The sequence below is a fragment of the Bacillus sp. RC251 genome (assembly GCF_044908765.1).
Lineage (GTDB): Bacteria > Bacillota > Bacilli > Bacillales > Bacillaceae_G > Bacillus_A > Bacillus_A wiedmannii.
Map to the genome: position 1 here is coordinate 1 of NZ_JBIYDP010000019.1, position 52,559 is coordinate 52,559.

At 37.0% G+C, this 52,559-nt stretch carries 80 protein-coding genes and 1 pseudogene; 67 read left to right on the top strand and 14 right to left on the bottom strand.

Translation table 11 applies throughout. From position 1 onward, the window contains the following. Positions 1-242 precede the first annotated feature (242 nt). The 14 genes from ABH961_RS28245 (at position 243) to ABH961_RS28310 (ending at position 5,745) form a co-directional block, all read left to right on the top strand. Positions 243-422 carry a hypothetical protein gene (locus tag ABH961_RS28245; RefSeq protein WP_404520458.1) on the top strand — a complete coding sequence of 60 codons (180 nt, stop codon included), beginning with the start codon at positions 243-245 and terminating at the stop codon, positions 420-422. Positions 423-510: 88 nt separating this feature from the next. Then, positions 511-735 carry a hypothetical protein gene (locus ABH961_RS28250; RefSeq protein ID WP_404520459.1) on the top strand — a complete coding sequence of 75 codons (225 nt, stop codon included), beginning with the start codon at positions 511-513 and terminating at the stop codon, positions 733-735. Positions 736-787: 52 nt separating this feature from the next. Then, positions 788-1,123 (top strand): hypothetical protein, encoded by a 336-nt coding sequence (locus ABH961_RS28255; RefSeq protein WP_404520460.1) that lies wholly within the window; start codon positions 788-790, stop codon positions 1,121-1,123. A gap of 10 nt (positions 1,124-1,133) precedes the next feature. Further along, a complete protein-coding gene (locus tag ABH961_RS28260) occupies positions 1,134-1,424 on the top strand; it encodes a flagellar assembly protein FliH (RefSeq protein ID WP_404520462.1) in 291 nt (96 codons plus the stop codon). Beyond that, a complete protein-coding gene (locus ABH961_RS28265; protein ID WP_404520463.1) occupies positions 1,421-1,714 on the top strand; it encodes a hypothetical protein in 294 nt (97 codons plus the stop codon). The genes ABH961_RS28260 and ABH961_RS28265 overlap by 4 nt, the downstream gene beginning before the upstream one ends. A 4-nt stretch (positions 1,715-1,718) precedes the next feature. Beyond that, positions 1,719-1,940, top strand: coding sequence for a hypothetical protein (locus tag ABH961_RS28270; RefSeq protein ID WP_404520464.1), 222 nt, complete (start codon positions 1,719-1,721; stop codon positions 1,938-1,940). Positions 1,941-1,971: 31 nt separating this feature from the next. Continuing rightward, positions 1,972-2,223, top strand: a complete 252-nt coding sequence (locus ABH961_RS28275; protein ID WP_404520466.1) for a hypothetical protein — start codon at positions 1,972-1,974, stop codon at positions 2,221-2,223. Between the two features lie 56 nt (positions 2,224-2,279). Beyond that, a complete protein-coding gene (locus ABH961_RS28280; protein ID WP_404520467.1) occupies positions 2,280-2,588 on the top strand; it encodes a transglycosylase in 309 nt (102 codons plus the stop codon). 3 nt (positions 2,589-2,591) lie between these two features. Beyond that, on the top strand, positions 2,592-3,431 hold the full coding sequence (locus ABH961_RS28285) for a hypothetical protein (protein WP_404520468.1): 840 nt from the start codon (positions 2,592-2,594) through the stop codon (positions 3,429-3,431). Positions 3,432-3,474: 43 nt separating this feature from the next. Next, positions 3,475-3,870, top strand: coding sequence for a hypothetical protein (locus ABH961_RS28290; protein WP_404520469.1), 396 nt, complete (start codon positions 3,475-3,477; stop codon positions 3,868-3,870). An 83-nt stretch (positions 3,871-3,953) separates the two neighbouring features. Continuing rightward, positions 3,954-4,247: a hypothetical protein gene (locus ABH961_RS28295; protein ID WP_404520470.1), complete on the top strand. Its 294-nt coding sequence runs from the start codon at positions 3,954-3,956 to the stop codon at positions 4,245-4,247. Between the two features lie 9 nt (positions 4,248-4,256). Next, positions 4,257-4,946 (top strand): hypothetical protein, encoded by a 690-nt coding sequence (locus ABH961_RS28300; RefSeq protein ID WP_404520471.1) that lies wholly within the window; start codon positions 4,257-4,259, stop codon positions 4,944-4,946. A gap of 157 nt (positions 4,947-5,103) precedes the next feature. After that, positions 5,104-5,322, top strand: a complete 219-nt coding sequence (locus ABH961_RS28305; protein WP_404520472.1) for a hypothetical protein — start codon at positions 5,104-5,106, stop codon at positions 5,320-5,322. 18 nt (positions 5,323-5,340) lie between these two features. Continuing rightward, entirely contained in the window at positions 5,341-5,745 is a 405-nt protein-coding gene (locus ABH961_RS28310; RefSeq protein ID WP_001185546.1) for a phBC6A51 family helix-turn-helix protein, read from the top strand. A gap of 457 nt (positions 5,746-6,202) precedes the next feature. Here the strand turns inward: ABH961_RS28310 and ABH961_RS28315 are convergent, their stop codons facing one another. After that, positions 6,203-6,751 carry a site-specific integrase gene (locus ABH961_RS28315; RefSeq protein ID WP_404520474.1) on the bottom strand — a complete coding sequence of 183 codons (549 nt, stop codon included), beginning with the start codon at positions 6,749-6,751 and terminating at the stop codon, positions 6,203-6,205. Between the two features lie 460 nt (positions 6,752-7,211). Between ABH961_RS28315 and terL the strand changes: the two genes are divergently transcribed. The 23 genes from terL (at position 7,212) to ABH961_RS28430 (ending at position 26,201) form a co-directional block, all read left to right on the top strand. Continuing rightward, positions 7,212-8,654 carry a phage terminase large subunit gene (gene terL / locus ABH961_RS28320; protein WP_404520570.1) on the top strand — a complete coding sequence of 481 codons (1,443 nt, stop codon included), beginning with the start codon at positions 7,212-7,214 and terminating at the stop codon, positions 8,652-8,654. Positions 8,655-8,668: 14 nt separating this feature from the next. Then, positions 8,669-10,213 carry a phage portal protein gene (locus ABH961_RS28325; RefSeq protein WP_404520475.1) on the top strand — a complete coding sequence of 515 codons (1,545 nt, stop codon included), beginning with the start codon at positions 8,669-8,671 and terminating at the stop codon, positions 10,211-10,213. Further along, positions 10,214-10,810, top strand: a complete 597-nt coding sequence (locus ABH961_RS28330) for a hypothetical protein (RefSeq protein ID WP_404520477.1) — start codon at positions 10,214-10,216, stop codon at positions 10,808-10,810. Positions 10,811-10,824: 14 nt separating this feature from the next. After that, positions 10,825-11,208, top strand: a complete 384-nt coding sequence (locus ABH961_RS28335; protein ID WP_098588373.1) for a hypothetical protein — start codon at positions 10,825-10,827, stop codon at positions 11,206-11,208. A 64-nt stretch (positions 11,209-11,272) separates the two neighbouring features. Then, a complete protein-coding gene (locus ABH961_RS28340) occupies positions 11,273-12,301 on the top strand; it encodes a major capsid protein (protein WP_404520479.1) in 1,029 nt (342 codons plus the stop codon). Then, the gene (locus ABH961_RS28345; RefSeq protein WP_404520480.1) at positions 12,301-12,510 is read left to right on the top strand and encodes a hypothetical protein; all 210 of its coding nucleotides are present in this window, start codon (positions 12,301-12,303) and stop codon (positions 12,508-12,510) included. Before ABH961_RS28340 ends, ABH961_RS28345 begins: the two co-directional genes overlap by 1 nt. Before the next feature lie 5 nt (positions 12,511-12,515). Continuing rightward, complete coding sequence (locus tag ABH961_RS28350) at positions 12,516-12,872, top strand: hypothetical protein (protein ID WP_404520482.1); 357 nt, start codon at positions 12,516-12,518, stop codon at positions 12,870-12,872. Beyond that, positions 12,869-13,675: a hypothetical protein gene (locus tag ABH961_RS28355; RefSeq protein WP_404520483.1), complete on the top strand. Its 807-nt coding sequence runs from the start codon at positions 12,869-12,871 to the stop codon at positions 13,673-13,675. Before ABH961_RS28350 ends, ABH961_RS28355 begins: the two co-directional genes overlap by 4 nt. Positions 13,676-13,678: 3 nt before the next feature. Beyond that, positions 13,679-14,053, top strand: coding sequence for a hypothetical protein (locus ABH961_RS28360; RefSeq protein ID WP_404520485.1), 375 nt, complete (start codon positions 13,679-13,681; stop codon positions 14,051-14,053). Further along, positions 14,053-14,412 (top strand): hypothetical protein, encoded by a 360-nt coding sequence (locus ABH961_RS28365; protein WP_404520486.1) that lies wholly within the window; start codon positions 14,053-14,055, stop codon positions 14,410-14,412. The genes ABH961_RS28360 and ABH961_RS28365 overlap by 1 nt, the downstream gene beginning before the upstream one ends. A 2-nt stretch (positions 14,413-14,414) precedes the next feature. After that, the gene (locus tag ABH961_RS28370; RefSeq protein WP_404520488.1) at positions 14,415-14,831 is read left to right on the top strand and encodes a hypothetical protein; all 417 of its coding nucleotides are present in this window, start codon (positions 14,415-14,417) and stop codon (positions 14,829-14,831) included. A 17-nt stretch (positions 14,832-14,848) separates the two neighbouring features. Then, entirely contained in the window at positions 14,849-15,352 is a 504-nt protein-coding gene (locus ABH961_RS28375) for a phage major tail protein, TP901-1 family (RefSeq protein ID WP_404520489.1), read from the top strand. A gap of 80 nt (positions 15,353-15,432) precedes the next feature. Next, entirely contained in the window at positions 15,433-15,807 is a 375-nt protein-coding gene (locus tag ABH961_RS28380) for a tail assembly chaperone (RefSeq protein WP_404520491.1), read from the top strand. Between the two features lie 41 nt (positions 15,808-15,848). Further along, positions 15,849-16,139 (top strand): hypothetical protein, encoded by a 291-nt coding sequence (locus ABH961_RS28385; protein WP_404520493.1) that lies wholly within the window; start codon positions 15,849-15,851, stop codon positions 16,137-16,139. A gap of 74 nt (positions 16,140-16,213) precedes the next feature. Next, positions 16,214-19,954: a phage tail tape measure protein gene (locus ABH961_RS28390; protein ID WP_404520495.1), complete on the top strand. Its 3,741-nt coding sequence runs from the start codon at positions 16,214-16,216 to the stop codon at positions 19,952-19,954. A 5-nt stretch (positions 19,955-19,959) separates the two neighbouring features. Continuing rightward, positions 19,960-20,781: a phage tail family protein gene (locus ABH961_RS28395; RefSeq protein WP_404520497.1), complete on the top strand. Its 822-nt coding sequence runs from the start codon at positions 19,960-19,962 to the stop codon at positions 20,779-20,781. A gap of 15 nt (positions 20,782-20,796) precedes the next feature. Then, a complete protein-coding gene (locus ABH961_RS28400) occupies positions 20,797-22,869 on the top strand; it encodes a phage tail protein (protein ID WP_404520499.1) in 2,073 nt (690 codons plus the stop codon). 15 nt (positions 22,870-22,884) lie between these two features. Continuing rightward, a complete protein-coding gene (locus ABH961_RS28405) occupies positions 22,885-23,079 on the top strand; it encodes a hypothetical protein (RefSeq protein WP_404520501.1) in 195 nt (64 codons plus the stop codon). Next, positions 23,048-24,319, top strand: a complete 1,272-nt coding sequence (locus ABH961_RS28410) for a BppU family phage baseplate upper protein (protein WP_404520502.1) — start codon at positions 23,048-23,050, stop codon at positions 24,317-24,319. The genes ABH961_RS28405 and ABH961_RS28410 overlap by 32 nt, the downstream gene beginning before the upstream one ends. A gap of 17 nt (positions 24,320-24,336) precedes the next feature. Continuing rightward, the gene (locus ABH961_RS28415) at positions 24,337-24,774 is read left to right on the top strand and encodes a hypothetical protein (RefSeq protein WP_098078904.1); all 438 of its coding nucleotides are present in this window, start codon (positions 24,337-24,339) and stop codon (positions 24,772-24,774) included. Between the two features lies 1 nt (position 24,775). After that, a complete protein-coding gene (locus ABH961_RS28420; RefSeq protein ID WP_081257737.1) occupies positions 24,776-24,940 on the top strand; it encodes an XkdX family protein in 165 nt (54 codons plus the stop codon). 35 nt (positions 24,941-24,975) lie between these two features. Further along, positions 24,976-25,401, top strand: coding sequence for a phage holin family protein (locus tag ABH961_RS28425; RefSeq protein ID WP_151035550.1), 426 nt, complete (start codon positions 24,976-24,978; stop codon positions 25,399-25,401). Further along, entirely contained in the window at positions 25,401-26,201 is an 801-nt protein-coding gene (locus tag ABH961_RS28430; protein WP_404520505.1) for an N-acetylmuramoyl-L-alanine amidase, read from the top strand. Before ABH961_RS28425 ends, ABH961_RS28430 begins: the two co-directional genes overlap by 1 nt. A 73-nt stretch (positions 26,202-26,274) precedes the next feature. Here ABH961_RS28430 and ABH961_RS28435 read toward each other — a convergent pair whose 3' ends face one another. The 4 genes from ABH961_RS28435 to ABH961_RS28450 form a co-directional block, all read right to left on the bottom strand. Next, the gene (locus ABH961_RS28435) at positions 26,275-26,616 is read right to left on the bottom strand and encodes a YolD-like family protein (RefSeq protein WP_088110523.1); all 342 of its coding nucleotides are present in this window, start codon (positions 26,614-26,616) and stop codon (positions 26,275-26,277) included. Beyond that, a complete protein-coding gene (locus ABH961_RS28440) occupies positions 26,613-27,878 on the bottom strand; it encodes a Y-family DNA polymerase (protein WP_404520507.1) in 1,266 nt (421 codons plus the stop codon). Before ABH961_RS28440 ends, ABH961_RS28435 begins: the two co-directional genes overlap by 4 nt. A gap of 127 nt (positions 27,879-28,005) precedes the next feature. Further along, entirely contained in the window at positions 28,006-28,185 is a 180-nt protein-coding gene (locus ABH961_RS28445; protein ID WP_088110521.1) for a hypothetical protein, read from the bottom strand. Positions 28,186-28,392: 207 nt separating this feature from the next. After that, on the bottom strand, positions 28,393-28,620 hold the full coding sequence (locus ABH961_RS28450) for a helix-turn-helix transcriptional regulator (RefSeq protein WP_088110520.1): 228 nt from the start codon (positions 28,618-28,620) through the stop codon (positions 28,393-28,395). 147 nt (positions 28,621-28,767) lie between these two features. On the opposite strand from ABH961_RS28450, the gene ABH961_RS28455 reads away from it, so the two are divergent. The 5 genes from ABH961_RS28455 to ABH961_RS28475 all read left to right on the top strand — a co-directional run bounded on the left by ABH961_RS28455 (position 28,768) and on the right by ABH961_RS28475 (position 33,237). Then, the gene (locus ABH961_RS28455; RefSeq protein WP_088110519.1) at positions 28,768-29,115 is read left to right on the top strand and encodes a hypothetical protein; all 348 of its coding nucleotides are present in this window, start codon (positions 28,768-28,770) and stop codon (positions 29,113-29,115) included. Positions 29,116-29,239: 124 nt separating this feature from the next. Continuing rightward, positions 29,240-29,593, top strand: coding sequence for a glycosyltransferase (locus tag ABH961_RS28460; protein WP_404520510.1), 354 nt, complete (start codon positions 29,240-29,242; stop codon positions 29,591-29,593). A 12-nt stretch (positions 29,594-29,605) separates the two neighbouring features. Continuing rightward, on the top strand, positions 29,606-29,959 hold the full coding sequence (locus ABH961_RS28465; protein ID WP_404520511.1) for a hypothetical protein: 354 nt from the start codon (positions 29,606-29,608) through the stop codon (positions 29,957-29,959). 1 nt (position 29,960) lies between these two features. Next, on the top strand, positions 29,961-32,513 hold the full coding sequence (locus tag ABH961_RS28470; protein WP_404520512.1) for an ATP-binding protein: 2,553 nt from the start codon (positions 29,961-29,963) through the stop codon (positions 32,511-32,513). Positions 32,514-32,631: 118 nt separating this feature from the next. After that, positions 32,632-33,237, top strand: coding sequence for a hypothetical protein (locus tag ABH961_RS28475; protein ID WP_404520514.1), 606 nt, complete (start codon positions 32,632-32,634; stop codon positions 33,235-33,237). 37 nt (positions 33,238-33,274) lie between these two features. Here the strand turns inward: ABH961_RS28475 and ABH961_RS28480 are convergent, their stop codons facing one another. The 4 genes from ABH961_RS28480 to ABH961_RS28495 form a co-directional block, all read right to left on the bottom strand. Next, positions 33,275-33,895, bottom strand: a complete 621-nt coding sequence (locus tag ABH961_RS28480) for a DUF3967 domain-containing protein (protein ID WP_404520516.1) — start codon at positions 33,893-33,895, stop codon at positions 33,275-33,277. A 119-nt stretch (positions 33,896-34,014) separates the two neighbouring features. After that, positions 34,015-34,365 (bottom strand): hypothetical protein, encoded by a 351-nt coding sequence (locus ABH961_RS28485; RefSeq protein ID WP_088110513.1) that lies wholly within the window; start codon positions 34,363-34,365, stop codon positions 34,015-34,017. Between the two features lie 107 nt (positions 34,366-34,472). Beyond that, positions 34,473-34,832, bottom strand: coding sequence for a hypothetical protein (locus ABH961_RS28490; RefSeq protein WP_016128330.1), 360 nt, complete (start codon positions 34,830-34,832; stop codon positions 34,473-34,475). Beyond that, a complete protein-coding gene (locus tag ABH961_RS28495; protein ID WP_086397646.1) occupies positions 34,825-35,652 on the bottom strand; it encodes a ParA family protein in 828 nt (275 codons plus the stop codon). The genes ABH961_RS28490 and ABH961_RS28495 overlap by 8 nt, the downstream gene beginning before the upstream one ends. A 1,601-nt stretch (positions 35,653-37,253) precedes the next feature. Here ABH961_RS28495 and ABH961_RS28500 point away from each other — a divergent pair. Continuing rightward, positions 37,254-37,583, top strand: coding sequence for a hypothetical protein (locus ABH961_RS28500; protein WP_404520518.1), 330 nt, complete (start codon positions 37,254-37,256; stop codon positions 37,581-37,583). A 167-nt stretch (positions 37,584-37,750) separates the two neighbouring features. Here ABH961_RS28500 and ABH961_RS28505 read toward each other — a convergent pair whose 3' ends face one another. From ABH961_RS28505 to ABH961_RS28520, 4 genes are all read right to left on the bottom strand, one after another. Further along, the gene (locus tag ABH961_RS28505) at positions 37,751-38,896 is read right to left on the bottom strand and encodes an FRG domain-containing protein (protein WP_404520519.1); all 1,146 of its coding nucleotides are present in this window, start codon (positions 38,894-38,896) and stop codon (positions 37,751-37,753) included. Positions 38,897-38,943: 47 nt separating this feature from the next. Beyond that, positions 38,944-39,651, bottom strand: a complete 708-nt coding sequence (locus tag ABH961_RS28510) for a hypothetical protein (protein WP_404520520.1) — start codon at positions 39,649-39,651, stop codon at positions 38,944-38,946. 18 nt (positions 39,652-39,669) lie between these two features. Next, positions 39,670-40,218, bottom strand: coding sequence for a DUF4236 domain-containing protein (locus ABH961_RS28515; protein WP_404520522.1), 549 nt, complete (start codon positions 40,216-40,218; stop codon positions 39,670-39,672). A gap of 192 nt (positions 40,219-40,410) precedes the next feature. Next, the gene (locus tag ABH961_RS28520) at positions 40,411-40,755 is read right to left on the bottom strand and encodes a helix-turn-helix domain-containing protein (protein WP_098642051.1); all 345 of its coding nucleotides are present in this window, start codon (positions 40,753-40,755) and stop codon (positions 40,411-40,413) included. Positions 40,756-41,259: 504 nt separating this feature from the next. Between ABH961_RS28520 and ABH961_RS28525 the strand changes: the two genes are divergently transcribed. The 3 genes from ABH961_RS28525 (at position 41,260) to ABH961_RS28535 (ending at position 42,942) form a co-directional block, all read left to right on the top strand. After that, on the top strand, positions 41,260-42,459 hold the full coding sequence (locus ABH961_RS28525; RefSeq protein ID WP_097994662.1) for an AimR family lysis-lysogeny pheromone receptor: 1,200 nt from the start codon (positions 41,260-41,262) through the stop codon (positions 42,457-42,459). A 37-nt stretch (positions 42,460-42,496) separates the two neighbouring features. After that, a complete protein-coding gene (locus tag ABH961_RS28530) occupies positions 42,497-42,643 on the top strand; it encodes a hypothetical protein (RefSeq protein ID WP_170955612.1) in 147 nt (48 codons plus the stop codon). A gap of 149 nt (positions 42,644-42,792) precedes the next feature. Then, complete coding sequence (locus ABH961_RS28535) at positions 42,793-42,942, top strand: hypothetical protein (protein WP_170955611.1); 150 nt, start codon at positions 42,793-42,795, stop codon at positions 42,940-42,942. 5 nt (positions 42,943-42,947) lie between these two features. On the opposite strand, the gene ABH961_RS28540 is transcribed toward ABH961_RS28535, so the two are convergent. After that, positions 42,948-43,298 carry a helix-turn-helix domain-containing protein gene (locus ABH961_RS28540; protein ID WP_064056977.1) on the bottom strand — a complete coding sequence of 117 codons (351 nt, stop codon included), beginning with the start codon at positions 43,296-43,298 and terminating at the stop codon, positions 42,948-42,950. A 209-nt stretch (positions 43,299-43,507) separates the two neighbouring features. Between ABH961_RS28540 and ABH961_RS28545 the strand changes: the two genes are divergently transcribed. From ABH961_RS28545 to ABH961_RS28645, 21 genes and pseudogenes are all read left to right on the top strand, one after another. Then, a complete protein-coding gene (locus tag ABH961_RS28545; protein WP_064056976.1) occupies positions 43,508-43,708 on the top strand; it encodes a helix-turn-helix domain-containing protein in 201 nt (66 codons plus the stop codon). A 65-nt stretch (positions 43,709-43,773) separates the two neighbouring features. Next, complete coding sequence (locus ABH961_RS28550) at positions 43,774-44,550, top strand: phage antirepressor (RefSeq protein ID WP_098642049.1); 777 nt, start codon at positions 43,774-43,776, stop codon at positions 44,548-44,550. Between the two features lie 115 nt (positions 44,551-44,665). Next, positions 44,666-44,803 (top strand): hypothetical protein, encoded by a 138-nt coding sequence (locus ABH961_RS28555; protein ID WP_404520525.1) that lies wholly within the window; start codon positions 44,666-44,668, stop codon positions 44,801-44,803. A 104-nt stretch (positions 44,804-44,907) separates the two neighbouring features. Continuing rightward, the gene (locus ABH961_RS28560; RefSeq protein WP_404520526.1) at positions 44,908-45,096 is read left to right on the top strand and encodes a hypothetical protein; all 189 of its coding nucleotides are present in this window, start codon (positions 44,908-44,910) and stop codon (positions 45,094-45,096) included. Between the two features lie 101 nt (positions 45,097-45,197). Continuing rightward, complete coding sequence (locus ABH961_RS28565; RefSeq protein WP_098378231.1) at positions 45,198-45,398, top strand: hypothetical protein; 201 nt, start codon at positions 45,198-45,200, stop codon at positions 45,396-45,398. Between the two features lies 1 nt (position 45,399). Further along, positions 45,400-46,350: a YqaJ viral recombinase family nuclease gene (locus ABH961_RS28570; RefSeq protein WP_404520572.1), complete on the top strand. Its 951-nt coding sequence runs from the start codon at positions 45,400-45,402 to the stop codon at positions 46,348-46,350. Continuing rightward, a complete protein-coding gene (locus ABH961_RS28575; RefSeq protein ID WP_404520528.1) occupies positions 46,350-47,225 on the top strand; it encodes a recombinase RecT in 876 nt (291 codons plus the stop codon). Before ABH961_RS28570 ends, ABH961_RS28575 begins: the two co-directional genes overlap by 1 nt. A 168-nt stretch (positions 47,226-47,393) precedes the next feature. Continuing rightward, on the top strand, positions 47,394-47,615 hold the full coding sequence (locus tag ABH961_RS28580) for a hypothetical protein (protein WP_098642044.1): 222 nt from the start codon (positions 47,394-47,396) through the stop codon (positions 47,613-47,615). Next, positions 47,616-48,398, top strand: a complete 783-nt coding sequence (locus ABH961_RS28585; RefSeq protein WP_404520530.1) for a conserved phage C-terminal domain-containing protein — start codon at positions 47,616-47,618, stop codon at positions 48,396-48,398. Further along, complete coding sequence (locus tag ABH961_RS28590; RefSeq protein ID WP_404520574.1) at positions 48,349-49,230, top strand: NB-ARC domain-containing protein; 882 nt, start codon at positions 48,349-48,351, stop codon at positions 49,228-49,230. Before ABH961_RS28585 ends, ABH961_RS28590 begins: the two co-directional genes overlap by 50 nt. 12 nt (positions 49,231-49,242) lie before the next feature. Beyond that, positions 49,243-49,452, top strand: a complete 210-nt coding sequence (locus ABH961_RS28595) for a hypothetical protein (RefSeq protein WP_404520532.1) — start codon at positions 49,243-49,245, stop codon at positions 49,450-49,452. Then, positions 49,421-49,708, top strand: a complete 288-nt coding sequence (locus ABH961_RS28600) for a helix-turn-helix domain-containing protein (RefSeq protein ID WP_404520533.1) — start codon at positions 49,421-49,423, stop codon at positions 49,706-49,708. The genes ABH961_RS28595 and ABH961_RS28600 overlap by 32 nt, the downstream gene beginning before the upstream one ends. Next, the gene (locus ABH961_RS28605; protein ID WP_404520535.1) at positions 49,705-49,968 is read left to right on the top strand and encodes a hypothetical protein; all 264 of its coding nucleotides are present in this window, start codon (positions 49,705-49,707) and stop codon (positions 49,966-49,968) included. Before ABH961_RS28600 ends, ABH961_RS28605 begins: the two co-directional genes overlap by 4 nt. A 10-nt stretch (positions 49,969-49,978) precedes the next feature. Continuing rightward, entirely contained in the window at positions 49,979-50,308 is a 330-nt protein-coding gene (locus ABH961_RS28610) for a hypothetical protein (RefSeq protein ID WP_404520536.1), read from the top strand. Continuing rightward, positions 50,298-50,714 carry a hypothetical protein gene (locus ABH961_RS28615; RefSeq protein ID WP_404520538.1) on the top strand — a complete coding sequence of 139 codons (417 nt, stop codon included), beginning with the start codon at positions 50,298-50,300 and terminating at the stop codon, positions 50,712-50,714. Before ABH961_RS28610 ends, ABH961_RS28615 begins: the two co-directional genes overlap by 11 nt. A 9-nt stretch (positions 50,715-50,723) precedes the next feature. After that, complete coding sequence (locus tag ABH961_RS28620; protein ID WP_404520540.1) at positions 50,724-50,864, top strand: Fur-regulated basic protein FbpA; 141 nt, start codon at positions 50,724-50,726, stop codon at positions 50,862-50,864. Then, positions 50,848-51,036, top strand: a pseudogene (locus tag ABH961_RS28625) (hypothetical protein); the annotation flags it as partial. The gene ABH961_RS28620 and the pseudogene ABH961_RS28625, both read left to right, overlap by 17 nt. A 131-nt stretch (positions 51,037-51,167) precedes the next feature. Then, a complete protein-coding gene (locus ABH961_RS28630) occupies positions 51,168-51,290 on the top strand; it encodes a hypothetical protein (protein WP_404520541.1) in 123 nt (40 codons plus the stop codon). Then, positions 51,256-51,423 carry a hypothetical protein gene (locus ABH961_RS28635; protein ID WP_179864961.1) on the top strand — a complete coding sequence of 56 codons (168 nt, stop codon included), beginning with the start codon at positions 51,256-51,258 and terminating at the stop codon, positions 51,421-51,423. Before ABH961_RS28630 ends, ABH961_RS28635 begins: the two co-directional genes overlap by 35 nt. A gap of 13 nt (positions 51,424-51,436) precedes the next feature. Then, positions 51,437-51,946, top strand: a complete 510-nt coding sequence (locus tag ABH961_RS28640; protein ID WP_404520543.1) for a dUTP diphosphatase — start codon at positions 51,437-51,439, stop codon at positions 51,944-51,946. A gap of 38 nt (positions 51,947-51,984) precedes the next feature. Next, positions 51,985-52,269: a hypothetical protein gene (locus ABH961_RS28645; RefSeq protein ID WP_404520544.1), complete on the top strand. Its 285-nt coding sequence runs from the start codon at positions 51,985-51,987 to the stop codon at positions 52,267-52,269. The last annotated feature ends 290 nt before the right edge of the window (positions 52,270-52,559 follow it).

Below are 52,559 nucleotides of genomic sequence, written 5' to 3' on the forward strand. Positions count from 1 at the left end.
TCCCCTTTCGTGAATGTTTCTCCCATCCCCTTGAAAGAAAGCTGTCACTTCGGTGATGGCTTTTTATTTTGTATAATGAAATGGGGAGGGATTTGATATGGCAGAAACAAGACCAGGTGGTTGAATAAGAATATTTAAGATTAGGCATCCATAACGGGTGCTTTTTTTCTTTGTTATATAGAAATTACACATTAAACGTGAATATAGACAAAATGGACATTTGGTTAGGAGGATGATAATTGATGAGTGATTTCTTGTATGGTACAGCTAAAGGGATGGCTTTAGTGGAAGACGAAGTAAAAGCAATTTATAGACAACAAGCGAAATATTTTCAAATGCTATTTGAGGAGCTCACTTTAGCAGGGTTCAACGAAGAGCAAGCAATGCAAATTGTAGTGGCTACTGCTGGTAAAAGTGAATAATGATTAAACCAATAGCAATTATTGTAGGCGTTGCCGTGATCTGGGTGGCGTCTTGTTTGTTGTTAAGAAAAGATAAGGGGTGAGGGGTATGAGTGGACTTGAAGGAAAGTTGTCATTTCAAAGTGATAAAGTTTTAAAGGGACGCAAATTAAGTGAAGAAAGTTCGATTACATTCAGTGCAGTAAGGGAACCAATCTTGGAACTTAGACCTAACGGAGACATTTTAGTTAAAGGTAAGCTTATCGAGAATGATGTGGAAGTTGTAGATGGGATGAGGGAGTTATTAGGGTTAGGTAAAAAGGACGAGAGGTGAGGTAATGGGTATTATCTCTGGAATAATTAAGTTTGATAAGAATGGAATATCAGTGTGTAAGGACGGTAAAGACTCGGTTATTATTAGTCAGAATAAGGACGGTACGACGACTTGTCACGGTACATTAGCCGAAGCGATAACTAAATATCTAACTGAAAAAACAATCGAGTGTAAGAAATGTGGTCACTTTAGTACTGAGAATGATGTTGAACAAACTGCTTCTACTTCGTGTGGTGCGAGTTGCGGATGTATTGGATATGAATATGAACTCATCTGCGGTAAATGTGGTGATGAGATTTACAGTGGTAGTGAGTGGGGAGAATTTGATAGGACAGAAGTATTTGATGAGATCATAGATAAACTTGGTGAAGATAAGGCTACTTGTTAGGGGTGAGGGGATGAAAGCGCTAGGGCTTAACTTATTAACTGACAAACAACTGAATAAGTTGATAACAGAAGCATGGGACAAAGGTTACGATCAAGGCCATAAGGTAGGGCACGCTCGTGGGTATAAGGATGGACATCATAAAGGAATGACATCAGATAAACAAGGAGTAATGATGACTTGTTCTGGGGTGTATGTTTTTGATGATAATAAATGTGTTGGGGCTTTGGATATTGATAAGTCGGTTAGGAATGAAATGGAACAGTTGAAAGCGTTAAGTGATGATAAGGAGGAGAAGAGATGAAGAAGAAACAAGCTAATTTAGCAGAAGAGTTAGATAAGATGGGAAAAGCACTTATTGAGGGATTTACAAAAGGGATTGAAGAGGCGAGAAGTGAACAAAGTCCTTTCGATAATATGTTTTCTGAAATTAAGAATGACCAATTGAAACAGGTATATGAAGGATATAAAACAGTCGGAGAAATGCTTTTCCATATGAAATCAGGACTAGTTGCTGGTGGATTTTCAGAAGAACAAGCGATGGAACTTGTTATCCAGGAGTATTTAGAACAACGAGCAGAGTCTAAGGGGTGAGTGGATGGAAAAGTTAAAGCAAGCATTAGCTGAAGCTATTAAAACAAGTGAAACCCATAAATTAGTGATGACAAAAGAAGAAATTAATTCTGTTATAAGTATGATGAAAAACCTAACTGAAGCACAAAAGGTTAATTTTGCTCGTGAAATTGTAGGTGTGCATCATCATGCTGAACTACTATATTTAATTGATGAATACGAGAAAGAGAAATTAGCGCTAAAATAGGTGCTTTTTTATTTTATAAAGGAGTGATGAAATGCTTTATTTCTTATTGTATATAGCAATTGGTATGGTGTTTGTATCAACCGCAGCATATGGACCATTACGAAAGCTAGTTAAAGAAAGTGATGGGAAAACAGAAGAAGAAAGAGCGACAGTTGCAATACAATTTCTTTTGACGTTGTTATTTGTAGCTATCATCTGCCCGTTCTGGCCAGTATTACTGACATTTAAAGTAATGAAGTTCTTTAATAAGGATAAGAAAGAAGAGAAGGCTGACGCAAAATAAAAGTGTTTGCCTTCTTAATTTATAAAGGGATTACCGTAAAGAGGTGTGGCGATGAAATGAAGAAACAATTTAAAGCTCAATGTGAAAAGTGCAATCATGTATTCACTGTTCGTTTCCATAAGATGCGTTTACCTAATCGAATAGATAAGCACTATTTCATCTGTCCAGGGTGCAAAACAGAGTATGTGAGTTATTATTCGAACAGGAAAATGCACCAGTTACAAGGTGAAATAACAGAGATATACGGGAAGTTTCGATTGTGCAAGACTAAAGAGGAAGCTGAAGTACTAGATATAAAGCTACAGAAGAAACAAGCTGAATATGAACGTATTCGAGAAGAATTAAGAAAGAAAGTAGAGTGCTAGGTAATGACCAATGAACACCGCTATTTTGGCAGTGTTTTTTCTTATGTAGATGAATCTGGAGAAAAGCGTATTTCAGCACCAAGTTCATCTCATAAAGTGATAAGTATTACGCAATCTGATGCTTATAAAGAGAAGATGGAGTTAGAAAACTTCCGTATAGGTAGGCAAGCTGACTTCACAGCTTCTAATATGGATACACTCCATGAAGTATATAGCGTATTAACTACTGCGCAATGCGGCTATTTAATGTTGCTGCAATGCTACGTTAGTTACGATGGTGGCACGTTGGTGAATGCGAATAAAACAGCAATGACCACTAACGACATGATGAATGTATTGCAATTAAAACATAAGAGAAGTTCCTTTTATGATTTTATAAAGGCATGCATGAAATATAGGATTATCACTGAAGAAGACGGAGTATATGCGGTAAATCCTCGTTATCATTTTCGTGGAGTATTTAGTAATCGATACGTTGTGAAATCCTACACAGCAAAGATTAGACGTGTATATCGGGAAGTAAAAGCGACTGATATCGGACTGATTTATCGCATGTTACCATTCATTCACTATGACACGAATGCATTATGTGAGAATCCTTCCGAAATAGATCCGAAGAAAATTCGTTGGTTCAATCGTAAGGAATTATCAGAAGCGATTGGTATTAACTCAGATACGTTAGGGCGAAGGTTACCTAAGATGACGATAGATGGAAGCTATGTAGTGGCGAGAATAAAGGTCGGCAATGAACCGGAGAGATATACATTTAATCCAAATGTGTTTTATCGAAAGGGTTGTGAACCAGATAAGACGTTACAGGCTATGTTTAATGTGAAGAAATGATAAGGGATTTTATGATATTCTTAAAGAAAAAGGGGATGAGAATATGATTACTAAAGATATAACAAAAAACATCAAAGGATTGAAAATTAACGGTGAGGATATCAGTTTCTCGGAAGCTTCGGTAAGGTTAATCGAGAATACAAGGAAAGAACGGATAAGTGCTACAGAATCTATGGATGTTATTGAGTGGGACTGGAAGGTATCAGCAACTTCGTATAAAGAAAATGGATTTGAAATGGGTGTTCCAGTTGATGTTATTGCAGTAACTCAAAAGGATAATGAAGTGTTTAAAGGGAAAATCATTCTTGAAAACATGGAAACTGAAGCGTGTAGCGATTTATATAAAGAAGCATTACACTTTATTGGTGTAAGTAAATTAGATGGATATAATAATGGAATAAAACCATCTAATAACAATGGGATGCCATGGTGGAGATAACAAAAACGAAAGTAGCCTAACAGCTGCTTTTTTATTTTATATAGGAATTACGGTGTCATAGTGAAGAAACGAGGTGGTCATTAATGGATTATGAAAAGTTAAGGAAATTCGTTAGTGAGAGAAAGATACTATCAGAATGGGTAACAGAAACTTTAACGAAATCTTATGAAGTTGATAATCGCTTAGATGAACTAAATGAACATATTCGTCAGCCTATTGATAAGGACTCGGTAATTAAAAAGCTTAATGCTTACTTAGATAACGGAAGAGTAATTACAAGAACCACAATTATTAATCATGGTAACGATGAATACGGGCCTGATTACAGCTTTATTATCAGGCTTACTGATATAGAAAAAGACATTGAGAAGAAATGAGGTGATGAAATGGCACGAAAACGTAGGGAAATAGAGATTAAAGTAATTAACGACGAAGAAGTTCCAGGTATAGATTGCGGTAAATGTAAGCAATGGAAACCGTTAACTAATTTCGGTAAAAACAAGCGAACACCTAGCGGATTTAAAAACTGTTGTAAAAAGTGCGATGCTGAAGACTCTAAAAAATACCGTAATCGTAACGTAGAGCATGTCAAAGATTATAACCGAAGATACTACGCTGCAAATAAAGAAAAGTTTATGGAATTGCAACGTAAAAGTAGACGGGAAAATAAAGCGAAACATAACTCATATAAGCAAATTAGACGGGCAAGAAAAAACGCTTTGCCAGATACATTAACGCCTGAACAAATCGAGAAAATAACTACTTACTTTAATGGTGCATGTGCATTAACAGGTAGCACTGACTATGAACTTGATCATTTCATCGCAATTACAACTGGACATGGTGGAACCACATTTAAAAATATGATTCCGTTGTCAAGGACGTTAAACGCAAGTAAAAACAACAAAAATCCATTCGAATGGTTTGAGGATAATAAATGCAGATTTAAGCTAGACGATAATAAGTTCTTTAGCTTAATCGACTATTTAGCAAATATTAACGGAATGTCGATGAAAGAGTTTCGTGATTATGTATATAAATGCTACAGCGATTCTCAATTACAAAAGGTTAATTGATAACTGAGACGACATCACTCGGACAAATCAGCCGAAAAGACGACATAGCTCGGACAACTAAAAACAAGGTTCGCGCTTAGAACCGCAAGGGATACAGCCATTTCACCAATGAAATTATATCTTAATCTTGTCCCTTAAATAGAGGAGGCTCCACAATATGGCGATGGTAGAGGACGTTAGAGATTGGAAAAGCGTATTCCAAAACTATAATTGTATATATGATAGATTACCAGAAGTGAACGAATTGGTTTATATAGCTCATATTGGAATATTCACAGTAGATCACATGTTTAGCAATGGAGATATAAACATTGAATATAAAGGAAAGGCGCAAAGATTCCCTACCTTTTATTATCGATTATTAGAAAGTAAATAAGAAAGGAGGTGTACAATTATGGCGCTTAAACGATTAAATACAGAACACCTAACTGCAATTAATTACTTCGCACTTCCTAATAAGGGCGGTAAAACAAATGATGAGATTGCTAAGATATGTGGAGTATCTAGACAATCCATACAGAACTGGCGTAATGACCCACTATTTGAACGAGAACTAAAGAAACAAATGGTACGTAATAGCCAGGATAGATTACCAGAGTTAATCGAATCATTATCAGAGATTGCTATTCGAGATGGGAATGCCGCGATGGCTAAACTGGCACTACAGATCAATGGCATGTTAGTTGATAAGGTAGAGGTAGAAACAAAGGATGCTACTAATAAGATTGACTATGAGGGAATAGATAAAGACATTGCATCGTTTGAAGAACGGATTGAAGAAGAAGAGGATGTAAAGTGATAGGTTGTTTGGCGGCTATATAATAGAAGAAACTCGGTTAAGAGTTAGGTTAGGGAGTGTACAAGTCTTTACCTGATGTCAGTCGCTCGCTCTAGACAGACACACCCTCATAATTTTTCGGTAGTTTATGCATGATTCTATACAGTAATTGCACTCATGACACAGGCCACAAACGTTGATATAGCGCATGCATAAAAGTAGTAAATGAAAAATAAATAAAATAAACCTCATAAACGTTGGTTTAATAAGGTTTGTGAGTGTAATTGAATGTTACAGAATATCCTTCTGTTACATTATATATACGGAAATACGTATTAAATATACAAATTAATAAAACCCCCGGGGCCTTATTAATTGAAAGGCGCTCGCCAGGCACACTAAAAATCCGCGTATCAAAATTAACTTTTGACTTTACGCAAGTGTAAAACAAAAAAGACCACATCGTCAAGATGCAGTCTTACAGATTCACTTCAACATATACATCGTCAATATTCTCTTGCACGATACCAATGTAGCGTAATGTTTCTCGTTGGCTAGAATGATTTAATATGGATTGCAACAATGTTAAATCAACACCTTTTTTATAAGCGTGATAAGCAAATGTTTTACGAAGAGTATGTGTACCCATTTCTACTTTAATTCCAGCTCTTTCAGCAGCGTTGTTTAAAATGCGATAAGCTTGAACACGAGAAATTGCTTTATCTCCTTTTCGAGAAGGAAATAGCCAATCACTATCCTTAGCTGTTTCAGGAATCAGATCCTGAGCGGCTTTTTTAATGGATTCATTTAAACGGAATCTTTTCGCCTTACTCGTTTTACTCTCGTGCATAGTAACGAACTCACTGTTACGAATATCTTTTACCTTTAATCTAAGGATATCCGAAATACGTAATGCTGAATTGATACCGATAATAAACAACAATAGATCGCGTGGCTTCCCGGCTAACGCTTTTTTCATTTTGTCGATATCACGTTTGGTACGAAGTGGTTGGACAACACCAGCCATATGTATCACTCCTTAATTTTAAATGTAATTCACTATCGTTCTGTTACATTCAGTATAACTATTACTTTACACGTAGTCAAACGAATTTATGAATCAAATGAATTTATGAAAGGAGGCGGTCTATATCGCTTGGATAAATGAAGAATGGTTTGGCAGAAAAGAGCGTATGGAGAAGATTACTCAGTTAAAAAGATACATTGTTCCTAGAGTTCGTAATAGAAACAAACTGACTGATGATGAAAAGCTAGAACTTAAAGCATATATCGATGAATATAACCGTCTCCAGGACATTAATCGTGGCGAGACTGATCTATTGTTCTTTGCTTATAACTACTTTGGCGAAAATCGAAATAAAGACAATACAGGTAACTGGATTCCTGAATTTAAGGTCCCTGACGACTTTAATTTGGACAACATTACAGAATATGCACCGCATTTCCATGAAGATATATGCGACATCATGAACGTGGTGTCCAATGAAGAGATAAATAAGCGTGTAGTTGTTGCTGCGCCTCGTTCTCATGCGAAATCTTCCTACTTATCAAAGGCTTTCCCGATACATGAGATATGTTACCGAAAAAGGTTCTATATCATCTTAATCTCGGAAACTCCTAGTGTATCTAGTGCCAATTTAGAGTGGATTAAACTTCAATTACAAAGCAATGAGAAGCTACGACGTGATTTCGGACCGTTATTACACAATAAACAGCAGATGAACCCTAAAGATAACACTTCTGAATTCATTGCTTGGGAACCTAAAGGAAAAGACGAAAAGAAATTGCTAACGTTAGTACAAGCGGTTTCTACTGGACAAGCATTACGTGGCCGAAACTGGAATGGTAAACGCCCAGATTTGATTGTATGTGATGACTTGGAAGATAAAAGCAATACAAATACGGCTCAATTACGCCAGGACCTAAAGGATTGGTTCGCTCAGGTAGTAATTCCACTAGGCGATCCGGAAGGAAAACGGACGGCAATCGTATTCATGGGTACGACAGTCCATCCGCAATCACTTTTAATCGATGTCATGGAGCGACGGTCTGATTTTGAATCTCGTAAATACAGGGCGTTAATTACACCACCTACAAGGCAAGATTTGTGGGCTGAATGTGAGTCGATTTATAAGGATAGAGAGAATAAAACGAGAGCAAGAGATGCTGAATTATTCTTTACGGCTCACTATGACGAAATGCTCGAAGGTTCAGAGGTTCTATGGGAAGAAGCGCAGCCATTATTTAAATTAATGAAGTTCAAGTGGGATGACGGTAGCAAGGCATTTAATACTGAGTATCAAAACAACCCAATTGATGAAGAAAGTATGATATTTAATCCTGACAATTTCAATTATTGGAGCGATAGAGAGTTAAATCGCAACTTCCTGAATGGAGAATACTTCATTTCTATGGGTGTTGACTTAGCGATGGGTAAACAACGTGGTGATTATTCCGCAATTTCAGTTGTAGCAAAACATAAAGAGAACGATACCATTTATGTTATTGGCTCTTATGGTGAAAAAGTGAAGCCAGATGAGTTTATGAAGGTAATCACTAAGGATGTATTACATTTTAGACCTGATGTAATTGCTGTTGAAGCTCAAGCGGCTCAAGAATTCTTTGCTGATATGTTGCAAAAGAAATTAGTATCAGTTGGGTATCCAGCCGATACACGTTTGCACAAAGTGAAGCAACGATTTAATAAGGAATTACGCATAGAAGCGTTGATACCTCGTATTGAAAATGGAGAAATTCAGTTTGATAAAAGACATTCTCTATTATTAGAGCAATTTCAGTACTATGGTACGAATATGCATGATGATTTACCGGATAGTTTAGAAATGGCTGTTTCGGCAGCAGGAAATAGTTCAACAATAGTAAGAACTATCGCTAAAAGAATGCGATAGAAAGGAGGTGAACAATGAATCAACCGATTGCAGACTACAATATATTAAATCCTCAAGATATGGATGATCTTCTATTTTCACCGTGGCAGCAAGCTATTGGGAAAGAAACTTGGAATCGTATTAATAGGCAAATTCGATATTACGAGTACTACGATGGAAAACAACACGTAGATCCAAATACAGGACAACTTGTTAAAGCTAGAGATTTACCTCGACCGGATGGATTGGATTACGATCCTACTCGTTATGCTACGAACTATTTCAAAGTCATGATTAATGAGAAAGCACGTTGGCAAATGGCTGGTAAACATGGTATTTCCGTTTCTCCAAAGCAAATTGATTCGATTGAAGAGATGCTACAAATGGAGTATGAGCCATCTAAAGAGCAAATGATTGAGAATCAACGCGCAGACAACTATGAAAAATTGTTATATAAACTTTGGAAAGACAACAAAATGCGAGAAAAGCTTATACAAGCGGCAAGAGATCGCCTGATTGTTGGCAGGGTTGCTTGTAAAATCGTCTTTAATCCGAAAAACGGTAAAATCAAATGGGTTTTCCGTCCTGATATAGAAGTAATTCCGATTTATTCAGATGATGATTATGACGAATTAGAAGCTGTTCATTTTGTTAATTTCAGGCGTCTTGATAATGAAGAAGTTATATCTAAACAAACGTTTGTTTTAGAAAATGGTAAGTGCTTCATTGAAGAGGCTATTTATGATAAAGCGCTAAATGTTATCAAACAAATTATGCCTAAAACAGCAATGGGGATAGATTTCATTCCGGTTGTGTTATTCCCAGTGAATGATTTGAGTGCCTCGGCCGCCGATAATACAGAAGTTGATGATATGAAAGAGCAAACTGACATTTTAAACAGCATGAATGAAGATGCTTTGGATTCACTCAAGTTCGAAATGTTCTCTATGACAGCCTTATTTAACGTACCTGATGGGACCGCGAATAAAATGCGGATAGCTCCAGGTGCTGTACTTGAGGCGAAAGGCGGCATGGATGGAAAGAATCCAGATATCAAAAAGGTTGAAGGTGGTTTCCGTTGGAAAGATGCATTTAAAGACCAATATGCGAGGGTGAAAGGTGCATTGCATGAAATAACCTCGTTACCTCAAATTGTGCCCTCTGAAATGAATTTCGGTGGATTGAATAGTGAGACATTACACGTACTGTTTCACGACATTATCCAAGAAACTGAAGAACATTGGCTGTCATGGGGGCCGAGATTGGAAGAATTGCATGAAAAAACCATTCGCTACTTACAAGCAAGGGTTAATAAGCCGATATTCGGTTACGACAAAGAAATTGTTAAATCTATTGGCGACGATTATGACAATGAAATACGATTTGTACTTCCGTTACCGGATAATCGCAAAGAATTAGTTCAATTGTTAACGGAAGAGACTTCAGCAGGACTTGAATCGATTGCTGGTGCGATGAATCGTCTAGGCGTAGAGAATATAACAGCGAAGAAACAAGAAATTTCAAATGAACAACAAAGAGCAAGACAAAATACAGATCCATATAGAGGAGGTACCGGATAGATGACTCTATCAAAGAAGACACAAAAGTCTATTAAATTATTTACACCGAAAGTAAATTCGAAATACGGATTCTTACAATTCTTTTCCGACCCGAATCCTGAACCGCCAGTGCCAAATGATCCACCGGCACCTAATGACCCACCAAAACCGACACATACGGATGAAGACGTTCAGCGGATGATTGCGGAAGCTTTGGCAAATGCGAAAGCAGAAACGGATGCTAAGGCAGAAAAAGAACGTCAGGAAGCAGAACGTAAAAATTTAGAGGAACAAGAAAAGTATAAAGAGCTATATCAAAACTTGGAAAAGCAAGTAGCTGATGAAAAGGTGAAAACTTTAGATGCTAAGAAGGAAACACTCTTAGTTGGTGCTGGATATGCTCCTGAGCAAGTTGTTTTAGTAAAAGACTTGTTAAAAGGTGATTCAGAGGATGAATTAAAAGTGTTCCTTGAATCTGTAAAACAAGTAATTTTACCTTTAGGAACTGGAGCTGATCCTTCACCTGGTAATTCTAGAAGAGGTAATCCAGAACCGAAGGATCCAACAGATGTTGGTCGTAATTTATATGCGGAATTAAAAGCAAAAGGAAAATTATAAGAGGAGGAAATTAAATGCCTTATACACCTAAATTTACTGAAAAACCATTTAAAAGTGGTAAAAATATTTTAGCGAGCGAGCATTTACAATACATCGAAGGCGGGGCTACATTAGATGCCGCTAAATTTGGCGCAAAGTACATTGATTGTGGTACAGCGATTGCACGTAACACTACTACAGGTAAGTTTGAACCTTATAAAGAGAAAACACCAGGTACACTTGAGCCGGGATTCGATGAGTTCGCTATTCTAGACGTCGATTGGGATTGCGATGGTAAAAATGATGGAGTTGTTGGCCAAGTAGTTGTTAAAGGTTCAGTTTATGAAGCGAAGCTTGTAGGTTTAACGGATTCATTCAAGAAAGCAACACCATTAATTCGATATGTTAAACACATCTAATCAAGTCGCCAAACAAAGCGACTTTTTATTATGCCATTTAACGTAAATATAAGGAGGAAATTAAATGTCGGGTATTACTCAATTAAAAGAATTTCAAAAGCCAGCACTACGTGGGTTAGTTGATGCATTAGAAAAGGAAAAACAGGACGCTCCAACATTAGCGGACCGTTTCTTACCAAATGATCAAGTATTCTCAACGACTTTCGCATATGACGTAATTAAAAAGACGAACCATATTGCCGCAATGATTGGATATGGTGCAGAACCACCAGTAATTGACCGTGATGCAGTTGCTTCTAAAATGGGTGAACTTGCTAAAATGGGTCTTAAATATATTGCGACAGAAGAAGAGTTACTTGCATTAAATCAATCGCGTTCTGATGCTGAACATAGAGCAATGATTGAAAAGTTAATTGTTAAAGGTGCGGACTTAGTAAAAGCATTACAACGCCGCGTAGATATTGCTAAATTAGAAGCTGTTACAAAAGGGAAATTCGATTACAACAAAAACGGTGTAAAAATCGTAGTTGATTATGGCATTCCAACTGATCATAAAGTCGCTTTAACTGGATCAAATGCGTGGACTGACGCGAATGCTGATGCTATTGGTAATTTAATCACATGGAGTGATAAATACACTGATACAAACGGCAAAAAAGCTGATGTTATTCTGATGACTCGTGAAACACAAGCGTTATTACAAAAGAACAAAGGGATTATCGCTGAAGCTCGCGGCGTAGCGAAAGACGGCGCTACACGCGTATCAATTGCAGAAGTTAACGATGTTTTAGGTGGTTATGGATTACCACTAATTCAAATCGTGGAACAACGTAAAATCACTGTACGTAATGTCTACACAGGACAAGATGAAGTGATTGAATTTATGCCTAAGTATCGTGTTGTATTCGTTTCAGATGGTCTTGGTAATTTCGTTTATGGCCCAACAGTAGAAAACGACTATAAACCAGGTATTGATTTACGTGCTTACGATAAATTCGAACCAATCGAATCAGTAATCCGTGTAGCAGCAGCAGGTTTCCCAATTGTAGAAAAACCATCGTTATTATTCCATGCTGACGTTGCGGCTGAATAATGACTAAAGTCAAAGTGGTGGGCGGTATCGTGGATGGACACGGTATCGGCTCACAAATTGAAATCAACGAAAAATCAGCGGTGTATTTAGCATCGATTGGTTACGTCGAAATTATCGAAGCGCAAGCAAATGCGGGTGAAAAAGGTGAGTCAGCACCGAAAAAGCCCACTACACGCAAGCGTACCCCTAAAGTAACTACAGAGGAGTGACGGCTATGGCGACGGAAGGTTTTATTAGCGTAGAGGAATTGAAACAACGGTTGCAAGCCGACGAAGTGCTTTTTGATGAGACTTTATTAGCAAATAGCTTTTCGTCGCTAACCGTTCTTAACGATAAACAAGCGCAGTTAGTTACGTTTTATTATCGCTATGTAGATTTAATGGCGAAAGCAACGACTGAAGCGTCATCGTTCAAATATACGGATGGTGAAGAAAGCGTTGATAAATCCAACGTATCGAAGAATTACCGTGACTTAGCGCAACATTATTACGACTTATGGAGCAGCAAAAGAGCAGAATATGACGGTACAGGCTCTAACTTTCGAATTGCTAGAAGAGTTGATCGTCCGTGAGTGATTTACAGCGAGAATTTGATGAAACGCTTGATAAAATATCAAAGCAATACGAAAAAGAGAATGAAAAACAAGTAGAAGAGACAGTAGCTACAATTATGCTGATCCGTCTCTTTTTATTGGACTTAATTAATGACTACCAAAAAGATGGTGTTATTAAACGAGGTAGATTGAATGCTTTATTACGAGATTTAGACTTTTATGAAAAGGAATTTCGTAAGCAAGCAGGAGTGTCGTTTGAAAAGATGATCAGTGATACATCGAAATGGACGAGTTCTAAACTTGCTGAGACTCCATTGGAAGTAAAGGATGTAGATTCCTTAAATCAGCAAATCGTGAGGAATATGCTAAAACGGAGAGGCGAGGATGGTTTAATCCTGTCTGATCGCGTTTGGAACTTAGCTGGTGATATGCGAGCGGAGTTAACAAAAGTAATACGACCAGCTGTGCTAAAAGGTGAAAGTATTAGTTCGATTTCTCAAAAAATACGAGAAGTACATGATAATGAGAAATGGAAAGTCGAACGTGTAGCAATTACGGAAAGTAATAATACACACCGGGCAGCTACTATTTATAACGGTAACGAGAGTGATATTGTTACAGGTTACAAGATTATTGATAACGGACATCGACACCGTTATCACTCAAAGCATATGTGTTACAAATTAGCTAGGCGTGATGCTTATGGATTAGGGGCAGGAAGATATCCAAAACAAATTCCTGAAAGTTTGCTAGCTCAACTAATCAATCCGCATCCGCAATGTTCATCTCGTTTAAATTATATTATCGGAGAGGAGGAATAACGAGTGTTAACTGAAAAGGACATCGAACAAATCCGAGCTAATCGTGAATTAATTGAACAGAATCGTCGTGAATCTATTCTTCTGTGGTGCAAAGGTACCACGGAAGAAGATCCAATTACAGGAGAAAAAATTCCGGGAGCAGATATTCAAGAAACGGTGCAAGTCGTTTGGAAAAAGTTCACATTAGAAGATAAAGCAAAGTTTTTAGGAACTGACGTAAAAGAAGGGGAAGCACTTGTTACTTTCCATCTCGATATCAATTTAAATGACGTCAATTACCTCGAAAAAAACGGTATTAAATACGTAATCATGTTGATTGATGAACGAGGATTAGGCGGAGCCAACCGCCGGGAAGTAGTCGTAAAGAGGGTGATTTAATGAAGGTAAGCGCTAGAATTAAAGGTCTCGAAGATATTTATCGTATGAATAATCCTGATCGTTATAAAACACCAGTTGCGAATACCGTAGAAAAGCATGCGAGATTACAAGCGAATACAGCTTCTAACAGAGCACCTGTTGAGTCAGGTAATTTAGCAGGAAGTATTCCACCAAGTGTAAAACCGTTAAACGGAGATAAAACAGGATGGTTATATGGTTCAGACGTTGAATACGCAGCCGTACAAGAATACACGCACAGAACGAAAAAAGGTTTTATGCGTAAAACTATGTTCGAAGGTGAGCAACCATTAGTTACTGACTTAGAAAAAGCGATTCAACGAACAGCGAGAGGTCTATAACGATGGCGACGCTAAAAACAGTAAATAACGTAATGTACTCACTGAGAAAAGCGTTAGAAGAATTCGCACCTACTACCTGGATATATGACGGTGTTTCTATATCGGGAAAACAAAAGCCGTTTCTGACGATTGAGTCTTTAATAGACAAGATAGATAGATATTCGAAAGATAATTATGCTAAAGGACATTTAATACAAATTGGAGTGTATTCCGATACAGTATCTAACCGAAATGAATTACAAGATAAGATCATTGACCGACTAGAAAGGCGCCCTATCGACTTGTACAACACAAGTTCAAAGGTACCTACACTAATCGGTTTTTTATATGCAGAAGTTTCGTCGGGTGAGCCGATTCCACAAGCGGATGGAACTCAAGTCACAACGAAACACCTCAGCTTTATCACAATTACGATTTAGATTAAGGAGGAATATGGATGGCTGAAACAACAGTAACAACACAAGCGGCATCACCTGAGTTTAAAGGAAAAGAAACGTTATATTTAATCGACATTCCACAAGTTACGGGTACTTCGAAAACAGTCCGATTATTTAATCAAACGTCAGGTTCACGTTCTATTGAAGCTGGTGAAATTGAATTAAAAACAAAAGACAAATCTGGTAGTGATTACGGGGATGTAACACAGTCTGTATCTATCGAAGGTGTGAGTACAGAAGGTGACGAAGCGCTTGATTATATTGAGGAAGCAATTACAAACAAAAAGCTCGTTAAGATCCACGAGGTTTCCTTACGAAGTGCAAAAGCGGGTGAATATAAATCAAAAAGCGGAACATTTATGTTAAGCAGCGTCGAGCTTTCGCATGAAAATGAGGAATTCTCGAAGTACTCTATCGAGGCGAAGTTAAACGGTGGTCTGTCTGTAAGTAAAATTACAACAATCCCACCAGGAGCACCTGACGGATCAGTCGTTCAACCATAAAGAATTGATGAATAGGCGGAGGAAACTTCGCCTTTTGCTTTTGTAAATAAATATAACTAAATTAACGGAGGTTTTTATAAATGACTAAATCATATACACGTTTTGAAGTGAAAGGAAAAGAACATGAACTTAAATACGGTTTTGAAGCAATCAAATTAATTGATAGTAATGGTGGTCCATTCGAATTTGTACAAAAAGCAATGCAAGGCGGTCTTGAAGATTTCGTTGATGTGATTTATTACGGATTAATCCATACAGGTGAAGGTATTACACGAAAAGATATCGAGGCAGAAATTGAACGTCAATTACTATCCGAAGAGTTATCTTTCGATGACATCTTAAAGGTAAATAAGGCGGTAGTTCTAAATAGTTTTTTCTTCAAGAAAACAGTGAACAAATTACTAGCGAGCATGGGCGAGGAACAGAAGAAAGCATTCGAGAGCCTATTCGAATAAACATCGATGACTTACAAGCGGATTGCTTTCGGTATTTCGGTATGTCAACGCTTGAATCTAAACGGATAAGTATTAAGGAATACCACATTATGCTTACCGGATATCGTGAGCGTCTTTTAGATACTTACGAGATTGCAAGTGTTCAAGCGCTATTTTACCGAAATGCTCAAAGTGAGAAGGTAAAGAGCCTAGACGACATATACAAGCGTCCTGAGAATGCAAAAATGGCTGAAGCGCGTGAAAAAGAGCGTGAGCAACTTACGAAAAAGATTCACGCCAATGAGTCGTTATTCGATGATATCGAACGAGCGTTACGAAGTCAGAACGGATAAGGCGGTGAATACAAATTAGTCAAAATAGAGTAGAAGTACAACTACTAGCGGATATATCGTCATTACGGAGTAGTTTGACACAGGCTACACAGCTTTGGCGCAACTTTCAGCAAGCAGTAAGTCAACCGATAAACATACCGGCTCCAACTATGCCAACAATCCCGCCGATACCTAGACCAGCGCCACCTCCGCCGCCTGATATGTCGGGTTGGCAGCGAACGTTTCAAAACGTAGGTAATCAAGCGCAAGAAATGGGACGTAGGATACAATCGGTTGGTCAAAGTATGACAACGGCATTTGCACCACTTGCATACGCTTCTGGTAAAGCTTTTGGTAGCATGATTAAGAACTCAATGGAATTCGAACAGCAAACGAGAAAAGCAGCTGTGCTAACAGGTGGAGCATACGGACAAGTTAAGAAAGATATCTTGGAAATGGCGACGAGTTCTGTATATTCAACTGGGCAAGTCGCAGCCGCATACGCAGAGTTAGGAGCAAAAGGATTTGACGCAGCGCGATCAACCGCTGCGTTACCTGGCGTTTTATCAGCGGCAGCAGCTTCCGGCGAAGATCTCGGAATGGTGGCTGATACGATAACATCCGCATTAAATGCGTTCAGTATGGAAGCTAAGGATAGTGGACACGTTGCAGACGTACTTGCTCAAGCGGCAAACGCAACGGCAGCAGGCGTGTACGATATGCAATACGCATTTAAGTATGCAGCGGGCCCAGCAGCCCAATTAGGTATCGGAATGGAAGAACTCGCAGCATCTGTCGGTATCATGTCTAATGCAGGTATCAAAGGTGAAACGGCTGGTACAGCGTTAAGATCGGCAATGCTCCGTTTAGTAAAACCACCGAAAGCAGCCGCTAACATGTTGAAGGAACTCGGCGTTACTACGACCGACAGTAGCGGTAACATGAAGTCACTTTCTCAAATTATTGGCGAATTACAAAAAGGTATGGATGGAATGACAAGCGCCCAGAAAGGTGCAGCGTTAGCTACGATATTTGGTACGGAAGCCGTTTCCGGTATGATGGCGCTTGTTTCAGCCGGACCAGAGAAAATCGATAAACTAACACAGTCACTCATTAAATCGGACGGTGCTTCGAAAAAGGCAGCGGATTCAATGCTCGAAGGTTGGGCAGGAGCGGTTGTCAAAATGCAATCGTCTGTTGACGTAGCAGCCCGTGCCTTTACGGATGCCTTAGCACCAGCTATTTCAGTAGTGGCAGACGCTATTAAAAATGCAGCTGATTGGTTTAATGGACTGTCTTCAACGATGAAAACAACAATCGCAACAGTAGTTACAGCTGGAGCGGCGTTTACTGTTTTTATGGCTGCATTCGGATTTTTAATCAGTGGTATAGGTAGCTCATTAGTTGTATTCGGAAAATTATTCTTAGTAATAGGTAAGTTAGGTTCAATTATTGGTGTGCTAGTAGAAGGTGTAACAATTTTAGGCACTGTTCTTGCAGCGCTTTTAGGTCCTGTTGGCATAGCGATCGGGATAATAGCGCTATTAGGTGTAGCACTAGTTCAACTATACAAACATAACGAGACAGTCCATAACGCAATGAATAGTGCTTGGGAATCCATTAAAAACGTTACTGTTTCAGCTGTACAAGCAATGAAATCGGCTCTAGACTCATTTGGTGCGTATCTTGCGACAATCCCCGCTAAATTTTCAACGATGGGTAGCGCGATAGGTGCTTTTTTTGAGTCCGTAAAAGCGAAGTTTAGTGGACTTGGACAGATGATTGGCGGTGCTTTTGGTTCAGCTATCGAGGGGATCAGCGCAAAATTTTCAGGGATTAGTTCCGCGATTTCGCCAGTTGTAGAGTTTATTAAAGCTTCATTTTCTTCAATCGGTAACACAATCGCTACTTTAACACCTTTAATCGTTCGGTTAGGGTTATCGTTTTTAGGTGTGTCTGGTCCTGTCGGTTGGGTCATCGCAATTGTCGCTTCATTAGGTGCTACAATTTTTAAACTTGTGAATACGAATGATCAGGCAAAAGCAGCATTAATGTCAGCTTGGGAATCAATCCAGAGCGTGTTTAGTGCGGTCGCTTCGGTTATCATGCCAATAATCACTTCACTGGCACAAGGAATTATAGATGCATTTGCACCATTAGCACCAGAGTTCCAAAAGACTGGACAAGTTATTGCAGAAAGCTTTGCTACATTAGGACCAGCTCTCGCTGAATTAGGTGCGGCGTTCGGTGAACTTGGCTCAACTATCGCAAATCTATTTGGCGAGGTTGTAAAAGCCGTGGTACCAATTGCGACTGAAATGTTCACGGGATTTGGTCAAATTATGCAACAGGTTATGCCAATGGTAACTGATCTTATTAAAATGTTTGCGGATACAACAATTAACATTATGCCATTGATTAATGAAGGTATCCAATTTTTATCTCAAATGTTTTCTGAGTTTGCAACTACGGTTTTACCGGTATTTATCGAAGCATTTCAAACTGGATTCCCAATTATTCTACAAGTTGTTCAAGCTGCATTTAGTATAGCAGGCATGTTGATACAAGGATTTGGAGAAATCCTGACAATTATAGCTACTTCAGTTATTCCGATTATTTTGCAAGCAGTTCAGGCTGTTTTCCCAATAATAGCGGCAATCATATCGGCGGCAATATCGGTCGCGATTCCGATCATTCAATTACTAGGACAAGTAATCTCTATCATAGCCACAACTGTGATACCTTTGATCTTACAAATTGTTCAAGCGGTCTTTCCAGTAATAGTTTCGATTATTCAAGCGGCAATCCCTGTAGCGGTTGCGATTATACAAGGTTTAGCGACGATCATAACAGGTGTAGTTATTCCCGCGATTCAATTTATTTTGTCAGTTGTTCAAGCAGTATTCCCGGCTATTATGGGTATAATCACATCTGTGATTGGAATTATAACCAATATCATAAAGGTATTTACTTCGGTTCTACAAGGGGACTGGAGTGGAGCATGGAACGCAGTAAAAGGGATAACATCAAATGTAATGTCACTAATTGGAAACATAATCCAAGGAGCGATAAATTTAATAAAAGCGGTCGTGACTTCGGGATTAAATTTAGTGCAATCCATTTTTTCTAGTGTTCTATCGGCAATTGGTTCTCTAGTAAGCTCAATTTTCTCAGGTATAGGTTCGGTAATTTCATCTACAATGTCTGCAGCAGGCAGTATTATTTCTGCGATGTGGAACGCAGCAAGCTCCGCTACCTCTAGCATTCTAGACGCTATCTATAACACGGTGACTCAAATATTTAATAATGTAACATCCTTCTTAGGTGGGATCAATTTAGGAGATATTGGTCGTAATATGATGCAGGGGCTTTTAGATGGTATAAGTGGAATGGCTGGCGCTATTTGGGGCAAAATTACGGAAATCGGAAACGGAATCAAGGATAAAATTTCAGGACTGTTATCAATTCACTCTCCGTCTCGTTGGTTCAGGGATTTCATTGGTGTAAACATGATGAAAGGTTGGATTAACGGTATTGACTCGATGAAAAGTGCAGTACAAAGAACAACAGGAGAGATGACTGAGTGGATGAAGCCGGAAATGTTAGCAGTAGACACAGGATCTGTAAGTACAGGGGTAGCAAAATCCATAGCGCCTTCGGTGTATGGGTCGAGTAGTGGGCGTAATGGCAACACCGAGAGCACTCAGTCGAATCGTACATTGATTATCGAAAACGTAACGGTTATGGACGGTTACGAAGTAGCTAGAGCATCAGAGGAGTACATTGACGATATGCAAAAAGATAAATTTACTATCAAATCTTATATGAAGGGGTGAACATAATGAATACAATTGTTGAAAGATTAGACGGCACACGTTATGATCTCGAGGAACTTGGTATTACAACAAGAGATTTTTTAGTGTCGGCCCCTTCGTATAAACATGAAACCGATTCTGTAGAAGGAAGACCAGGAGCAGTTGATTTAGGTACGACTGATGACGTACGAAAAATCGAATGCTCTTTTTATTTGAAAGCGCAAAGTATGGAAACATACGCGAGAGAGCGGGATGACATATTTCATATATTCCAAAGTGAAGAAGAGTTTTATATAACTGATACAAGGGTTCCTTACAAACGATGGCTAGTAAAGTGCAATAACTCTTATGGACTGGATCAACAAAGTTTTTATGGTTTTTTTGATGTAGAATTTGTTGCGAATTTTCCATATGCAATTTCAACTTTAAACACAATAATGCCAGACTTCGAAACATACGCGCAGGATGCTGCTTATTACGGGATGGGATTGAACTGGGAGAATGAACTTAAGTATGTACACAACACGTCGTATTTTAAGGTTCTGAATGCTGGGAATGTGCACGTGAACCCAAGGTATATGAACTTCGAAATCAGGTACAAAGGTGCGTCGAATAATTTAGCAATTAAAAACATGACAACTGGTGATATATGGTCATATAACAAAACAACATCCGCAAATGATGTGATTTTACTATCTGGTGTACGAAGTACAAAAAACAGCCTGAGTATTTTCAGAGATACAAATAGAAAACTTATTACGTTAGCTCCAGGTTGGAATGAATTTCAGCTATCAGGCACTACAGTTCCTTTTGAGATACAGTTTGGTTTTGATTTTTATTATAGATAAAGGCGGGTGACAGTTATGTTAATGGTTACTGATCTTACGGGTAATTCTGAGCCATTAGTAGGTTTTAAAGGCTTCACCCGTAAGCGTTTAGTAAATGGAGAGAGGACATTAAGTTTCTCTCTTTTTCCTTATAAAGAAAATCAAGTTGCATTCCCTATAACAAAAGAAGAGAGTGTAATTGAATTTGAAGACGAGGAGTATGTAATCAAGCTCTTAAAAGAAAGGAACATGGGACGTAAGTTTTATAAGCAAGCAGAAGCTATTCATAAATTCTATGTAGATTTAAAAGGAAAACAGAAGTACGAAAAATATTCAGGTAGCATGACTTTTCAGTCAGCTCTGGACTTTGTATTTGAAGGGACAGGTTATAAAACAGCTGTAATTGATGCGTTTTACGCAAAAAGCTGGGAAAATTTTGGTGGTGAAAATAGGCTAGCGTTATTACAGAAAGCATTGAAGCGTTATAAAGCAGAGATGACTGTAAAAGGGAATCTGGTTACTTTTCGTACTCAAATTGGGGAAGATACAGACTTTCAATTCAGATACAACTTTAATATAAAAACGTTTGAACGTATTGTCGATACTACGAATCTAGCAACTTATATTCGAGGGTACGGTAAGGACGGCTTAATGCGCGAATACACAAGTCCGAACATAAAAATCTTCGGCAAAATAGACGCGCCGTTTGTAGACGATGACCGATACACAACTGTTTCTGGATTAGATGAGCGACTTCGAAACGATCTACAAGATATGCCACTGATAAGTATCACGATTGATTTCGTAGATTTAAGAAAAGCTGGATACCCGTATATCGTACCGAACGAAGGTGATCGTGTTTTTCTTATCTATGAGCCGATGAATATTGATGTAGAGACACGTATTGTAGCAATTGAAGAAGAGTATGATGAAAACTTAGAACTGATTAGGACAAAAGTCACCTTATCGAATATAAACCAAGATTTTTCAGATGCCATTACGTCAGCAATCGATAAATCACTTTCTGAAATTATTGATGACAGCGGAAAAGTAAAATATAACGTTTTGGACGATGGTGTGAAACGTGCTTCTGCAGCAATCAAGTCAGCTGAAACAGCGCTGACGTTCGAAAATGGGATTCTTGCTATAGATCCAAAAAACCAAAACAACCTTGTAGCATTCAATAGTGCGGGAATTGGTATTAGTCGTGATGGTGGCCAGACATTTAAAGAAGCGCTAACGTATGAAGGACTAGTGGCATCAGTAGGTATAGTTGGTTATTTCAGTGCGAATAACATACGATCAGGAACGATTGACGCTGAGGATGTAAAAGTAATCAATTTAAAAGCTGATGATATTGTTTCGGGCATTCTTCGAAGCCGTAACAATCGATTTAGAATCAATTTAGATCGTTCTGGTATTGACTTTTATTCTGAGACAGGAAAACTAGTGACTCAAATTGCACAAGCGAAAACACGTCAAGCAGATGGTAGTTCCGCCGAAATTACTTATTTTGGCGTATCAGAAGCGGAAGGTGTAGCAACTGGTTTAGCTTTCGGTAAACGTGCAGCAGATGGTTCTTTTGGTAACTCAATTTATATTGAAAGTCGATATGGTGATGTATATATGCGCCCACCGACATTGTATATCATACCCTCTGAAAAAATGCGAGTAGAGGCTCGTGCAGAATTTCACCACCCTGTCAGGTTCGATGCCTCACCACTTTCTAAAATCGAAGGAGCAATGAAAGGCGAAGAATGGACGATTGTACCAGGTGAAGGTGATAGAGGTGGTGCGGCAATTCGTCCTTGGACAAGCGGGAATGGTTCACTCGGAACAGCCACACACAGATGGCAAGAAGCTTGGATTGGTTGGATTAATGGTCAAGACATCGGTTTGAAGTTCAAAGCGATATCGGATGCGGATTTTAAAGCTGGAGAAGCAAGACGAGTTGCTGATTGGGCTTCTGGTCGTGTGGAAGAAGTAAATAAAATAGCTGTTAATGCGGCGAATGCTGTAAGTGGTAAGGCAGATGCCTCAGCCTTAGGCTGGCAAATTGCGCGTATAGATAATGCGTTTGCTCGTATCGAAGCGCTAGAAAGAAAGTAGGAGGTGTGTGTGATCATGAATGAAGTAGATGTTTTAAGAGTGGCAAATGGTATGTTAGCAGAAAAATTAGTAGCTACAGAAACAGAGAACGCAGTATTAAAAGCACAATTAATTTTACTGCAGAAAGGAGCTGCCAATGAGAACGGAAACGTTAGTGCTGGACCTGTCCAACCAGAGTATGCCGATAACAATCAAAGCGAGGGAGAATGACCGAAACGGATTTAAGGTTATTGGTAATCTGAGAGAACGCGGGAAGTCAGTAGATCTCACAGGATTTGCAGTATTTTACGAAGCTATCAGTCCACTAGGCTTTTTTGTACGTGATAATGCGGTGGTTACGAATATAAAAGATGGAGTGTTTGAGTATACCGTTTCTAAAGAAGCTGTATCAAGTTCTGGTGTATGGATTGGCTATTTCGCTTTTGAAAAAGGAACGGAACGATTTACAACGCAGGATATACGACTTTCATTAGGGTGTGATGTGAAAAGCGGAAGTATTCAGCTGGAAAACTATATTGCAGAGTTTGATAAGATTAAAAAACAGGTTGATGCTTTGCAACTAGCGGTCGATAAGGCGGACGTTGTTAAAAAGTCTGGTGGAACTATGACAGGTGACCTTAAAATAGATAAGACTCCAACGGTTCCAAGATATATCGACTTCATGGTAGATGGTGTAACTAATTTTAAAATAGGGATGAACTCACAGAACAATGTTGCCTTCTTTGATTCTAAGAATGGTGCTATCCCTTTAGAGTATAAACTCGATACTAGGACACTTCAGGTCAATGGTTCAACTACTGGAGGGTTTAACGTAATTTGTGACACGAACCTCCTAAAGAAAACAGAAGTGTTTACTGATATAGCTCAACCTAACGGTGATGCTATCATTCAGGCAAAGGATGCATCTAATGACATCCTACAAATGGCATTAGATGCAGGTCGAGGCTTTCGTACAATTTACGCCGCTGGGTCTGCAAAGAATGTACCTTCAAATGCAGGTCTTCGAGGGTTCGTTAACTTACATGGAACTAGGTACGGGTACATTATAGCAACTGACTTTCGCAATAAGATTTGGACGAATTATATAAACGGCGGAGAATGGCAAGGATGGGTAAATGTTAACGGAAACGATAAAGACACTGACTGGACACCATTAACTCTACTAAACGGAGTTAAGCAGCAAAGTTCACAGCCAGCATCCGCTATTAAGCGTTCAGGTAATGTTGTTAATATAGTTTGTGCGATTACTGATTTCAAAGATAAACAGGTTATCGCTAATGTGCCAGCAATATTTAGACCGGATAGAGAAATGCTATTTACTTGCGACTATTTCCAAGGTTTAGTGCTTAAAACTGGTTATGTAATTGTAAAACCAAATGGAGACATCTACCTTGAAGGAATTGAAGCTGTAGTATCATTATATAGATTTGCCCTTACTTACATTGTTTAAAGGCGGTGATTAAAAATATGAGAACATTTTATGTGTACGACAAACAAACAGGAAGATATTTAGAAAATGTGATTATATTCCCTTCATATGACACTACAACAGATAATGACGGGAATGTGATTGAATGGATTCCTGTTTACAAAAACATTCCAGAAAACGCCACAGAAATACCATTACCGCAGCCAAATTGGAAACCTGTATGGGATGGAGAAAAGTGGATTGAAACGATCACGGAAGAAGAATTAGAAGAAATGAATAAGCCGCAACCGCATAAACCAAGTGAAATTGAAAAACTCAACGCCCTTATTACTGAAATGAAGGATAAACAACAAGTGACGGAACAGGAAAATGCCGCATTATTACTAATGGTAGCCGAGAGAGATTTAATGAATCAGCACAGGGATGAACAACAAGCCGTGATGTTATTTGCTTTAGCAGAGAAGGGGGTATTGTAATATGTTAACGGAAGACTTTTGGTACAAAAATATTAAGCGTTATTACGAAATGGAAATTTATAAAAAAGAGGATGTAAAAAAGTTTTGGACACCATTTAAAAAGATTACCGAAGAACAATACAAGGAAATCGTAGGTAATGAGGAAGTGCTGACAGAGCAGCAATAGCTGGTCTTTTTTATTTTGCATAAAGGAGTGAAAGAATGGATCGTATTGATGTATTAATGAAAACATTTGTATTCACATTCGGAGGATTTTGTGGATATTTTCTGGGAGGATGGGATATGACGTTGCAGGTCTTAGTCACAATGGCAATTATCGATTACACTACAGGAATGATTGCTGCAACTATACTCGGAGAATTAAAAAGTAAAATTGGTTTTAAAGGCATCGCCAAAAAGGTGGTGCTTTTTTTGTTGGTTGGTGTAGCTGCTCAAGTAGATGCTGCAATTGGTAGTAATAGCGCAGTCCGTGAAGCGACTATTTTCTTCTTCATGGGCAATGAACTGTTATCAATATTAGAAAATGCAGGACGTATGGGGATTCCTTTACCTTCAGCGTTAACAAATGCGGTTGAAATATTAGGTGGTAAACAAAAACAAGTAGAGAAAAAAGGAGATGTTGAATAATGGGTAAATTTGCTGGTTCAGGTGGACATAATTCTATCGTTCAAGGTGCAAACAGTAATTACGGGAAAGAACATGTAGAGGATAGACGTTTTCTTGATGCAGTTGCAAAATATGTACAAGCAGCAGGATGGAGCTATGTAAATTGTTCTGATGAAGTAGGAACGACAAAGGATGATGTTTGGAATAACGCAGCAAATAATCACTTACGAGTAAAAGATAGCACTGTAGATTTACAGTTTCACTTGAACGCTACACCAGGTGGTACTGGATGCGAAGTTTGGTTACACCCATCATACGGAAATAGAGAGTTAGCAGCAAAGATTTCAAAGGCAATGGCTGACGCATTTGGTTTAAGAGATCGTGGCATCAAATTCTCAACAGAACTAGGTTGGATCAATAAAACTAAAACAGGATTACTACCTGAAATTTGTTTTATCGATAACGAAAATGACATGAAAGCTTTTCGTGATAACTTCGATAAAGCAGCTAAAGCGGTGGCTGAAGTTATTGTCGGTCGTTCGATTAATGGAGGTAATGGCAGCAAAGATAATACTCAATCTAATGTTCAAGCCAACGAGCCTCCATTTGCTCCTACAGAATGGAGACAAGGTCGTCTTCGTTGTAATGTAAATGTGAATCTACGTAGTCGTCCTGTTATCGCTGATAACGTGATTCAAGTATTGCCAACTGGTTCTGAACATACATTTTTCGCTATTGTCCCTGAAAAAAATGGAGTTCATTGGTGGTACGATATCGGCGGTGGTAGATTTGTAAGGGAAGACAACGTTAAAGAAGTTTAATGTTTTAAGGCGTTTTTTATAAAAGAATAGTTTGATTAACAAAAACAAAAGCCGTCCTGTTGGGCGGCCTTTTTTATTTCGCATCAATAATATCGATAAATTTCAACGTCATATTATTGTAAAATGCATCCGTACAAATTATAGATTTATTCAGCGGATCAATATCAACGACGGTCATATAACTGGTAAGTAAAAATCCACCTTCATAATATGTAATCATTATTTCTTCTTCAGAAAGTAACGAACATAACAACATGTTTTCAATAAGTTCTTGTTCATCTTGGGTTAATGTAGGTCGTTCTACCTTCGTCTTTTCTTTAATAATTTCACGGATACCAGCGAATTGCTCCGGCATCGCAGCAAACGGAGTCCATTTAACCATTCCTCTTCCTTTTGGCATATTAGCGTTGTTCATGCTTTATGTCCCCCTAACAATGTGTTCCTGTATCTTGCTGTTGCACTATTTGTATACGAAATTCCTCTTAATATGCTGTTCTTTCCAAATTTAGTGCGTATTCCGTCCATTACTTTAGTTAGTTTCATTTCTTTTTCTCGTTGTATTACATTATCGAATAGTGATATTTGTTCTTCGCCTTCATTGATTAAGTTAGTTAAAGAAACATTGATGGATCTAATGGGTTCTCCAGTATAAAACTCGTGTAAAAAATATGTACAAATCTTATATATATCCATTGTTAAATTGGTTGGTCGGTTCATAGTATGAGTTTTTCTGAAACCACCAGCGTAATCCTTGCTGTAACCAATAGAAAAATGGATAGTTTGAGCTAGTTTGTTTTGTCTACGCATTCGATAACAAACTTCTTCAATGTGCTCCAGTAGAATAATCGGGAATTCTTCTATGGTGTAATCGCGCATAAGTATTTGGCTTTTACCAATAGATGTTGTTGCTGGGATGTACTTTTCTGATATGCGGCTAAAGTCTATGCCGTTGCTATGTAAGTGTAATTCTTCGCCAATGACCCCAAAGTTCTGCTTTAAGTATTTAAGTGGATATTTCGCTAAATCCCCGATGGAATGTATTCCTTTTCGGTTTAACTTCGCTTCTGTCTTACCCGAAATTCCCCAAAATTTACTAAGTGGTCGTATTGGCCATAATTTTATGGGTACATCTTCGTACTTCCAGTATGCTATGCAATCTTTCGTTTTCTTTGCTTCCACATCTAAAGCTACTTTGCTCATTAAAGGATTAGGACCAATTCCTATCGTGCATTCAATTCGTGTCTTCGCATATATTTCACGCTTGAATTTCAATGCAAACTCATACGGATCGTTAGCGAACAAATGAATACTATCCGTAATATCCATGAAGAATTCATCGATGGAATATTGATGAAAATCTTCAACAGGAACATATTGTAGAGCTAATTTCGTGATGAAATTGGAGCATTTTATGTAAGTGCTCATGATTGGATTTACCACAAGGATATCTTTTCGACGTGGTATCTCATACAATCTCGCCATTTTCTTAACGCCTAATGCTTTTAATGGTGGAGTTGCAGCCAAAACAATTGAACCACTCCTATTCACATCACCAACTACAGCTAATTTCGTGTGAAGTGGGTCCAATCCCATTTTGATGCACGATACGCTGGCATAGAACGAACGAAGATCTACACATAAAACAATTCGATTCGGCAATATTGAATAGTTATACACCGTTATTCCCCCTAAATAACAGAACGTTAGTTCTTATTATATACGAATGTACGTTCTTTTATGAAGAGGTTTTTTCAAAAAAAAATAAAAGCCGGCTGTTAAGCCGACCGGAATAGAACGTTGACAATTACTCTTTCGAACTGAGATGCGCCTTTAAGATATAACCGTATTCCGTTTTAGGAATATCTCTATACAGATAAGCTACTCCATTAATTTCTACTATCTCACCTCGTATGTATGGGTCTATATACGATTTTGCATCGCACCCCATATCAATTAGTTTTTGAACGAACGTCTTTTTAACCATCTTAATCATCCTCTCTTTGTAGTTATGTATAATATAACAGTTGATCACTAAAATTCGCGGAATAGTAAAATTATTTTAGACGTGCAACGAAAGCATATCCCGCGCATATAGCTAATAGCGTATAGCGCGCTTATAGCTAACCAACAAGTCCACTGTAAAAGTAGGGCTATTTTTTATGCCTATTTTGGTAATACCGATATTATCGTTTTACATAGTCCAAAAGTCATCAAATTCGATATTTCTCCCTGTCATTTTTTTTAATGCCCGAATGATTTTTTGACCGTTCTTCATAGAAGGAGAAAAAGCATCTCCTTGGCAAATCCTGCTGACTGTCCCTCTGTTAACTCCACTCTCCCTTACTACGTCTTGTTGTGAAATTCCGTTCTTGTCTAAAAATTTACCAAACTTAGAACGTCGTTTTCCTAACCCGAACATTATTAAACGCTCCTTTACTCCTTTTTAATCATACTGTCCAAAAATCAAACTTTCTAAACTTCAAAAAAGATTGAATATTGTTCAAGCAGCACGAAATATCTTTTAACAAAGCGATATCACCGCTACTACCAAAAGGGAGTGTTATTGATGGCTAAATTCAGTAAACCTGTAGCTTTTAATGAGAAGAACGAGAAAGACAGATTAATGTTACAACACGTTAAACGTCGTAATTTCAGCGGATACGTGAAGAAATTAATTTGGGAAGCTATGAGCCTTGCAGAGGTAGAAAAAGAGACTACGGAGCAATCTGAACAGCCGAAAACAGAGAAAACGGAAATTAAAACAGAAAAAATAGTAACTTCTACTCCATCTTTAAAATCAAAACCACAACCAACGGCATCCGAACGAATTCAACAACTTAAATCGCAAACAAAGAAGCAGCAAACTCCCCCAAGTTCACTGCCATTTATGCCATCTAGCCCACGAAAATATTAACTAATGTACCAATAATCGCTCCTACTACTACACCGATAGCTACATGCATTATGGATCCCTCCATTTTTAAGGTTTTACCGTTAGTATGTCCTGTTAAAAAAATAACATGTGAGAGGTGTACATCATGGCGAAAACAGAGGTAATACCGTTCCGTTCGTTTATGGATGGCAGTTACAAAAACAAGGAGAAAAGTGATATTACCGTTTTAAAAAGAGTTATTACCGGTACTATCGGTTCACTTATCATGATTCTACCCAAAGCGGCGTTTGCAGCTACAGTTAATAGCACTTTTGGAAACGTCCATGGGGCGATCATGAACGCTTTTGATGCAGGAGTAGTACTTGTCATTATCTTCAGTGGAGCAAGTTGGTCCTTGGGTCATCGTACAAAGGCGTTAGAAATTTTAATTGGTGTGTCTTGTGGATACGTGCTAGCTCGGCATGCGGTAGATATCCGTGATTTTCTAACAGGAATTTAAGGGGGATACATCATGAAATTCATCTTAGATGGCGGTCAAATGGTTTTAGCAAATGCAGGCGGTTATATTGGTGAAAAAGCAAAGGAAGGTTCATTTTTGGATGCTTTGAACAACTTTAGTGACAGTATAGTTCATACAGAAATAGAATTCATTTTAAAACCGATTGGTCATTTCATTAAAGAGTGCAGCGCATTACTATGGGATTGGTTTATTGTGAGTCTTCCTGACTTGATGGGATATACAACGATAGCAGCCGGTGCTTTTATTATCATTTCATCCATGTTAGGAAAAGGAAGCATGATGAAAACAATTAGTTGGTATACAGCACTTTTAATCCTTGCGCTTACAATCCTTGGGGGTGTGTGAAGTGGATGAGAAAAAGGAAGAGAATTTACCGGATCAGGAGCAGAAGTTTTATTATCCTGCGCTTTATCTTGGTGGTGTGCCGGCAGAAATACCGAAGAATAAAAAGAAGTGGTGGAAACGTACTGAAACAATAGCTTGGTCGGATTTCTTTCAAATACAGCAAAACAAAATGGTTGTGTATCGCATCATTCCCCACAGTAATGTTACCAATAACACGCGCCGATTGTGGAAAGCCATTTATAAGATGTATGAAATGTACGAAGCGCCAGGAACGCGTCTGGAACGGGACGGACTCCGCTTTGTATATCGCGAAAAGGATTCGTTTTGGTTTGATGTGATATTCAAACAAGAGAACGGCCAGAAGAAAATTGAGTTTTATGTATCTACATCAGAGTATCAAGCAATCAAATTAAAACGAAAGTTAGAAAATAAAATGCATGTCACGATTAAAGAAGCGTCACTTGAACAAATACAAGTCCCGGAAGAAAATACGATAGTACAGGAGTTAAAGTATCTTAAACACGATATATTTAGCTTGAACACAAACGCAAATGAGCAGAAGACACCTATTGCAGCAGTCATGAACACGATAGACGAATTACAGTTTGATGGAGACTTTGCGCGGTTAAGTGTATGTAATGAAGCAGAGAACCGTCAGAAGTGGATAAAGAACGCATCTTGGGCGTATGAGAAACTTTCTAAGGGGAAAGTTCCGCAAAGAGCCACTGTTAACTCCAGGATGGTTTTAGGCGCTTCAAAGCAGGCACTCGGTGGCTTTGTGAATGAAGTGAATTTCTTAATTACGGATTTATTTAATGCTTTGGCCAATACCTTTTTCAAAAGTAATAAGTCATATGAGAAAGGGAAAGTGGTTGATAAGCCGTTTAGCCTGGAGGATGAGATTAACTCGCGTCATATTAGCAATGCAAGTCGTGAAAAATTAAATAATCCTGTTTTTAAAAGTCATATACGCATAGCAGCGCACTCACAAGACCGCCTGACGCGTGAAACGATTAGTGAAACCTTATCCCTCGCATACAGTGAAATAGCTGATAATAACGAAATACACGGCGTTAAAATTAACATAAAGAGCAGAAAGAAAGAAGTTCTCCAAGAGTTAAATACATTACACCTCTCCAACCGTACGAAAATGAACGGTAACGTCAATTTAATCTCGACTGATGAAATGGCTAAGTTAGCCATGCAAATGCCTACAGCGGAACTGCAAAGACGTTATGAGGAAGCATTAAGCGTGAAGAAACGAACGGAAACAGATATTCCAAGTGTATTATGCGATCTAAATGGGATTCATTTAGGAGAGAGTGAATTAAAAGATAAGAAAATACCAATCTATTTTCCTGTTAGCAATCCGGATGAATTGTATAGAGGATATACCTTCATTGGTGGGCAAGGGAACGGGAAGGACACGGCCATAAAAAATTGGGTAGTAGATGGTTGTTTAAATCATGGTATTAGCGCTATTATCCCTGAAGTAATTTGCGAAGCAGGTGAGCGTGGCATGGCTGATGGTATAAGGGATGCTCTACCAAGTGACAAAATAATAGATATTGATTTGAGCGATGAAAATTACATTGTTCCTATGGATCTGACTGAAGTAATTACCAAGTTAGGGCGTAAGGGTGCGAGTAGGTTCGCAGATGAAGTTATAGATTTCTTTGGAGATATGGAAAAGATGGCCCGTTCTAAACGTTACTTAAAAGCAGCAGCAAAGGCATCAGGCGGTTCTTTGTTCAACATTAAGAGAATCTTAGAGGATGAGGGGTTTCGTGTAAGTGTAATTGAGCAACTGCTCCAAGAAGGGAATAAAAGATTAGCAGAAGAGCTACTGTCCTGGGGAGATAACGAAGAGTTAGGAAGCAAGGCTGATGCAGCGTTGAATAGATTAGATGACTTCTTTGGCAATGACACTTTATATGATATCTTTTCACAAAATCCGAAGAAGGAAGTGGATTTCGCTAAGTGGATGCAGGAAGGAAAAGTAGTAATTATCCGCATTCCAAACCGAAAATTAGGTGAGTTAGCATCTAAAACGCTTGTCCATTGGATTACATTGAAAACATTTATGACACGCATGCTTATGAGTAAAGCAGAACAGAGTCGGGGGTGTTTCGTTGTATTTAATGAACCTGAGCAGTACGCTACAGAGGGATTAACTAAGTTGATGGGGCGTATCGGCACGGAAGGGCGCAAGGAACGTCTTGGAGCTTTATATGCATTCCATCATTGGAATAAGTTACCGCACTCTTTGCAGGAGAACTTACAGGGCGGTGGAGTTCAACAAATTCTTTTCTCAAATGACCACATTAAAACATTTGAGTTGTCCCAACATCGACTGGAACCAACAATTTCAATCGATGATGCAGCAAGATTACCACGATTCCATGCAATCATTTCTGTAAGAGCCGGTGGTGATCTGCAACATGCATTTATTTGCAAAATGAAACCACCAGTTGAGCAGAAATATAGTAACTCTTCCCTAACTAAACAGCACACCCAGTTGTACGGTAGAAGATGGGAAGAGTTACAAGGATAACAGGCAATATATATGTTATGTCGCCTAATAAGAATGTAGAATAATAAATCACAATAAGAAATCAATTTAATATATAATTCAAATTATAAATTTTCTAATATAGAGGGGATTAAAAACAATGAAAAATTGGTATGAAAATATGGATAAAATAACAATATTCATAGGGTTCGCAATAATTTATCTTGGAATCTGCAATCTTATAGGTGTCACAGTAATTCCTCCAGCGTTAGTAACAGGGATTTCCATATCAGGTTTTTGTTTAACTCTCTCTGACTCCATAGATAGATTAAAAGAAGATCGTAATAGTAAATTCTTGTCATATTTCGCAGATTTATTAGGTAATCTTCTATATTTTCTAGCTGCTGCTAGCATTGTTTGTTTCCCATATATGCTAAGTATTACTTCTTTATCTGAAAATACATTGGAAAAAATGAGTACTATCGCCAGTGTGATTGCTTTAGGTTTTGTATTTGTATCTATAGGATATAACAATAAACGAGAAGCATTAAAAGCTGCTGCAAAACGAAATGAGAAATTAGATAAATTATTATCGGATGTTAGAAAGTATGCTGCTACATCTAATGAAATGGGCGAACAAATGGATCAATTAGATGAACTTGTTGAAAAAACGGTTACTATCATTAAAAGAAAAGATGAACAAATTAATGAATTAACTAAATTGGTTAAAGAATTACAAGAACAAAACACCAATACCCCTTCTTGATACGGGTTATTGGTGTTTTGTTTCGTTACACATTAATCTATTTAATCCAGAACTGCCACCATTTCTTTTTCTCCTGCGCTGCAGCTAACATCTTTTTTGTTTCTTGCTGTTCGCGAATCGTCCTCATGAGTAGTTCGTCATGGCTCTTTAAATGTTCACCAAGACGTTCCTCTGCTGATTGTATTCCCTCTTTCATTTGTTGCTGCATTTCTTCTTTAAGCTCTTGCTTAATCTCTTCTCTAAGCTCTGATTTTAATTCATCTTTCCAACTATTGAAGGCTAGTTTTTTTAGTTCCTCCAAGGCTTTCTCACGATCATTATCTCTAATAAGAGGTGCAGGAACAGCTCCCGTTCCGCCGTTCCTATCTTCTGAACTGTATTCTTCAGCAATGACTTTAGCAGCCATAGAACGTGTCGTTCCAGCGTTCCCGATAAGCGATTGAAACTTTCGTAATGCAATCAAGTCATGTTCCGTGAAAGCTCGATTCTCTCTGTTCTTTCCGTCCTTAACTTTGATAAACTTGTATCCGTTCTTCTCAAGTTCCAAACACCATTTACGTAAATAGCTATCGCTTATACCAAGCGTCTCAGCAACTTCCTTTGTCCAATAAGATTTCTCTAATGAGTCACGATTCCCGTTCCACTGTTCCTGATCCATTTGTATCCGTTCCCCCTTTCGTTCCTATTGCAACATTCTCCCTAAGAATCTACAATCCTCCCTAAAAACTTTTGAGAATAAAAAAAGAAGTATCCTAAAAGCAAGGACACTTCTGTCTTTTATTTATTTTCTAACGTCTCGTAAAGACGCTTGTACATATCTTTATATGCTTTAGAATGTCGATTTACCAGCTGAGTATCTACATAGCTTTCAACAAGTATATCAATGATGTTGTTAATTGATGTTTTATCCATACTCTCTTGTTCCTGAATAAATGGTTTAAGAGTATTCAGCTTTAGCAAAACGGCCGGTGAAATTTTAGCAGTTTTAGATGGAACTAAACGTTGATCTGGTTTCTCTGGTGTCTGTATTTCTTTTTCTATGTTAGCGAGATCAGGCTGGTTAGTTAAATCTGAGCTATCAGTAATGGGTGTCACAGTTACTACAAAAGATTTACTTTTACTTTCCACAGGTATCACTCCTATTTGATTTTTATAATTTTATAAAAGTATAACTTTATAATTTTATAAAATTATAAATGCGTTTATTTAGATAGGAATAAAGTTTAACTTCATTCCTATTCTCGACTTTTCTTCGATTCAAGCACTTGTTTTACAGCGTTTTTTACTAACTTTTGTTTCGGTGTAGGTAACGAAGCAACTTTTTCTTCAATTAACATATTTATTACTTCATAAATTTTCATATCTTCAATTGTAGCAAGTGTTGATATTGCTGTGTGTGTTTCTAATGAAACACGGAAAGATTTTGGTAACTCTTTTGTAGTAAGTTTTCTCTTAGGTTTTTCAAAGAGCTTCTCATCGTCAGGAAAACTACGTTCTTGATTTTCTTTACTTTCAGGTGTAAAGGTTACTGATCCTTCAGTTTTCTTTCTTCTCATACCAAGTTGTTCTTTGTCTATATTCAATTTGTTATCCATTTACTGTTGTCATTCCTTCCAAAATCTCAATTCGTTTTTCGACTTCACCTGCAATATTTTGGTATACAGTATGAACGTTTTTATCATGAACATCTTTCAGATTATAAGTGATTCCTGTTCTATCAAATCTCTTTAAACGCGCCATTTGTTTAATGATGTTATTAAATACATTAGCTTTACCAAAAATCTCTTCGGCTTCTTGAAGAATATCTTTATCAATTTCATTACCGTTTTGCATTAGTACAGGTAATGCCCCAATAATTTCTAATGGTAAATTGTAATCATCTGCTAACGAGAATACATGTTCAACGTATTTCTGAGCGCCTTTTAATGATCTTTCTTGTGTTTGTAAAATAACCATTACATAGTCACTAGCGACTAATGCACTGTCTGCAAATTTATTTAATTGTGGTGGTACATCGATAAAAATGTAATCATAATTTCCTTTGATTGCACTTAATTGTTTTGCAAAATATGTATCCTGTGAGAAGTCATCCTCAAAGTTTCTGAAAAGGAATTTTTCATATGTTTGTAAATCCTCGTAAGAAGGAAGTAAGTCTAAGTTAGGCAGTACATTAATCAGCGCACTCTGTAAGTTTGCATCTATAAGTGACATAGCTAATGTTCTTTTGAATTCTGGTTCGATTGAATATATTTTTTTCATTGTGTTAAATAGTAAATCAGTCGCATTTGCTTGCGGATCTAAATCTACTAATAAAGTTTTCTTTCCTTGTTTCGCGAATGTATAAGCCAACATTACAGCATTGGTAGTTTTCCCAACTCCACCTTTGAAGTTCCCAGTTGTGATAACTTTGCACATTTTCCGTCACCTCGTAAAAAAAGTTTTTTTATACTTTTATAAATTTATAATTTGATTTTATAACACAACAAACCAACGGTAAAGTATAAATTTATAATTTTATACTTTTATAAAAAGTTTAAAATCAAATTGTAAATAGATGATAGTTTTTAAAACCTATTTTCAAAATGTTGTATTATCAGGCTTTATCAGCATATTTTTTATAAAAATATACTTTTATACTTTTATAAAATTATAAAAGTATAAAAAATCTATCATTCTGTTATTGAAAAACTAGTTTTTTATAAAAGTATAAATTTATAAAAGTATAAAAATGAAATTCGAATTTTATGTAGAGTGGTATATTGCGGGCTTATAGAGGCATTTACAAACAAAAAAGCTTGTTGTAACGTAGTACACAACAAGCAACATTCTACAAAACAAAACATAATTTGATATTTTATATAAACGAAGATTCATACAACAATTGAATATGAACACAAAATAAAAAGCCACTCCCATTTGCTATTGGCGCCAACCGATAGCGGGAATGACTCAGTTCTAGTAATTGCGACCAACACTTACTAGAATAAACTGTATTCAACCACAGTGTTTACGTTTAAGTAGTGTACCATCACTTTCTTAAACAACTATGCCTTTTCACGAGGCTTCTTTGATATACCCATTTTATCTATTGTTTGGATAAATATCAACTAGTAAATACTAGTTTTGATTATTTTGTAGTCCAAAAGATATATAACGGGCATCTCTAATCCTAGAAGTCTTGTGATTGTACAGGTCATTTAGGAATTTGGGATGCCTTTTTGTTTTTGTTCGCGTGGAATTGCCTGATACCACGTAAATAAAAACTGATAAGCCGTAATTCCGTGCTTCTATATAGAGGGAACGTGTTACAGGCGTGGCTAGCTGTTGGTCGTGCAGGGGGTACAAAGTATACGCCTACAAAAACAGCACCCCTCATTGGAATCCTGTTCTTCTGGTGAGGGTGGGCGAGAACTTGCCCAGGGACGATTCTCTAAAAGGTTCGGGAGGTTATCGTTAGCATTACGGTGCTAGGGAGTACATTCAGTTTGTCGTGTAGGGACGATATTACAAGGACAAGCCATAGTAAAAGGATGTATGCGGTGAAGATCGCTGAGTGAACAGGGTCTATACACACGGATACCTTATAAGTGACCGCATGGCGAAAACAAGACGCTTATCCATCTATTTTGACTGATTACTTTTTTGTAGTCTTTCAGAATAGGGGATAAATCTGCCTTCCAGCCGTGTTCCATAATCGTTCCCACATGATAAAAACCCTCAAGACCTTCAGTCAAGCTTAATTATGAAGAAAAGATGAAAAACTTGAGATTGTTTAAGATCTGGGGGAATGACTCACTAAGATAGAGGAATAAATAAGAGAATTAATGTTTATTCGGGTAGAGGATAAGAGGATGGATGGTAGAATAAGCCTTATTGCTGAATTTGGTTTTACAAACTCTATAAGGTACGTGAAATTTAAGAAAACAGATTATAAAATTAACGCTTAAATATCAAAAATTTAGATATTCATATGTTATCCTATTATTAGATTAAAGATCTATGAAGGGGGAATGAAAATGGTTAATGATTTTTCATGTCCAATTTGTAAAGAAGGATACATAACTATTGAAAAAGAAAGAGTTGGAGAACCGGGGTTTCGTGAGAGTGAATTTACAATAACTAATAAGACTTGTGAATGTATTACACATGAAAGTGAATTTATAGCTACGGTTATCGTATGTAATGATGTTGAACGTATAGAAAATGAAATTTGTGAGGATTGTGGAGAATTAGAATCTACAATTCATTATGGAATAATTCCTGCGTTAGGAAAATACAAAGATATCTGCACCGACTGTTTTAAAACAGAAATGGATCGCATGAAAGAAAAAAATGGTACGAATTAAAAGGGGCGCTCTATGCGTCTTTTTATTAAAAGAAAAGACACCCTAAGGTGCCTTCCTCCGACTTGAACCACTTTAATTTTAATAATATGTATTGGACGCCAATCCAAGTGTTATTTTACCACATTAAGTAATATTGGTCATTGAGAAATACGATTCAAATCTATATTTTATTTGAATTTATTTCTTATGTAAGAAGCTATATGATCATAACCGCCGTAGATGAATTTTTCGTTAATCCCCATAAAATCAAGTTCCTTAAGTATTTTTTCTTTGTTGTTAATCACAATTATTTTATTAGGCCAAATCCTTTGAAGTACTGCAACTGGGGTATTATATGTTTCTTCGATATAATTCAAATACGTTTGATATATGAATAATCCTTGTTGGTTACGTCCACGCTCAAAAGTTAATATAGGTGCATATTTAAAATTAGGCATTATATGATTAAACCACCAAATTGTTGTGGTAAAACTTAGTATATAATTTAAAAACGATTGTAGGTAAGCGGTGTATAAAAAAACTGTAGCAGAGACATCTTCTATTTGGTGATAAAAACCTTTTAATTTCGGTTCTCCCTCTATGATACTCAAAGTGTAATCCCATATTTTTAATTCATATGCTCCATCATTATATGGTTCGAGAGTTCGAGGGATAATATAATCAAAGTAGTTGCTGAAATATTCGTGATGTTCTTTTATTAAGTTATTAAAATGATTGTAAAATGTAAAAGGATTCTTTAATTTGAATTTTAAGAATAGATTGTACATGTCCATAAATATATCATTTTGATTAAAAGCAAATATTTCTAATATATTTTCATCTTCAAACTTAGTTAAAATATCTGTAATATCAACGAATTTATCTTCAAATGAGTATACAAATCCTTTTTCCTCATCAAATTGATTGTTACCATCCTGTACATTTTTAAACCGTTGACAAGCAAAATATAATGCTACTAATGGCGAACTAGTTATATCAATAAGGTTTGTCGGAATCCCATGGTGCTGAGAGAAAGCTGAAAAATGCATTCGTTCGTCAGAAGATAACTTATGCCAAACTTCTCTCTTGAATTCTTTTTTCATACTGAGGAATGGAACTTCTGTATGTGGTTCTATTTGTGCATCAAACCCTATATTAGACGATACATCTCTTAAACCTGAAGATATTGTATTGTGATAATTAGTGGGTTCACCTCTAAAATAATTATTTGTAAATTCTCCATTGGAGAATAATTGAATATAACTTGATAAATCTTCTACTACAATTTCCTTAGGTGTAGGAAAACCATCTATTTCACGTTTTGAATATCTCATAATAACCTCCAAAGTTTGAATAATAAAAGCACTCTTTCGAGTGCCGATTACTTCTTAGTTAAAGCAGGATGTTCCCAGTATTGATTAGCTATTTTAGGCAAGTTGTCATGTAATAAATTATCGTAATTAATTTTATCCAAAGTTTCACGGTTCAATTGAATCTTCATGACATTATCCTTTTTCTCGTTTCCGTATGCATCAACTAACGGGTATTTGTAGAAGAACGTAATTTCACTAATTCCTTTTTCATCCTTCAAATCCTTCAGAATAGATATAGTGTCCATCCACATACCTTTTCTAGTGTAGTTTTGCGTTGCACTTTCTTTCGCTTCAGCAGTAAGTAATACAATTTTATCATTAGGGTCATCTGTAGCAAGGTTGTCATTTATCTGGATTGATTCCACTTTATCCTTACCGAACTTTTTACTAGCTGCTTTATTCAATTTATCCTCTAAGCCTTTTGCTTTCTTAGCTTCTTCTTTTTCCTTCTTCTCTTGATCTTTCTTCGCCTTTTCAGCTTCTTTTTCTTGTTGCTCACGTTGCTTGTCAGCTGCCTTTTGTTCTTCCTTTTCCTTTTTTACACGTGCTTTTTCTTCAGCCTTCTGAGCTTTCTCAGCTTCTTTCTCTGCCTCTTTTTGTGCTTTCTCTTCAGCTTTAGAGTCAGTAGAAGTACTTGCTGTTTCGTTAGGTGAGCATGCGGCTAATCCAATAAGTAATACGCTACATGCTAATGCTGTTAAAAGTTTTTTGCTCATAAGTTTATCAATCCGTTCTTAATTATTTTTAATTATTAGTGTGCTTCTACACTTGAGACATTTTATCTTTTTACGTTTGAATAACATTGTGTTTTCCTTATTACAACCAGGGCATATCGCTGAGTATGGTACTTTGAAATTTTTATAACAAAAGAAACTGTATATGACGAAAACTACAGCATAAATAGGTGGTAATAATAGCGCTGAAATAACACTAGCAATTATTGAAATTATGAAAAATGGTTTCATCAACTTTCTAGCACCAGTATTTATTTTATTATCTTTAGATTGAAAAGTATTCACTTCATAAATTGTTGATTGAAGCGTAGGCTGTACTTGTGAATATTGTTGAGTTCCTGTGCTACTTTTCTTTTTATTATTTTTATTACTGAGTCTTTTCTCATATGATAATCCGGTTCCTGGAATTGACGAAGTGAATCTCGTTCCTGATGGGGCAACAGTTACACGAGCTCCTTTGCCACCTACGCTGACTCCTCCGCCTTTGTTACTCAAATTTATCTTTACACCAGGAGCGATTTTTACGCTTTTACGAAATTTAAACCCCATAATATAGCATCCTCTCTGTGCAAAATGTAAGATTTACATCAAGCATAACAAAAACAGTTACAACTATTTTGTCATATTTTGTCGAATGAAAATAAAAAAAGAGAGCCGAAGCTCCCTTTGGATAATATGGTAAAATTATGTAAAATTTTACCTCTAGCAAATGGAAATGATTTCTTTTATGATGAAATCAAATCAGAACGTATCTTGGTTATCTTTAATCATTCGAATAAACAACAATACCTGATTGCAAAAACGCTCTTTCTGAGCATTGTCTAACGCCCCATACGTTGACCTAGCTTCAGAAATGACTTGTTGTATTGGTTCATCCTCGAAATTGTTAGAGAAACCTACAAGGACGTCTAAAGAAACATTGAAAAAGGAGGCGATACTCGCTAAAGTTTGAATATCGGGTTGGAATCGACCGGTTTCCCAATTCTTAATTTGACTCTGACTTAAATTTAGAGTTTCAGCTAACTCTGCTTGTGTTAAATCACGCGACTTTCTTAATTGTTTTAAAGTTTGTCCAAAGATTATCATAGTGATTTAAGTATAAATATTGAACTATCATACTACTACAATAAGTTGTTTTATTAACTAAATGACAATTTTAGTTGTTTAACAACTAAAATATAGAATAAAAAATAGAACAAAAGTTCGTTTTTATGGTAATATATGTTCATGAGGTCTTTATTATGTCACATGCATAATTGCATATTTTATTTTTGTACAACTTGAAAAACGTTGATATGAAGCGTTTTTCAAACTTTCTCAATAATAATCAGATAACTCTACGACTGAATTTTGGGAAATTTGTGGTATTATGAAAACATTAAAATAAACGGACGTAAAAAAGACTCACAGCGTGTATAAGTAGTGTTAGCGCACTCTTACACCGCTTTCCCTACCTCAGCTAGGGAAAACACTTACTGCAAGTCTTACATAAATTATAACACATCTTTTGAATGTAGTGACGCGTTTTCCTTAAATGTTATTAATTGGGTATAACGTGTCTTTTGTTCCGAACGAAGGGGAGCAAATACTATGCATGATACTTTGGAAATTAGCAAAGAAGAAAAAGCGTTTTTGTTAAAACAGAAAAAAATTAAAACCTTAAACAAGTTGATCGTTAAGTTGGATACTGAATTAGCATCTCAAAAAATCACTTATACTAAATTATCGAAAGTTTGGGGAATTAGTGTTAGTGGGGTTTCAGACATATTTCGTGGTGAAAGAGAGATTAGTTTATGTTATCTTGCTAAAACGCTTGTCTTGTTATATGAAGATCATGGAACACGACGTAAAATGTTAGAAATGTATTTAGATGTCGCTAAACCTGAAAATTCTCGTGAGGCTATGGAATACCTAGCACTAAGGGGCGAATTTGATTTATTAAAGATTTTGGTAGATAGAGAAAAGAATGTGGATACAGAAGAAAATATTGAATGGGCATGCGTGTATGATTTGATATACCTTAAATCACAAGGGATAATTGAATTATCAAACTACCATGAAGAACTCGAGGAAATGAAAGAAGAAAATCAAAATCCAGAGATGCAAATATTAATTGGTATATTACTTTGTTATACATCTTATCAATTAGGTGATTATAGATTGTTAACAAAGCGTATGACTAAATTAGAGAAGAGAGTATCTAAAATCAAAAATAAGTTTATAAAAAAGTGTCACAACGTTCGTATTAAAGAAGGATTGGCATCTATCAAATTAACAAGCGACGAACTTCAGGAAGTAAGAGAGATTTGTAATAAGGTTCTGATTCTATGTGAGAATGAACCACATTTATTAATTAATAAAGCAAGAGCACTTTGGTTAAAAGCTGAGTCTTTTATATTTGATGACTATGATCGATCATTAATGTTTTTTAATGATGCGTTAGCGATATTAAATGATAATATCAATCCTGAAATCATTAAAAAGAGGAAAGCGATCATTAAAACAATTCAATTTTTGAAAATTTATCACAATCGTGATTTAGACACATTGGGAATTATGGAAGATGGAGAACGTGCTTTTTATGAAATAAGAATAGGTAATTTCGACCGAGCTGTTGAAATTTTAATGTCTATCGAAAATAAGAATGGTGAGTTATCTTCTTTTGAATTAGTGTACTTAGGAATGGCTAAAAACGATCGAGAAATCATTAAGCAGGGACTACGGAAATTCGAGGAAAAAAATTCGTTATTTTATGCTAGATTCGCCAAAAAAGAGTTGGGTCTCATTTGAAAAAATGGTATAATATACTTATGAGAGGTGAAGTCTAATGAAAAAGATTTTAGCTATTATCCCAGCGCTTGTAGTAGCAGGGGCACTAATTCTTAGTCCTGTTGCCGACAAAAATCAAAAACCTACAGCTGCACCAAAAGAGAATATTGTTTTATATTCTGAAGATCCTGGTGTTGGTTGGTAAGTAAATATATAAAGAGAAATGCGATCGTCTTGAAAAAGATGGTCGCATTTCGTGCGTTATAGAGATTTTCTGTTTTTGTTAAAAAAAACAAAAAGGGAAAGAATGTGAAAGATTCACAAACTACATAGATAAAAATGGGGGTTTTAGGGATGGAAAAAGAGAGCTTAGAAAACGTGGTAGTAACAGAGGTAACAGAATTCGAATCACAGTTATTAGAAGTTATGAAGTTAGCGCATGAAGGGGACAAAAATGCGTTAGAAATAATGTTAAAAATGAAACAGGCGATCGGTAGCTTCTAAAGCTATCAATCGCCTGTTATTTTCATTAAGTCTTTAAATAATTTCATAATCTCTTTTTGCTTTTCTGGGTCTTTTTCTCTAAATTGAGTTATTAGTTCTTCAAATTCATCTTGAGCACTTGTCATAGGGTTCTTCTCATCAGATTCCCCTAGCACATAAGCTACAGATACGTTTGCAAGTTTAGCTATATCTAAAGAAGTTTTTCTAGATGGGCATTTATCCATTTCTTCGTTTTCCCACATAGAAACTGCGGATTTACTTTTTAGTCCAAGTGCATTAATGAATTCAGATTGACTCATTTTTAGTATTTCAGTCCTGATTTCTTTAACCCTTTTACTAATTAATTGGTAATTCATTTGTTTTCTCCCCTTCATAACGTTCACATATACCATTATCTTTTGCGTTTTTACATTAAATATATACCTAATATATATTTAAAATGTAACAGAAAAGTTCACTCAAAGACAACCTTTTTAAGTTTTTTAAAGAAAATTAAATTTAAGGGTTCACAAATAGTGAACGTCATGTTATTATCAAATTAACGAAACGAACAAAGGTGATAAACATGAAATTAAATATAGAAAAAGCCAAAGCGTTACGCAAGAATCGCGGTTATAGTCAGGCTTATGTAGGCGATTATCTTGGTTACTCAACAAAATCCGCTTATTCACAACTTGAGTCTGGCAAGAGGCAACCGAGTATATACAGATTGGGTTTACTATCTAAATTGTATGATGTTACAGTTGACGAATTAGTAGAAGGTTAACGAAAAGTTAACTATTATTTTTTAACTAAACGTTCACGTTTCGTGAACATAAAGGAGGAAAGAAAATGAATCAATTACAAGTTTTCAATCATCAAGAATTCGGAGCATTAGAAGTTATTCAATTAAACGGTAAGGAAATGTTCAATCTTGAAAATGCAGCATGGTCACTTGGATATACGAAAGTAGCAAAAGGAAAAACGTACCTTCGAAAAGATCGTATCGAGAAAGTCATCCAAAAAGCTGATATATCAGTAGTTGTCCACGATGGACAACCGTATATTACCGAAGATGGATTGTATGAGTTGATTTTCGAATCAGAAACTCAAAAAGCAAAAGAATTTCGTAAATGGGTAACAAGTGAAGTGCTTCCTTCTATTAGAAAACACGGAGCATACATGACAGATCAAGTCCTGGAACAAGCGGTAACGAATCCAGACTTTGCAATCGGTCTTCTCACTAAATTAAAAGAAGAGAAAGAAAAGCTTGCAGCAGCACAACAACAAATTGTACAGCAACAACCGCTAGTAACATTCGCAGAAGCGTGTATGCAATCAGATCAAACTCTAAAAGTTGGCGAAGTTGCAAAACTAGCTATGAAGCAAGGTATCAAAATCGGACAGAAACGATTATTCGATAAGTTACGTGAGTGGGGCTTACTATTTAAAAACTCTACAGAACCTACTCAAAAAGGTTGCGAAAGAGAATTATTTGAGGTTGCACAAGGCGTCAAGAAAAAGCCAAATGGCGAAGCATTCACATGGACAACAACATACGTAACACCAAAAGGACAAGCCTACATCATAGACCGACTGAAGAAAGAACAAGAACAGAAGGCGGTGTAAACAATGGAAGAAAGCACATTCTCACATTTAATGATATTGGTGGCAGTCATTGGTCTTGCGGGATTCATCTACCTGATGGAACGCATAAACAAATGGATTATGAAGGATGAAATTGATGGATAGACAGCAGCGTGATAAAGATGAGAAAGCAAACATTATCAGGATGATTCGTGATTTACGAGCTAGAGGGATACATAACAGCGCAGATAAGGTTGAGGAAATGCATAAGGAGTTTATCACTCTAGCTAAATAGGACAAGCGTTGTGCTTGTCATCATGATCAGGAGCGGACACCTTTTCCCCTCCACCTCGTTTCTGGTCATGATGATGCGCACAGCATCATGAAAGGGGAATTGAAATGTCACCGTGTTTCGAACCAACATATTGCAACGATTTAGAAGGAAACAAGTACTTATGCAGATTTGAACATTATCAAGTGGATAGTCGTTTTGAAGGTGAACCGCCAGAACGGAAGGCTGACATCGTTGAGGTAATGCCAATCATAACTATCTATAAATGTTGGGGAAAAGGAATCAAAACAAAATAAAAAACCGCCTTACCCCTAAGACGGTTTGGAGAAACTTTGAAAAGCATGTACCTATATTATATCAAATATTTTCTCCATAAGTAAACAAGGAGTGGTGGTAAATGGTAGAAAATCCGATGTTAATTGGTAATCCTCACGATTCAACCGCAAAGGACTTCATGGACTATTGCAAAGGTTGTTCGGGTGAAATTTACTTCGGTGAAGGGTATCTGGATTGTAATGGTGATTTCATCCATGCAGAAGCCGATTGTATCAGAAAGTATGTAGAAGATCATTCAATTAAGAAAGTCGCAGGTGAGTGAGATAGAAGCGAATGTATTCATTTCAACGAAGGACATGACACATGAACAATGGCTTGCATCAAGAAAAGCTGGAATCGGTGGTTCTGATGCAGCAGCCATTGCAGGTTTAAATAAATGGCAATCACCAATTGGAGTTTATTACGACAAAATCAGCGAAGGTACCGACGATCAGTTACCTAGCGAAGCAGCTTACTTCGGAAATGTATTAGAGGAAATTGTAGCTGAAGAATTTAGTAAGCGAACTGGATTGAAAGTTAGAAAATGCAACGCAATTTTACAACATCCTGAATACCCTTGGATGCTCGCAAATGTGGACAGGCTCATCGTTGGTGAAGATTTAGGGCTTGAGTGTAAGACAGCATCAGAATACTTGAAAAAAGAATGGGAAGATGAAGAAATCCCAGCATCTTACCTTATCCAATGTCAACATTACATGGCTGTAACGGGTTATAAAGCTTGGTGGATTGCGGTTCTAATCGGAGGCAACAAATTTACATACAAGAAGATAGAACGCGATGAAGACATTATCCAGTACCTAATCGACATCGAAAAGGACTTCTGGTTAAACCACGTTGATAAAAAGATTCCACCAATGTTTGACGGTTCAGAAGCTTCAACTTCACTACTAAAGGAAATGTATCCTGATCCTATTGATGATAGCGAAATTGAATTAGGAAACGAGATTGAGTTATTAATAGAAGCTCGTGATCAAGCGGATAAAGAAATCAAAGTATTAGAGAAACAAAAAGCAGATTATGAGAACAAAATTAAAGCAAAACTTGGTTCAAATGAAGTTGGTAAAACAGAAAAGTACACAATTTTGTGGAAGACACACACTTCTAACAGACTTGATAACAATCGTTTGAAAGAAGAACAACCAGAATTGTACAAGCAGTACTTAAAACCATCTAAAAGCAGAAAATTTACAGTTAAACAGGGAGGAAATGAATAATGGCAACTAATCAAGATGTGAAAAATCAATTAGCAAAAAAGGCAAATGCACCATCAACAGAATCACAATCGTTTCAGGTTCAACTTTCGTCACAGTTCAAACATCAATTTAAAGCAATTCAATCTATTGTTCCAAAGCACGTGACACCAGAAAGACTAATCCGTGTGGGGATGAATGCAGTAAGTAGAAATCCTAAATTACTAGAATGCTCACCAGAATCTATTGTAGGCGCTGTAGTGAATTGCGGTGTCCTAGGTGTTGAACCTAACTTACTTGGCCATGCATATATCGTTCCATTCTTCAACGGACAGACAAAACGATTTGAAGCTCAGTTCCAATTAGGTTATAGAGGTCTTATTGATTTGGCCCGTCGTACTGGAGATATCACGAATGTATATGCACACGAAGTTTATGAAGGCGATGAATTTGATTATAGCTACGGCCTAAGTAAAGATTTAGTTCACATCCCTTGTGGCGAAGAAAACGAAAATAAAATCACTCACTTTTATGCGGTGTACAAATTAAAAGATGGCGCATTTGATTTCATTGTAATGTCTAAGGCTCAAGTTGAAAAACACCGAGATAAATTCACAAAATCGCAGAAGAATGGCTCGGTATTCGGACCATGGAAAGACCACTTTGTAGAGATGGCAAAGAAAACAGTACTTATCAAATTACTAAAGAATGCTCCAATTTCTATTGAACAAAAAGAAACGCAAAGCATCATGGAAGGTTTGAATAGAGATAACTCAGTAAGTCAAGTAAAAGAGGATCCAATGGGAATGGGTGATGCTTTTATCGATGCGGAGTACGCAGAAGTAGATGAAAGCTCAGAAATGAAAAAAGAGCAATCAGAAATCGTGTTTGAACAATGATTGAAAAGCAAAGCAAGGTGCTCCTGCCACAATGGGTGTGGCAGGAGGCAAATTCAACGGACGAAGTAAAACAAAACGTACTGAAATATATAAATCCAAGACGCTACCCAGGTTATAGGGTCCTGAAAGTATCGAAAGGATTTGCAATTTGCGAACGGGGTGAGGTCGATGTTTAAAGTACCTGTAAGACGTGGATCAATGAAAGAAATGATAAAAGCGGTTCGTGATTTAGAAGCAAGGGGTTATGACTATGTTACACCTATCAAACGGGTGTACAGAGCGGATAAAACTTATCACTACGAAGGGAAATTCAGAGGTAACAATAAGATTCGATTCGCAGGAATGGAAGACCTTGTAAGTTACGAATGTTGGATGAAGAAGGTGAACTAAGTGGCAACTTTTAGAGTAAGTAAAGACAAAAACTACACAACAATTAATAATACAGGGCTTCGGGATGAACGTTTAACTTGGAAGGCTAAAGGAATCCTAGCATATATCCTTTCACTCCCTGACGACTGGGTCTTTTATATGGAAGAAGTTGCAAAGCATTCAAAGGATGGTATAGCAAGCTTAAAAGCAGGAATGAAGGAGTTAAAGGAATGTGGTTATGTTAAAAGGTTTCCGATAAAAGGAGAAGACGGAAAAATTAACAGATGGGAAACAATTATATATGAGGTACCACAAGCAGAAAAACCACAAGTAGAAATCCTACCAGTGGAAAGTCTACCGATGGAAAACCTACTAGTAGAAAATCGACCGCTACTAAGTACTAATATACCAAGTACTAATAAACCAAATACTGATAAACAAAATAATACTATGTCCTCTTCTAACGAAGAAGACAATCAGTCGTCCATTCCTTATGAAGATATCGTTTCTTATCTAAATGAAAAAGCGGGTAAATCTTTTAAACATAAAACAGCGAAAACTAGATCGTTAATTAAAGCTAGATTTAAAGACGGTTTTACTATAGATGATTTTAAACGAGTTATTGATATAAAAGCAGCACAATGGCTTACCGATTCAAATATGAGTCAGTATTTACGACCAGAAACATTATTCGGAACTAAATTTGAAAGTTACTTAAACGAAAAAGGAGCGAAAAACAATGTCGGTAACAGCAATGCAACGGGTAGCAAAATCCCTGGATTTAAAGGTGAACTTCCATTCTGATAAATGCATGAAACATTCTTACGGAACTGGTGACAAAAAAGTTATTAAACCAATTCAAATGATTGAATTCAAAGGACAAGTTGTCTGCCCGCGATGTGTTGTTGAAGAAAACGACAGAGTGTTAAAAGAACAAGCGAACAATCATTACAAGAAAATCGATAGAGCTAAGAAGTTCAACATGCTTACAAAGCACAGCATCATTAGTAACGAGGAAATACTCGAAGCTACGCTTTCTAATTATAGAACTGAATGCAATGAGACTAGAGCGAATAAAAATCGTGTAGAGACCATTGTGGAGAGTCTAAAAGCAGGAGAGGTTAAAAACGTATTTATTGTAGGTGTACAGGGTGCAGGGAAAAGCCATTTAGCTTATTCAATCCTAAGGGAATTAAGAGAGCATTTCTATGAATTGTCGGACGGGGAAAAACACGGTGACTTATTACTCTACAAAAATATGAAAAGCGGCTTATTCGTAGAGATTGAGCAATTAATGCGACTTATCAAGGATTCCTTTAACAACAAAGATTCTAAGTATACGGAAGAGTATTGTGTGGAGTTACTGACAAGCGTGGACTTCCTGGTACTTGATGATTTAGGCGCAGAAAGCGGATCAATGAACAGAACGGACGAAGCAAGCAACTTTATCCAACGTGTATTGTATGCAGTGACGAATGGAAGACAAGGGAAAGTAACTATAACAACAACTAATTTATCAAGCGGTGACATATTCAAGAAATATGATAAGAAGCTAGGAAGTCGTATTTTAAATAAAGCTGAAGCGATTGTATTCAAGGAAACATCAGATAAACGCATTGAACATTTAGGATTCTAAGGGGGAATTAAGATGTGTGCATGTAACGGAACGGGAGTAATTCAGAATGACATCGGAACGGGTATGTATCAGTTTGGGTCATGTGTTTGCGAAGCAGGGAATCGCAGCCCAGAGGAAGTGGATAGAAAGCGTCATGCTGTTATGTCGAGACTAAAAGAAATTCATAAATTACAACTGGAGGGGAAATGGGATGGGGAAGTTCGAAACAGCAGAACAGCTTGAGAATTACACAATAGCACAACAAACAAAAAAGTATATGACAAAGAAACGACGCAATTTGTATATACCTCTTGAAAAGTATGATCTTTTATTCGATGAAAGCGAAGTGACTCGCGTAAAAGAATTATGGCGAGACAACAAAACTTTAGCGGAAATTGCCGAAACTTTGGGAAGACACGAATTAGAAATAGCGGTTCTTATTATGGATCAGGGCGATAAGAAAAGAATTAATAAACGTCAAATGGGGTTAGGGGCATGAAACAACTAACACTTGAGGATGTAGTAGGAACATTCGATTGCAAAGCAAAGAGCACGGCAGAGAGATTCCTTGCAAAACCTAGCGTCATAACGTACTCAGTTGAGTTTTACGATAAGGATGATAAATGGAAGCTTAGATGGTTTGAAGCGAAGTCAGAGAGCGAAGCCGTGGGAATGGCTAAAGATAAATACGGGCGTATCGAGATTATTAATACGTACATTTCAGATAGATCACTAAAAGAAATTATGGAGCTAGATTAGGAGGGAGAAAATGGAGAATAATTACCTTCCAGTTCCGACTTGGGAACAATATGAAATAGCTAAGGGGAACGGTATTAGTAAATGCAACGTAGACCAACGAATTATACGAGGGTGGAACATATTAAAAGCTATTACACGACCTGTGAATGAATCGTTTACGAAAAAGTATAAGAAAGAATTGGAGATAGCGGAGAAAAACGGGATTGGATATAAATTGTTTCGTCAACGAGTTCAGGATAAAGGATGGGAACCACTTGAGGCAGCAGTTGTACCGCGATTGACAAAGAGAGAAGCAGCGGAAATATCGTCAAGGGTAAGGAGGAAGGAACATGTCATATAATCCAGTACCTACTGAAAAAGATTATGAGATCGCTGCACGTAATGGAATATCAAGACCTAATGTTAATCAAAGAATAAACTCTTACGATTGGAGCATAGAACGGGCTATAACAGAACCAATTCAAGAGAAGAAAGGGAAAAAGAATAATAGATTTCTATTATTAATGGCTGAGCGGAACGGAATTAGTGCTTCTACTTATTACAGAAGGATTAGAGAAGATGGTATGACAGAAATAGAAGCAGCGACTAAATCTGAAGGGCATGAAGCATTTATAAAAATAGCATTAGAAAATGAAATCAGTGAAAATTGCTACCGAAAAAGGGTGCAAAGGGGCATACCGAAATACGAGGCAGCAACAAAGCCGAAGGACAAGCGTGGAAGTACGAAAAAGAAACAAATCAGCTAGGGAGGCAACATGGAGCAAGACGTTTTAATCAACAAATTAATCGATAATCACATATTCAAGCTACCGGATGGGCGCGATCTCTTTGAGGGAAGTTGCGAGGAACTGGCGGGGCTGTTGGAAAGGGATGGGGAGAATGAGGAAAGCGATTGAAGAGTATATCGAACAGTTACAGTTATCAGCAGTGGAAAACAGAAAAGAAGCGGACAAAGCTTATGAATCTGAAGATTTAGGACTTGCTGGTTTCTATAGAGGGAAATGGATTGCGAATGAAGGGACGGCAATTGCATTATCGACAATCTTGTCTAAATACAATAATCACGAAATGATTGAATTTCTAGGAAATGTATTTGCTAATTACACAACAGAAAAAGGAGAGAACGATATGAAAGATACACAGCATGGCACTTATGAAATTACTAAACTATTAGCAGAAGCGAAGGGAGAAAAGAAGTAATGGTTGTAACAAGTTGCAATTACACGTATTGGGAAGAAGCAATTAAGGAGTTTTATAAAAAGCAAGAGACAGAACGGGAGGTAAGTAATGAAAAAAGAAACTGCGGTGCAGGTGCAAAGTGAACTTCAAGTAGTCGAGAGCGAGATTCGTAAGATGGAATATCACTTGGTGGGATTGAATAACGAGAAGCGGAAGACGACGCTCTCTTTGGAAGTGTTGAAGAAACAGAAAGAGAAATTGAAAAGTTACTTATAAGGAGTGGGATGGAATGGAATTAACTAAATTATTCGAGGTACAAGCAGGGTTAAAACAACATATCGGATACAAAGGTGAAGATAAGTTTTCAAAAATGATGTTAGCAATGTTGGTTGAGTTTATGGAGTGTGCTAATGATTGGCGCGGTTTTAAATATTGGAGCGAAAACCAACAACCGAAGGATACATTATTAGAGGAATATGTGGACGGATTACATTTTGTGCTAGAGACAGGATTGGACCTAAAGGAAATGGGTTATGTACATGAACTGCCTAAATTGGTTAATCCGTATCGACGAGGGAACACGATAGAAAGACAGTTTCAACAGGTGTTATTCGGTACATTGCAGATACAAAGAGTTATGAAGGGTGGTATGTTTGGCGCGGTTGCTAAAGAATATATGAATTTATTTGAGGACTTTCTAGAATTGGGCAGGTTATTAGGATTTGAACCCGATCAAATACACGCTGCATACATGAAAAAGAATGAAGTGAACCACCAACGCCAGGATAACGGGTATTAAGACCAAATTTGAATTTTATTAAGAAATGGGGAATGGAAATGAAATTAAATGATATTAAAGAAGATAAATCACTTTGGGAGAAGATGAATGTTGAAGGTGTCGGTAAAGTCCTTTTGGTTGAAGAAAGTTATTACGATGGAATTGTAGAGTGCGTTGAAAAAGCACAAGAAAAAATAAATAAGTTTGAATCAGTTGAATTAGAAAAATGTTATTCATGTGAAGGAAAAGGCGTTGGTCTTGATTGGGGAGATATGGCCTTTTGGGAATGCGAAACTTGCGGTGGAACTGGTGAATTAGAAATTGAGAACTCTGAAAAAAACTAAACAAAAGCGTTATTGTATTGCAATTTGATTTTTTTAAGAAATGGGGTACAAGTGATGGTCAATCTAAAAGTACGTGATTTTTACCAGAGAAAAAACTATGAGAATATCGGGTATTTTCTAATTGGGATGTTTATGTGTACGTTCGTTTTACTTCCTATAGGATTTGCTATTAAATTGTTCGATAAGATTACTGGAAACTAAACAAAAGTATTATTTTTAGGAGAAGCAGGTGATGCAGTGGGATATACTTTTATATTTTTACTAGGCTGGATTATAGGCCTAATGACAGG

Bases quoted from the DNA above. Each gene is read 5' to 3' on its own strand.
- ABH961_RS28245 (WP_404520458.1), top strand. From the start codon at position 243: ATGAGTGATTTCTTGTATGGTACAGCTAAAGGGATGGCTTTAGTGGAA.
- ABH961_RS28250 (WP_404520459.1), top strand. From the start codon at position 511: ATGAGTGGACTTGAAGGAAAGTTGTCATTTCAAAGTGATAAAGTTTTA.
- ABH961_RS28260 (WP_404520462.1), top strand. From the start codon at position 1,134: ATGAAAGCGCTAGGGCTTAACTTATTAACTGACAAACAACTGAATAAG.
- ABH961_RS28265 (WP_404520463.1), top strand. From the start codon at position 1,421: ATGAAGAAGAAACAAGCTAATTTAGCAGAAGAGTTAGATAAGATGGGA.
- ABH961_RS28270 (WP_404520464.1), top strand. From the start codon at position 1,719: ATGGAAAAGTTAAAGCAAGCATTAGCTGAAGCTATTAAAACAAGTGAA.
- ABH961_RS28275 (WP_404520466.1), top strand. From the start codon at position 1,972: ATGCTTTATTTCTTATTGTATATAGCAATTGGTATGGTGTTTGTATCA.
- ABH961_RS28280 (WP_404520467.1), top strand. From the start codon at position 2,280: ATGAAGAAACAATTTAAAGCTCAATGTGAAAAGTGCAATCATGTATTC.
- ABH961_RS28285 (WP_404520468.1), top strand. From the start codon at position 2,592: ATGACCAATGAACACCGCTATTTTGGCAGTGTTTTTTCTTATGTAGAT.
- ABH961_RS28290 (WP_404520469.1), top strand. From the start codon at position 3,475: ATGATTACTAAAGATATAACAAAAAACATCAAAGGATTGAAAATTAAC.
- ABH961_RS28295 (WP_404520470.1), top strand. From the start codon at position 3,954: ATGGATTATGAAAAGTTAAGGAAATTCGTTAGTGAGAGAAAGATACTA.
- ABH961_RS28300 (WP_404520471.1), top strand. From the start codon at position 4,257: ATGGCACGAAAACGTAGGGAAATAGAGATTAAAGTAATTAACGACGAA.
- ABH961_RS28305 (WP_404520472.1), top strand. From the start codon at position 5,104: ATGGCGATGGTAGAGGACGTTAGAGATTGGAAAAGCGTATTCCAAAAC.
- ABH961_RS28310 (WP_001185546.1), top strand. From the start codon at position 5,341: ATGGCGCTTAAACGATTAAATACAGAACACCTAACTGCAATTAATTAC.
- ABH961_RS28315 (WP_404520474.1), bottom strand. From the start codon at position 6,751: ATGGCTGGTGTTGTCCAACCACTTCGTACCAAACGTGATATCGACAAA.
- terL (WP_404520570.1), top strand. From the start codon at position 7,212: ATGAACGTGGTGTCCAATGAAGAGATAAATAAGCGTGTAGTTGTTGCT.
- ABH961_RS28325 (WP_404520475.1), top strand. From the start codon at position 8,669: ATGAATCAACCGATTGCAGACTACAATATATTAAATCCTCAAGATATG.
- ABH961_RS28330 (WP_404520477.1), top strand. From the start codon at position 10,214: ATGACTCTATCAAAGAAGACACAAAAGTCTATTAAATTATTTACACCG.
- ABH961_RS28335 (WP_098588373.1), top strand. From the start codon at position 10,825: ATGCCTTATACACCTAAATTTACTGAAAAACCATTTAAAAGTGGTAAA.
- ABH961_RS28340 (WP_404520479.1), top strand. From the start codon at position 11,273: ATGTCGGGTATTACTCAATTAAAAGAATTTCAAAAGCCAGCACTACGT.
- ABH961_RS28345 (WP_404520480.1), top strand. From the start codon at position 12,301: ATGACTAAAGTCAAAGTGGTGGGCGGTATCGTGGATGGACACGGTATC.
- ABH961_RS28350 (WP_404520482.1), top strand. From the start codon at position 12,516: ATGGCGACGGAAGGTTTTATTAGCGTAGAGGAATTGAAACAACGGTTG.
- ABH961_RS28365 (WP_404520486.1), top strand. From the start codon at position 14,053: ATGAAGGTAAGCGCTAGAATTAAAGGTCTCGAAGATATTTATCGTATG.
- ABH961_RS28370 (WP_404520488.1), top strand. From the start codon at position 14,415: ATGGCGACGCTAAAAACAGTAAATAACGTAATGTACTCACTGAGAAAA.
- ABH961_RS28375 (WP_404520489.1), top strand. From the start codon at position 14,849: ATGGCTGAAACAACAGTAACAACACAAGCGGCATCACCTGAGTTTAAA.
- ABH961_RS28380 (WP_404520491.1), top strand. From the start codon at position 15,433: ATGACTAAATCATATACACGTTTTGAAGTGAAAGGAAAAGAACATGAA.
- ABH961_RS28385 (WP_404520493.1), top strand. From the start codon at position 15,849: ATGTCAACGCTTGAATCTAAACGGATAAGTATTAAGGAATACCACATT.
- ABH961_RS28395 (WP_404520497.1), top strand. From the start codon at position 19,960: ATGAATACAATTGTTGAAAGATTAGACGGCACACGTTATGATCTCGAG.
- ABH961_RS28400 (WP_404520499.1), top strand. From the start codon at position 20,797: ATGTTAATGGTTACTGATCTTACGGGTAATTCTGAGCCATTAGTAGGT.
- ABH961_RS28405 (WP_404520501.1), top strand. From the start codon at position 22,885: ATGAATGAAGTAGATGTTTTAAGAGTGGCAAATGGTATGTTAGCAGAA.
- ABH961_RS28410 (WP_404520502.1), top strand. From the start codon at position 23,048: ATGCCGATAACAATCAAAGCGAGGGAGAATGACCGAAACGGATTTAAG.
- ABH961_RS28415 (WP_098078904.1), top strand. From the start codon at position 24,337: ATGAGAACATTTTATGTGTACGACAAACAAACAGGAAGATATTTAGAA.
- ABH961_RS28420 (WP_081257737.1), top strand. From the start codon at position 24,776: ATGTTAACGGAAGACTTTTGGTACAAAAATATTAAGCGTTATTACGAA.
- ABH961_RS28425 (WP_151035550.1), top strand. From the start codon at position 24,976: ATGGATCGTATTGATGTATTAATGAAAACATTTGTATTCACATTCGGA.
- ABH961_RS28430 (WP_404520505.1), top strand. From the start codon at position 25,401: ATGGGTAAATTTGCTGGTTCAGGTGGACATAATTCTATCGTTCAAGGT.
- ABH961_RS28435 (WP_088110523.1), bottom strand. From the start codon at position 26,616: ATGAACAACGCTAATATGCCAAAAGGAAGAGGAATGGTTAAATGGACT.
- ABH961_RS28445 (WP_088110521.1), bottom strand. From the start codon at position 28,185: ATGGTTAAAAAGACGTTCGTTCAAAAACTAATTGATATGGGGTGCGAT.
- ABH961_RS28450 (WP_088110520.1), bottom strand. From the start codon at position 28,620: ATGTTCGGGTTAGGAAAACGACGTTCTAAGTTTGGTAAATTTTTAGAC.
- ABH961_RS28455 (WP_088110519.1), top strand. From the start codon at position 28,768: ATGGCTAAATTCAGTAAACCTGTAGCTTTTAATGAGAAGAACGAGAAA.
- ABH961_RS28460 (WP_404520510.1), top strand. From the start codon at position 29,240: ATGGCGAAAACAGAGGTAATACCGTTCCGTTCGTTTATGGATGGCAGT.
- ABH961_RS28465 (WP_404520511.1), top strand. From the start codon at position 29,606: ATGAAATTCATCTTAGATGGCGGTCAAATGGTTTTAGCAAATGCAGGC.
- ABH961_RS28475 (WP_404520514.1), top strand. From the start codon at position 32,632: ATGAAAAATTGGTATGAAAATATGGATAAAATAACAATATTCATAGGG.
- ABH961_RS28480 (WP_404520516.1), bottom strand. From the start codon at position 33,895: ATGGATCAGGAACAGTGGAACGGGAATCGTGACTCATTAGAGAAATCT.
- ABH961_RS28490 (WP_016128330.1), bottom strand. From the start codon at position 34,832: ATGGATAACAAATTGAATATAGACAAAGAACAACTTGGTATGAGAAGA.
- ABH961_RS28495 (WP_086397646.1), bottom strand. From the start codon at position 35,652: ATGTGCAAAGTTATCACAACTGGGAACTTCAAAGGTGGAGTTGGGAAA.
- ABH961_RS28500 (WP_404520518.1), top strand. From the start codon at position 37,254: ATGGTTAATGATTTTTCATGTCCAATTTGTAAAGAAGGATACATAACT.
- ABH961_RS28505 (WP_404520519.1), bottom strand. From the start codon at position 38,896: ATGAGATATTCAAAACGTGAAATAGATGGTTTTCCTACACCTAAGGAA.
- ABH961_RS28510 (WP_404520520.1), bottom strand. From the start codon at position 39,651: ATGAGCAAAAAACTTTTAACAGCATTAGCATGTAGCGTATTACTTATT.
- ABH961_RS28515 (WP_404520522.1), bottom strand. From the start codon at position 40,218: ATGGGGTTTAAATTTCGTAAAAGCGTAAAAATCGCTCCTGGTGTAAAG.
- ABH961_RS28520 (WP_098642051.1), bottom strand. From the start codon at position 40,755: ATGATAATCTTTGGACAAACTTTAAAACAATTAAGAAAGTCGCGTGAT.
- ABH961_RS28525 (WP_097994662.1), top strand. From the start codon at position 41,260: ATGCATGATACTTTGGAAATTAGCAAAGAAGAAAAAGCGTTTTTGTTA.
- ABH961_RS28530 (WP_170955612.1), top strand. From the start codon at position 42,497: ATGAAAAAGATTTTAGCTATTATCCCAGCGCTTGTAGTAGCAGGGGCA.
- ABH961_RS28535 (WP_170955611.1), top strand. From the start codon at position 42,793: ATGGAAAAAGAGAGCTTAGAAAACGTGGTAGTAACAGAGGTAACAGAA.
- ABH961_RS28540 (WP_064056977.1), bottom strand. From the start codon at position 43,298: ATGAATTACCAATTAATTAGTAAAAGGGTTAAAGAAATCAGGACTGAA.
- ABH961_RS28545 (WP_064056976.1), top strand. From the start codon at position 43,508: ATGAAATTAAATATAGAAAAAGCCAAAGCGTTACGCAAGAATCGCGGT.
- ABH961_RS28550 (WP_098642049.1), top strand. From the start codon at position 43,774: ATGAATCAATTACAAGTTTTCAATCATCAAGAATTCGGAGCATTAGAA.
- ABH961_RS28555 (WP_404520525.1), top strand. From the start codon at position 44,666: ATGGATAGACAGCAGCGTGATAAAGATGAGAAAGCAAACATTATCAGG.
- ABH961_RS28560 (WP_404520526.1), top strand. From the start codon at position 44,908: ATGTCACCGTGTTTCGAACCAACATATTGCAACGATTTAGAAGGAAAC.
- ABH961_RS28565 (WP_098378231.1), top strand. From the start codon at position 45,198: ATGGTAGAAAATCCGATGTTAATTGGTAATCCTCACGATTCAACCGCA.
- ABH961_RS28575 (WP_404520528.1), top strand. From the start codon at position 46,350: ATGGCAACTAATCAAGATGTGAAAAATCAATTAGCAAAAAAGGCAAAT.
- ABH961_RS28580 (WP_098642044.1), top strand. From the start codon at position 47,394: ATGTTTAAAGTACCTGTAAGACGTGGATCAATGAAAGAAATGATAAAA.
- ABH961_RS28590 (WP_404520574.1), top strand. From the start codon at position 48,349: ATGCAACGGGTAGCAAAATCCCTGGATTTAAAGGTGAACTTCCATTCT.
- ABH961_RS28595 (WP_404520532.1), top strand. From the start codon at position 49,243: ATGTGTGCATGTAACGGAACGGGAGTAATTCAGAATGACATCGGAACG.
- ABH961_RS28600 (WP_404520533.1), top strand. From the start codon at position 49,421: ATGGGGAAGTTCGAAACAGCAGAACAGCTTGAGAATTACACAATAGCA.
- ABH961_RS28605 (WP_404520535.1), top strand. From the start codon at position 49,705: ATGAAACAACTAACACTTGAGGATGTAGTAGGAACATTCGATTGCAAA.
- ABH961_RS28610 (WP_404520536.1), top strand. From the start codon at position 49,979: ATGGAGAATAATTACCTTCCAGTTCCGACTTGGGAACAATATGAAATA.
- ABH961_RS28615 (WP_404520538.1), top strand. From the start codon at position 50,298: ATGTCATATAATCCAGTACCTACTGAAAAAGATTATGAGATCGCTGCA.
- ABH961_RS28620 (WP_404520540.1), top strand. From the start codon at position 50,724: ATGGAGCAAGACGTTTTAATCAACAAATTAATCGATAATCACATATTC.
- ABH961_RS28630 (WP_404520541.1), top strand. From the start codon at position 51,168: ATGGTTGTAACAAGTTGCAATTACACGTATTGGGAAGAAGCAATTAAG.
- ABH961_RS28635 (WP_179864961.1), top strand. From the start codon at position 51,256: ATGAAAAAAGAAACTGCGGTGCAGGTGCAAAGTGAACTTCAAGTAGTC.
- ABH961_RS28640 (WP_404520543.1), top strand. From the start codon at position 51,437: ATGGAATTAACTAAATTATTCGAGGTACAAGCAGGGTTAAAACAACAT.
- ABH961_RS28645 (WP_404520544.1), top strand. From the start codon at position 51,985: ATGAAATTAAATGATATTAAAGAAGATAAATCACTTTGGGAGAAGATG.